54 protein-coding genes (2 of these 54 only partly in view) are annotated in these 56,950 nt (G+C 64.0%); 32 read left to right on the forward strand and 22 right to left on the reverse strand.

Features of this window, described 5'->3' with window-relative positions; translation table 11 throughout:
• The 4 genes from ahpF to glnA all read left to right on the forward strand — a co-directional run.
• A protein-coding gene (gene ahpF, locus D1Y85_RS14840) for an alkyl hydroperoxide reductase subunit F (protein ID WP_124151825.1) crosses the window boundary here: on the forward strand, positions 1–154 show its 3' end. 1,448 nt of this gene lie to the left of the window's left edge; 154 of the gene's 1,602 nt are visible here — the last part of the coding sequence; the start codon falls outside the window, past its left edge; it ends in the stop codon at positions 152–154.
• Between the two features lie 500 nt (positions 155–654).
• Complete coding sequence (locus D1Y85_RS14845) at positions 655–948, forward strand: GYD domain-containing protein (protein WP_124151826.1); 294 nt, start codon at positions 655–657, stop codon at positions 946–948.
• 85 nt (positions 949–1,033) lie between these two features.
• Complete coding sequence (locus D1Y85_RS14850) at positions 1,034–1,237, forward strand: hypothetical protein (RefSeq protein ID WP_124151827.1); 204 nt, start codon at positions 1,034–1,036, stop codon at positions 1,235–1,237.
• 19 nt (positions 1,238–1,256) lie between these two features.
• Positions 1,257–2,756: a type I glutamate--ammonia ligase gene (glnA, locus tag D1Y85_RS14855; RefSeq protein ID WP_124151828.1), complete on the forward strand. Its 1,500-nt coding sequence runs from the start codon at positions 1,257–1,259 to the stop codon at positions 2,754–2,756.
• A 134-nt stretch (positions 2,757–2,890) separates the two neighbouring features.
• Here glnA and D1Y85_RS14860 read toward each other — a convergent pair whose 3' ends face one another.
• Positions 2,891–4,276, reverse strand: coding sequence for a virulence factor family protein (locus tag D1Y85_RS14860; protein ID WP_124151829.1), 1,386 nt, complete (start codon positions 4,274–4,276; stop codon positions 2,891–2,893).
• Positions 4,273–6,882, reverse strand: coding sequence for a bifunctional lysylphosphatidylglycerol flippase/synthetase MprF (gene mprF / locus D1Y85_RS14865; protein WP_124151830.1), 2,610 nt, complete (start codon positions 6,880–6,882; stop codon positions 4,273–4,275). Before mprF ends, D1Y85_RS14860 begins: the two co-directional genes overlap by 4 nt.
• Positions 6,883–7,488: 606 nt before the next feature.
• Here mprF and D1Y85_RS14870 point away from each other — a divergent pair.
• The 6 genes from D1Y85_RS14870 (at position 7,489) to D1Y85_RS14895 (ending at position 13,660) form a co-directional block, all read left to right on the forward strand.
• A complete protein-coding gene (locus D1Y85_RS14870; RefSeq protein WP_124151831.1) occupies positions 7,489–8,652 on the forward strand; it encodes a porin in 1,164 nt (387 codons plus the stop codon).
• 366 nt (positions 8,653–9,018) lie between these two features.
• Entirely contained in the window at positions 9,019–9,237 is a 219-nt protein-coding gene (locus D1Y85_RS14875) for a hypothetical protein (RefSeq protein WP_124151832.1), read from the forward strand.
• Positions 9,215–9,946 carry a GntR family transcriptional regulator gene (locus D1Y85_RS14880; RefSeq protein ID WP_124151833.1) on the forward strand — a complete coding sequence of 244 codons (732 nt, stop codon included), beginning with the start codon at positions 9,215–9,217 and terminating at the stop codon, positions 9,944–9,946. Before D1Y85_RS14875 ends, D1Y85_RS14880 begins: the two co-directional genes overlap by 23 nt.
• 531 nt (positions 9,947–10,477) lie before the next feature.
• On the forward strand, positions 10,478–11,725 hold the full coding sequence (frc, locus tag D1Y85_RS14885) for a formyl-CoA transferase (protein ID WP_124151834.1): 1,248 nt from the start codon (positions 10,478–10,480) through the stop codon (positions 11,723–11,725).
• A 99-nt stretch (positions 11,726–11,824) separates the two neighbouring features.
• Complete coding sequence (locus D1Y85_RS14890) at positions 11,825–12,637, forward strand: fumarylacetoacetate hydrolase family protein (protein WP_124151835.1); 813 nt, start codon at positions 11,825–11,827, stop codon at positions 12,635–12,637.
• Between the two features lie 48 nt (positions 12,638–12,685).
• The gene (locus tag D1Y85_RS14895; protein ID WP_124151836.1) at positions 12,686–13,660 is read left to right on the forward strand and encodes a hypothetical protein; all 975 of its coding nucleotides are present in this window, start codon (positions 12,686–12,688) and stop codon (positions 13,658–13,660) included.
• 208 nt (positions 13,661–13,868) lie between these two features.
• Here D1Y85_RS14895 and D1Y85_RS14900 read toward each other — a convergent pair whose 3' ends face one another.
• Positions 13,869–14,813: a LysR family transcriptional regulator gene (locus D1Y85_RS14900; protein WP_124151837.1), complete on the reverse strand. Its 945-nt coding sequence runs from the start codon at positions 14,811–14,813 to the stop codon at positions 13,869–13,871.
• Positions 14,814–15,186: 373 nt separating this feature from the next.
• On the opposite strand from D1Y85_RS14900, the gene oxlT reads away from it, so the two are divergent.
• Together oxlT and D1Y85_RS14910 are read left to right on the forward strand one after the other, a co-directional pair.
• Complete coding sequence (oxlT, locus tag D1Y85_RS14905; RefSeq protein ID WP_124151838.1) at positions 15,187–16,521, forward strand: oxalate/formate MFS antiporter; 1,335 nt, start codon at positions 15,187–15,189, stop codon at positions 16,519–16,521.
• 20 nt (positions 16,522–16,541) lie between these two features.
• Positions 16,542–17,543, forward strand: coding sequence for a LysR family transcriptional regulator (locus D1Y85_RS14910; RefSeq protein ID WP_124151839.1), 1,002 nt, complete (start codon positions 16,542–16,544; stop codon positions 17,541–17,543).
• A gap of 106 nt (positions 17,544–17,649) precedes the next feature.
• Here the strand turns inward: D1Y85_RS14910 and D1Y85_RS14915 are convergent, their stop codons facing one another.
• From D1Y85_RS14915 to gltS, 3 genes are all read right to left on the reverse strand, one after another.
• Positions 17,650–18,627: a 2-dehydropantoate 2-reductase gene (locus D1Y85_RS14915; RefSeq protein ID WP_124151840.1), complete on the reverse strand. Its 978-nt coding sequence runs from the start codon at positions 18,625–18,627 to the stop codon at positions 17,650–17,652.
• Between the two features lie 178 nt (positions 18,628–18,805).
• Positions 18,806–19,426: a LysE family translocator gene (locus D1Y85_RS14920; RefSeq protein WP_124151841.1), complete on the reverse strand. Its 621-nt coding sequence runs from the start codon at positions 19,424–19,426 to the stop codon at positions 18,806–18,808.
• Positions 19,427–19,506: 80 nt separating this feature from the next.
• Positions 19,507–20,709: a sodium/glutamate symporter gene (gene gltS / locus D1Y85_RS14925; RefSeq protein ID WP_124151842.1), complete on the reverse strand. Its 1,203-nt coding sequence runs from the start codon at positions 20,707–20,709 to the stop codon at positions 19,507–19,509.
• A gap of 239 nt (positions 20,710–20,948) precedes the next feature.
• Here gltS and D1Y85_RS14930 point away from each other — a divergent pair, with 239 nt between their 5' ends.
• From D1Y85_RS14930 to D1Y85_RS14955, 6 genes are all read left to right on the forward strand, one after another.
• A complete protein-coding gene (locus D1Y85_RS14930; protein WP_124151843.1) occupies positions 20,949–21,722 on the forward strand; it encodes an SDR family oxidoreductase in 774 nt (257 codons plus the stop codon).
• 98 nt (positions 21,723–21,820) lie between these two features.
• Positions 21,821–22,207 (forward strand): oxidoreductase-like domain-containing protein, encoded by a 387-nt coding sequence (locus D1Y85_RS14935; protein ID WP_124151844.1) that lies wholly within the window; start codon positions 21,821–21,823, stop codon positions 22,205–22,207.
• A complete protein-coding gene (locus D1Y85_RS14940; RefSeq protein WP_124151845.1) occupies positions 22,204–23,067 on the forward strand; it encodes an NAD-dependent protein deacetylase in 864 nt (287 codons plus the stop codon). The genes D1Y85_RS14935 and D1Y85_RS14940 overlap by 4 nt, the downstream gene beginning before the upstream one ends.
• A gap of 91 nt (positions 23,068–23,158) precedes the next feature.
• Positions 23,159–23,791 (forward strand): DUF938 domain-containing protein, encoded by a 633-nt coding sequence (locus D1Y85_RS14945; RefSeq protein ID WP_124151846.1) that lies wholly within the window; start codon positions 23,159–23,161, stop codon positions 23,789–23,791.
• A gap of 105 nt (positions 23,792–23,896) precedes the next feature.
• The gene (gene gndA / locus D1Y85_RS14950; RefSeq protein WP_124151847.1) at positions 23,897–25,306 is read left to right on the forward strand and encodes an NADP-dependent phosphogluconate dehydrogenase; all 1,410 of its coding nucleotides are present in this window, start codon (positions 23,897–23,899) and stop codon (positions 25,304–25,306) included.
• A 219-nt stretch (positions 25,307–25,525) separates the two neighbouring features.
• A complete protein-coding gene (locus D1Y85_RS14955; RefSeq protein ID WP_124151848.1) occupies positions 25,526–25,852 on the forward strand; it encodes a DUF4148 domain-containing protein in 327 nt (108 codons plus the stop codon).
• 347 nt (positions 25,853–26,199) lie between these two features.
• Here D1Y85_RS14955 and D1Y85_RS14960 read toward each other — a convergent pair whose 3' ends face one another.
• Complete coding sequence (locus D1Y85_RS14960; RefSeq protein WP_124151849.1) at positions 26,200–26,940, reverse strand: DUF2968 domain-containing protein; 741 nt, start codon at positions 26,938–26,940, stop codon at positions 26,200–26,202.
• Positions 26,941–26,984: 44 nt separating this feature from the next.
• On the reverse strand, positions 26,985–27,305 hold the full coding sequence (locus D1Y85_RS14965) for a hypothetical protein (protein ID WP_124151850.1): 321 nt from the start codon (positions 27,303–27,305) through the stop codon (positions 26,985–26,987).
• A gap of 272 nt (positions 27,306–27,577) precedes the next feature.
• Between D1Y85_RS14965 and D1Y85_RS14970 the strand changes: the two genes are divergently transcribed.
• Together D1Y85_RS14970 and ltaE are read left to right on the forward strand one after the other, a co-directional pair.
• Positions 27,578–28,306, forward strand: coding sequence for a peptidoglycan DD-metalloendopeptidase family protein (locus D1Y85_RS14970; protein ID WP_124151851.1), 729 nt, complete (start codon positions 27,578–27,580; stop codon positions 28,304–28,306).
• Between the two features lie 331 nt (positions 28,307–28,637).
• Positions 28,638–29,642: a low-specificity L-threonine aldolase gene (gene ltaE, locus D1Y85_RS14975; protein WP_124151852.1), complete on the forward strand. Its 1,005-nt coding sequence runs from the start codon at positions 28,638–28,640 to the stop codon at positions 29,640–29,642.
• A gap of 82 nt (positions 29,643–29,724) precedes the next feature.
• On the opposite strand, the gene D1Y85_RS14980 is transcribed toward ltaE, so the two are convergent.
• Positions 29,725–31,077, reverse strand: coding sequence for an MFS transporter (locus tag D1Y85_RS14980; protein ID WP_124151993.1), 1,353 nt, complete (start codon positions 31,075–31,077; stop codon positions 29,725–29,727).
• A gap of 417 nt (positions 31,078–31,494) precedes the next feature.
• On the opposite strand from D1Y85_RS14980, the gene D1Y85_RS14985 reads away from it, so the two are divergent.
• Entirely contained in the window at positions 31,495–33,945 is a 2,451-nt protein-coding gene (locus D1Y85_RS14985; RefSeq protein ID WP_124151853.1) for a glycogen/starch/alpha-glucan phosphorylase, read from the forward strand.
• 81 nt (positions 33,946–34,026) lie between these two features.
• Here the strand turns inward: D1Y85_RS14985 and D1Y85_RS14990 are convergent, their stop codons facing one another.
• Positions 34,027–34,422, reverse strand: coding sequence for a DUF6232 family protein (locus tag D1Y85_RS14990; RefSeq protein ID WP_124151854.1), 396 nt, complete (start codon positions 34,420–34,422; stop codon positions 34,027–34,029).
• A gap of 420 nt (positions 34,423–34,842) precedes the next feature.
• Between D1Y85_RS14990 and D1Y85_RS14995 the strand changes: the two genes are divergently transcribed.
• From D1Y85_RS14995 to D1Y85_RS15010, 4 genes are all read left to right on the forward strand, one after another.
• Positions 34,843–35,352, forward strand: coding sequence for a FecR family protein (locus D1Y85_RS14995; protein ID WP_124151855.1), 510 nt, complete (start codon positions 34,843–34,845; stop codon positions 35,350–35,352).
• A 47-nt stretch (positions 35,353–35,399) separates the two neighbouring features.
• Positions 35,400–35,966, forward strand: a complete 567-nt coding sequence (locus D1Y85_RS15000) for an OmpA family protein (RefSeq protein WP_124151856.1) — start codon at positions 35,400–35,402, stop codon at positions 35,964–35,966.
• Between the two features lie 19 nt (positions 35,967–35,985).
• Positions 35,986–37,533 (forward strand): CHASE2 domain-containing protein, encoded by a 1,548-nt coding sequence (locus tag D1Y85_RS15005; RefSeq protein WP_124151857.1) that lies wholly within the window; start codon positions 35,986–35,988, stop codon positions 37,531–37,533.
• Between the two features lie 233 nt (positions 37,534–37,766).
• Complete coding sequence (locus tag D1Y85_RS15010; RefSeq protein ID WP_124151858.1) at positions 37,767–38,186, forward strand: ester cyclase; 420 nt, start codon at positions 37,767–37,769, stop codon at positions 38,184–38,186.
• A gap of 60 nt (positions 38,187–38,246) precedes the next feature.
• Here D1Y85_RS15010 and D1Y85_RS15015 read toward each other — a convergent pair whose 3' ends face one another.
• From D1Y85_RS15015 to phnG, 11 genes are all read right to left on the reverse strand, one after another.
• Entirely contained in the window at positions 38,247–39,104 is an 858-nt protein-coding gene (locus tag D1Y85_RS15015; RefSeq protein WP_124151859.1) for an enoyl-CoA hydratase/isomerase family protein, read from the reverse strand.
• A 103-nt stretch (positions 39,105–39,207) separates the two neighbouring features.
• On the reverse strand, positions 39,208–40,587 hold the full coding sequence (locus D1Y85_RS15020; protein ID WP_124151860.1) for an FAD-containing oxidoreductase: 1,380 nt from the start codon (positions 40,585–40,587) through the stop codon (positions 39,208–39,210).
• A 119-nt stretch (positions 40,588–40,706) separates the two neighbouring features.
• Complete coding sequence (locus D1Y85_RS15025) at positions 40,707–41,384, reverse strand: VOC family protein (RefSeq protein ID WP_124151861.1); 678 nt, start codon at positions 41,382–41,384, stop codon at positions 40,707–40,709.
• A 697-nt stretch (positions 41,385–42,081) separates the two neighbouring features.
• Complete coding sequence (locus D1Y85_RS15030; RefSeq protein WP_124151862.1) at positions 42,082–42,849, reverse strand: ABC transporter substrate-binding protein; 768 nt, start codon at positions 42,847–42,849, stop codon at positions 42,082–42,084.
• 434 nt (positions 42,850–43,283) lie between these two features.
• On the reverse strand, positions 43,284–44,417 hold the full coding sequence (locus D1Y85_RS15035; protein WP_124151863.1) for an alpha-D-ribose 1-methylphosphonate 5-triphosphate diphosphatase: 1,134 nt from the start codon (positions 44,415–44,417) through the stop codon (positions 43,284–43,286).
• 46 nt (positions 44,418–44,463) lie between these two features.
• Positions 44,464–45,255: a phosphonate C-P lyase system protein PhnL gene (gene phnL / locus D1Y85_RS15040; RefSeq protein WP_124151864.1), complete on the reverse strand. Its 792-nt coding sequence runs from the start codon at positions 45,253–45,255 to the stop codon at positions 44,464–44,466.
• Positions 45,256–45,265: 10 nt separating this feature from the next.
• A complete protein-coding gene (gene phnK, locus D1Y85_RS15045; RefSeq protein ID WP_124151865.1) occupies positions 45,266–46,036 on the reverse strand; it encodes a phosphonate C-P lyase system protein PhnK in 771 nt (256 codons plus the stop codon).
• Positions 46,033–46,977, reverse strand: coding sequence for an alpha-D-ribose 1-methylphosphonate 5-phosphate C-P-lyase PhnJ (locus D1Y85_RS15050; protein ID WP_124151866.1), 945 nt, complete (start codon positions 46,975–46,977; stop codon positions 46,033–46,035). Before D1Y85_RS15050 ends, phnK begins: the two co-directional genes overlap by 4 nt.
• Before the next feature lie 46 nt (positions 46,978–47,023).
• Positions 47,024–48,136, reverse strand: coding sequence for a carbon-phosphorus lyase complex subunit (locus D1Y85_RS15055; protein WP_124151867.1), 1,113 nt, complete (start codon positions 48,134–48,136; stop codon positions 47,024–47,026).
• The gene (phnH, locus tag D1Y85_RS15060) at positions 48,136–48,780 is read right to left on the reverse strand and encodes a phosphonate C-P lyase system protein PhnH (protein ID WP_124151868.1); all 645 of its coding nucleotides are present in this window, start codon (positions 48,778–48,780) and stop codon (positions 48,136–48,138) included. Before phnH ends, D1Y85_RS15055 begins: the two co-directional genes overlap by 1 nt.
• Positions 48,780–49,259 (reverse strand): phosphonate C-P lyase system protein PhnG, encoded by a 480-nt coding sequence (phnG, locus tag D1Y85_RS15065; RefSeq protein WP_124151869.1) that lies wholly within the window; start codon positions 49,257–49,259, stop codon positions 48,780–48,782. Before phnG ends, phnH begins: the two co-directional genes overlap by 1 nt.
• Before the next feature lie 189 nt (positions 49,260–49,448).
• Here phnG and phnF point away from each other — a divergent pair, with 189 nt between their 5' ends.
• The 4 genes from phnF to D1Y85_RS15085 all read left to right on the forward strand — a co-directional run bounded on the left by phnF (position 49,449) and on the right by D1Y85_RS15085 (position 52,496).
• Entirely contained in the window at positions 49,449–50,207 is a 759-nt protein-coding gene (gene phnF, locus D1Y85_RS15070; protein ID WP_124151870.1) for a phosphonate metabolism transcriptional regulator PhnF, read from the forward strand.
• Positions 50,204–50,935 carry a DUF1045 domain-containing protein gene (locus D1Y85_RS15075; RefSeq protein ID WP_124151871.1) on the forward strand — a complete coding sequence of 244 codons (732 nt, stop codon included), beginning with the start codon at positions 50,204–50,206 and terminating at the stop codon, positions 50,933–50,935. Before phnF ends, D1Y85_RS15075 begins: the two co-directional genes overlap by 4 nt.
• On the forward strand, positions 50,932–51,486 hold the full coding sequence (gene phnN, locus D1Y85_RS15080; protein WP_124151872.1) for a phosphonate metabolism protein/1,5-bisphosphokinase (PRPP-forming) PhnN: 555 nt from the start codon (positions 50,932–50,934) through the stop codon (positions 51,484–51,486). Before D1Y85_RS15075 ends, phnN begins: the two co-directional genes overlap by 4 nt.
• A 116-nt stretch (positions 51,487–51,602) precedes the next feature.
• Entirely contained in the window at positions 51,603–52,496 is an 894-nt protein-coding gene (locus D1Y85_RS15085; RefSeq protein WP_124151873.1) for a LysR family transcriptional regulator, read from the forward strand.
• A gap of 88 nt (positions 52,497–52,584) precedes the next feature.
• Here D1Y85_RS15085 and D1Y85_RS15090 read toward each other — a convergent pair whose 3' ends face one another.
• Positions 52,585–53,409 carry an IclR family transcriptional regulator gene (locus D1Y85_RS15090; protein WP_124151874.1) on the reverse strand — a complete coding sequence of 275 codons (825 nt, stop codon included), beginning with the start codon at positions 53,407–53,409 and terminating at the stop codon, positions 52,585–52,587.
• Positions 53,410–53,712: 303 nt separating this feature from the next.
• On the opposite strand from D1Y85_RS15090, the gene otnI reads away from it, so the two are divergent.
• From otnI to cyoB, 3 genes are all read left to right on the forward strand, one after another.
• Complete coding sequence (gene otnI, locus D1Y85_RS15095) at positions 53,713–54,501, forward strand: 2-oxo-tetronate isomerase (RefSeq protein WP_124151875.1); 789 nt, start codon at positions 53,713–53,715, stop codon at positions 54,499–54,501.
• A 489-nt stretch (positions 54,502–54,990) separates the two neighbouring features.
• Positions 54,991–55,893, forward strand: a complete 903-nt coding sequence (gene cyoA / locus D1Y85_RS15100) for a ubiquinol oxidase subunit II (RefSeq protein ID WP_124151876.1) — start codon at positions 54,991–54,993, stop codon at positions 55,891–55,893.
• 2 nt (positions 55,894–55,895) lie between these two features.
• Positions 55,896–56,950, forward strand: partial view of a cytochrome o ubiquinol oxidase subunit I gene (gene cyoB, locus D1Y85_RS15105; RefSeq protein ID WP_124151877.1) — the 5' portion only. It continues 949 nt past the right edge of the window; the window shows 1,055 of its 2,004 coding nt (coding positions 1–1,055); it begins with the start codon at positions 55,896–55,898; its stop codon lies off the right edge, out of view.

Here is a 56,950-nt window from a genome sequence, read left to right on the forward strand (position 1 = left end):
GTTCGCGGCGGGCGATGTGACGACCGTGCCGTTCAAGCAGATCGTGATCGCCGTGGGTGAAGGCGCGAAGGCCTCGCTCGGTGCGTTCGAATACCTGATCCGCTCGTCGGCGGAGCAGGATGAAGATGCAAAGGCGGCCACTGCGCTGGCGTAAGTGCGCGAATAGCTGCGGTAATAGAGAAGAAAACGCCGGCGGAAGCCGGCGTTTTTTTTCGTCTATGGAATGCGTGGGCGAGGATGTGCAGACGCCGCGCCAGTAATGATTCGTCTGCCGCTACGACCTACGTGCTGCCGATCTTCGCATCTGCGTCGATGGTGGCGATCGTGCGCTTAACGTCGCGAATACAGGTTCACAAACTTGTCGTCCCACGGCGCGTTCGAGCCGTGCACTGTGCTCGCGCGCGGTGCACGCGCAGTGCACCGTTTCGCACGCCTGTGGTGCACGAGGACAAGGTGCGTCGTGAAGCTACCCGGATCTGGCGGACGGCGTTTGTCCGCGATGCCCGGATTGCACATTTATTGCTCGCGAATCCATAGTGAGCGAGTGGTATGTCTGTTCGCATTGCCTAGAATGAAATGGCGCGCGGGTCCGACCCGCGATGGCGCCGCACCTTGCGCGTATCCCGACAAATCGACTTGAAAAGGAGGATCGTCATGGGAACGTATGTAGTGCTCGCACAATTCACGGATCAAGGTATCCGCACCGTCAAGAACAGCCCGCAACGGGCGGCACAGACGGCAGAAATGGGCAAGGCATTCGGTTGCGAAGTGAAAGACATCTACTGGACGCTGGGCCAGTACGATCTCACGATCATTCTTGAAGCGAAGGACGACGAGTCCCTGACTGCCTTCGGACTCGCGCTCGGCTCCGCAGGCAATGTCCGCACGCAAACCATGCGCGCTTTCAACAAGACCGAATTCAGCGCGCTCATCAGCAAGCTGCCCTGACCGGCGGCCCGTCAACGGCATGATCCCTGTTACCTCGTCGGCGGGTACGGGCGATGCTTCGAATGATCTTTCTTGCGGAGGTCAGATGAACGCTAACGATAAAGGCGACGTGCACGCATTCGTGCAAACGGCCGAGCGGATCGGCGGCTGGGTCTGGGTGATTACGCTTGTCGACTTCACCGCGCGCGAAGTGCGGCGCTCGCTGGTATCCGATGAGACGTACTCCACGCAACGTGCAGCGAAAGACGCGGGCGATGCCCGTCTACAGGCGCTAGCACACGATCAGTAGTTAAGACGGGAGAATCCCCATGTCCAGTCCAAAAGGTGCATCGGCATTCCAGGTATCCGTCGACGCCGGCAGCTATCGTGTCGCGCGTCCCGAAACGCCGCAGCACATCATCGAGCTGCTACGCGAGCACGAGATCCAGATCGTCGATCTCAAGTTCACCGATCTGCCAGGCCTATGGCAGCACTTTTCCATCACCCTTCCCGAGGTGCACGAAGGCTTGTTTGAAGATGGAATCGGCTTCGACGGTTCTTCGATTCGCGGCTTTCAGGAAATTCAGGAATCCGACATGTTGCTCAAGCCGGACCCGACCACCGCGTTCATCGACCCCGCAAACGAAATACCCACGCTCTCATTGATCTGCGATGTGGTCGATCCGGTGCTGCATCAACCGTATTCGCGCGATCCGCGATTCGTTGCGAAGAAGGCCGAAGAGTATCTGCGCCAGACCGGCATCGCAACGACGTGCTACTTCGGGCCCGAGCTTGAATTCTTTATTTTCGATTCGATCCGCTTCGGGCAGGATGCGCACAGCGGCTACTATTACGTCGAATCTGCCGAAGGGGACTGGAATTCCGGCGCTGACGAAGGCGCGTACGGCGGCGGCAACCTCGGCTACAAGCCGCGTTACAAGGAAGGCTATTTTCCGGTGCCGCCGCACGACACGCTACAGGACATCCGCTCGGAGATCGTGCTGATGCTGCAGCAGGCTGGGGTACAGGTGGAGGTGCATCACCACGAGGTGGCGACCGCGGGTCAGAACGAAATCGACATGCGCTTTACGACGCTCAAGCGGATGGCCGACAACGTGATGATCTACAAATACATCTGCAAGAACGTGGCGCGCCAGCATGGCAAGGTGGCGACCTTCATGCCGAAGCCGCTTTTCACCGACAACGCGAGCGGCATGCACTGCCACCAAAGCCTGTGGAAAGACAGCGAGAACCTGTTCTACGACGCGCACGGCTGGGCGCTCACGTCGAACCTTTGCCGCTGGTACATAGGCGGCCTGCTCAAGCACGCGCCGGCGCTGATGGCGTTCTGCGCACCGACCACGAATTCATACAAGCGCCTGGTGCCGGGCTACGAAGCGCCGGTGAATCTTGCGATGTCGCAACGCAACCGCTCGGCTGCGGCGCGCATTCCGATGTACTCCGATTCACCGAACGCGCGGCGCGTCGAGTTCCGTTGTCCGGACCCGTCGGCCAATGCGTACCTCGCGTTTTCGGCGATGCTGATGGCCGGCCTCGACGGCATCGAAAACAAGATGGACCCGGGCGATCCGCTCGACGTCAACATCTACGACCTGCCGCCCGAGCTGGCGAAGAACGTTCGCCAGGTACCGGGTTCGCTCGAGGAATCGTTGAATGCGCTCGAAGCCGACAACGAATTCCTGCGCAAAGGCGATGTGTTTACCGAAGACGTGATCGACACGTGGCTCGAATACAAGCGCACGCGCGAACTCGATCCCATCAGGCTGCGGCCGCATCCGTGGGAGTTCTATCTGTACTTCGATATCTGATGCTTCGCTGGTGGCTTCGAAGTCAGCTTCAATGCCGGCTTCAAAGCCTCAACCCAGCCGCAGACGCTCCCCGCGCCGGGTGAACAGGATCGACCGGTGCGGATTTCCTCGCGTGGCGCGGCACATGCCGTGCCCTAAAGTCCCGCCTCCTGGCTGCGCGCTGCGATTTCCTTCTTCCACCCAGCGATGATTTTCGCGGCAAGCGCGCTGTAATCGCCGTCGAAGTGGTGATTGCCGGTCGTCTTGACCACATCGATCCCGGTGTTCACGAGTGTCGGACAGAGCGTGTCCTTTTCATCCACGCCGTAGACGCACTGCACGATCGACGGGGGCACCTTCGCGAGTTCCGGCTTCACGGGCAGGGCCTTGTCGCTCGCGGGCATCCCGAGCCATCCTGTCACGCGAATCTGGAAATCGGCGTCCGGGGCGAAACCGAGCAGCGACATATACGACACTTTCGTGCGCAACGCGTCCGGCAGGCGGTTGTACGCGAACGGCATCACGTCGGCGCCGAACGAATAACCGATCAGCGCGACGTGCTTCGCGTGCCAGCGTGCGCCGTACGTCTTGATCACGCGCGCGAGATCGTGGCTCGTCTGCGTAGGCGGCTTCTCGCTCCAGAAGTAGCGCAGGGAATCCCAGCCCACCACGGCGATGCCATCCTTCTGCAGCGCCTCGGCGACCGTCTTGTCGAGGTCGCGCCAGCCGCCGTCGCCGGAGATCACGATCGCAAGCATGTCGGTCGGATGCGCCGCAGGCAGTTCGACGAGCGGCAGGTCGGAGATGTCCTCTTCGTTTTCCGCCACGACGCGCAGATGCGGCGTGGTCAGCGCGACGAGCTTGTCGGCGTCCGCGACGTTTGACGCAAAAGCGTGCGGAATCGAAGAAGCGCCCGCGGCTGCCGGTGCGCCTGTCGCGCCGCGCGTCACGCCCTGCTCGAAGAAGCCCGGCAGGCCCGTGCCGCGGCTCAGTTTCGGATCGGCGGCGCAGGGTGCGAAGCGCGCGTCGAGCTGCGCTGCGGGATCGAGCGACACCGCGCCCGCGAGCGTGTTCGCCGGCGCCTGCGAAAGCATGCGCGCGGCGATCAACGCGCCCTGGCCGCTGCCGATTGCGATCGGCGCGAAATACTGGCTCGATTCCTGTTGGCGCTCCAGTTGATGGCCAATCGCTTCGGCGTCGCTATAGAGCTTGTGGCAGGTCTCTGTTTTCACGGCGGCGAGGTTCGCCGCGTATTGCGACGTGTCCACGCCCACCACCATCGCACCGTGTCTGGCGAGGGCGTTTGCGCGCGTCTGGTCCTCGTTGGTCCAGTGCTCGCCCGCCGAGAACAGCACGGCGAAACCGCGCATCGAGCCTGTGGGCTTCGTGAGCGCGACGTCGCCGTAACGGCCGCCGCTCACGTGGGTCACGGTCGACCCGGCCGTGTTGATCGTTGCGTCAGCCGGAACACACGCGAAGGACGCGAGCAATGCGGCGCCGGCCGCGATGACGCGCGGCAGCGTGGAAAATCGAATCGTCATGAACGCCGGCCTCCAGCCAGCAAGGAAAGATCGGCGAGTGTGATGAACACGCTAATCGAGCCGGAAGCGGCCAGATAGCGTGGTTCCCAGCGGGGTGCGAACTTGTTCTTGAAGCCGCGCAGCCCCCGGAAGTTGTAGAACTTGCCGCCGAAACGCCAGATCAGTCCGGCGAGGCGGTGCCAAGGCGAGGCAAGCGGCGTCGGCCCCATGCCCGAGAGCGGCGCCATGCCGAGCGACAGCGCCTCGTAGCCCGCGTCCTTCAAACGGAGCGCGAGCTGCGTGAACAGATACTCCATCGCATACGGCGACGCTTCCGGCAGATGGCGCATCACGCCGACTGTCGCCTCGGTGTTGAGGTCGGTCGTCATGAACGTGACGAACGCGATCGGCTCGTCGTTCTGGCGCACGAGCAGCACCGACTGCGCCGCGAGATAGTCATCGTCGAAGGCGGCCACCGAGAAGCTCTTCTCGCGCGCGTCGCGGCTGTCGAGCCAGGCGTCGGAGATCGCGCGCAGCACTGGCAGATGCGCGCTGATCTGCGTGCTGTCGATGTGTTCGATCGTCAAGCCGTCGCGTTCGCCGCGCTTGAGCGCATAACGCAGATGCGCACGCTGCGGGCCCTTGAGATCGAAGTCCTTGAGCATCACGCGAGCTTCTTCGCCGAGTTTCATCAGCGTGAGGCCGGCGTCGAGATAGAGCGGCAGCGCGTCGGCGCGGACCTGGTAGAACGCAGCCCGGCCGCCGTGCGCATGCGCGAGCGTGACGAACTGGCGGACGAGCGCGGGCCATTCTTCTCGCGGGCCGACGGGATCGTGCAGCGCGGCCCATGTACGGCCGCGTTTCGCAAACATCAGGAAGGCGTTGCGCTTCTCCGAGAACAGGAAGCTCTTGTCGCCCATCAGCGCGAGGCCTGCGTCGCTGCGCTCCTGCGCGCGCACGATGCGTGCCGCTTCCACGAGATCCTCGATTGGCGGCATCACGAAGCGGCCCTTCGCCGGACGCATCAGTTGCCACAGTGCGAGTGCGGCAGCGAGCATGCCGGCGCCGAGCGTCGCACGCAGTGCGCGCGGGGCGCGTTCGTCGAATGCGAACTGCCACCATAGATTGTGCGAGTACTGTACGTCGCGGAACGCGAACAGCAGCACCCAAACGGCGAGCGCGATCACGCAGCCGACCGACGCGAGCCAGCCCGGCGTGAAGCGCTCGGCGAACAACGAAGAATGGCGGTTGAAGCGGTGCCGCGTGGCGAAAAGCAGCGCGATCAACGCGCACAGCACGCCTGCTTCGACGAACGCCAGCCCCTTCGCGAATGAGAGGACGAGGCTGGCGGAGGCGATCATTAGTGCGAGCCACCACGCGGCGTCGAGTCGCCGCAGCAGCCCGCGCGCGACGAACAGCAGCCCCACGCCGAGCAGGCTACCGAGCAGCTGCGAGCTTTCGAGCACCCAGAGCGGCACGATGGTTTGCAGCACGGCGATGCGGTGTGAGAACGCGGGCGTCGCGCCCGAGATCACCAGCATGCCGCCGGTCACGAATGTCACGATCGCCAGAAAGAGTGGGGCGAGCTGGGAGACGCCGTCGGCGCCGCGGCGGGCCAGGCTCGCGCCGAGCGGCGTGGCGAGCGCGCGGCCTTCGAAGACGGCGAGCAGGGCAGCCGAGAGCGCGAGCGGTGCGCCGAAGTAAATCGCACGATAGGCGAGCAGCGCGCCGAGGATCTTCGAGGCCGGCACGTCCGAGCCGAGCGCGAAGACCATTGCCGCTTCGAATACGCCAATGCCGCCGGGCGTGTGCCCGATCAGGCCGAGCAGCATCGCGGCGGAATAGACGGTCAGGAAATCGGGGAAGCCGACGTGCGCACGCGGCATCAGTGCCCAGAGCGCGAGCCCGGCGCCCACGACGTCGAGCGCGGCGAGCAGCAATTGCGCGACGAGGTCGCGCCGTGCAGGTACGGCAAAGCGCAACCAGGCGCGGCCGAACGGCACGATCTCCCGCGACTTCGCGGGGCACGCTGCGATCATCACGGCGCCGCATGCGAGGAGCGCGCCGCCGATCCAGCGCAGCGCTTCGGGCGCGATGTGCAGCACGCCAGCGAGCGTGTCCGCGGCGCAGACCATGCCGAGCGCCGCCATCAGCGCGAGGGCGAGCGCGAGCGTGACGCTCGTGAACACGGTCATGCGGCCGACCTGCGCGGGGGTGACACCGGCGCTGCCATAGACGCGGCAACGCACGGCACCGCCGGTCAGTGCGCCAAATCCGGTGACGTTGCCGAGCGCCGATCCGGCGATTGCACCGACCCAGAGCGCGCCGCGCGAGACGCGCGCGCCGAGATAGCGCAATCCGACGGCATCACGCCCGACGAGCGCGGCGAAGCTCAGGGCCGTGGCGGCCACGGCGCCCAGCCACTCTTCCGGGGCCAGATGCCACAGGTGGCGGATCACCGACCGGTAATCGACAGACTGCGAGAGGTGCTGGAACACCACGAGCAGCAGCGCGCAGATGCCGAGCACCAGGGCCGGCGCGACGAAGCGCTGCAGGCGAAGGGCGGTCGCGCGACGCCGCAGTGCGGCGATGGCGCGCATCGTGCGAGAGGATTGCGAGAGGGACATGGATAGGTCTGACGATTCTCCGATGCCGTCGTTTTGCGCACCGGGCTTCCCCGGGGAACGGCATCTCCCTTTATTTATGGCGTTTCGTGGCGGTCGGATGGTTTTGCGACACGCCGTGCAGCGGAACGTAAACGTTTGGTAAAGGACTGGTAAAACTCAGCAAACGTTCCAGACATCGATGTGGTTGACCACGCGGGGAAAAATAGGGCGAATCGGCGCCGGGGAAATCTGGCTTCCGATAAGCTGGATGTAATTCGAACGGGGGCGATTATAAACGCATGTTTTAAGATAAAGCGCACTAATTTCGGGATGTGGCTTTGTGTCGCCGGTATTCTCCTGATCATTCAAATTTGATCCGAATCTGTCAGCGGAAGGTTCGCGGCGGATGTCCAGGGGAGTGCCGACGGAGCTGGAAATAAAGCGCCTTTTGCGTATCAAGGGGTCGGATTATCTATTTTCCGGCTGCAATGAATTAATAAGCAGAAGAATAAAAACTGGAGCGGCTGTTAACAAATTGAGACAAGATTTTTAATCTTTTTTACTTCGCCGCTCCGGAGGATTAGTCTCATTTGGTCAAGTGACGTTTTATCAAGCCAGGAGAATGATGTGAACCGATTCGCCTTGACTTCTCTTTCATTGGCGGCGCTCGGCGCCGCAGGTGTAGCCCACGCGCAGTCAAGCGTGACGCTGTACGGCGCCATTGACACTTCCATCACCTATGTCAACCATGCCGCCGGAAGTAACAGCCTGTGGTCGCTCGGCAATACGTCCAATGGCAATCTCTCGGGCTCGCGCTGGGGCCTGAAGGGCGCTGAGGATCTCGGCGGCGGTCTCAAGGCAATCTTCCAGTTGGAAAACGGCTTCAACCCGTCAACAGGCGGGCTCGGCCAGGGTGGCCGGATGTTCGGCCGCCAGGCCTTCGTCGGACTGACGTCCGATCAGTACGGCGCGGTCACGCTCGGCCGCCAGTACGATCCGCTGATCGACCTGGTTCAGGGCATTACCGCGGATAACTACTTCGGTTCCGCGTTCGCGACCGCGGGCGACGTCGACAACTACGACAACAGCTTCCGCGTGAACAATGCGGTCAAGTACACGTCGCCGGTGTGGAACGGCCTTCAGGTCGTGGCCCTGTACGCTTTTGGCGGCGTGGCCGGCTCGACGGGCGCCGAACAGTCCTGGTCCGCGGCCATCGCGTACAACACCGGACCGTTCAGCCTCGCGGGCGGGTATTTCTATTCGGCGAACACCCAGGCCGGCGTCGGCCCCCGGACGACCGGCTGGACGAGCACCTCGGACGGCACCTTCAACGGCCCCATCAACATCGGCTACGAGACGGCGCGCTCGCTCGCGATCGCGCGGGTGGCCGGGCAATACGTGATTGGCGCGTTCACGATGGGACTCGGTTACAGCAACGCGCAGTACACGCCGGACGGCAGTTCGGTGTTCCGCGACAAGCAGAAGTACAACACGGGGCAGGGCTTCCTGAACTACCAGCTGAATCCGTCGATGTTGCTGGGCGTCGGCTACAGCTATACGCGTGCGACCGGCGACACGGCGGCGTCTTACAACCAGGTGTCGATCGGTGCCGATTACAGCCTGTCGAAGCGCACCGACATCTACATGACGGCGGCCTGGCAGCACGCGAGCGGCGAGACGGGCGACGGCGCGGGCGGCGCGATACCGGCGGAAGCCTCGATCGGCTCGTATGGCTATGCGGGCACGAATACGCAGACGATTGTGAACCTCGGGCTGCGTCACAAGTTCTGAGGCGGTCTGTTTTTTCCCGACGCCGGGTGACCCGCAGGAGCGGTTCACCCGGCGTTGTCCTTTGGGCGAGCGGCGGATAGCTCGCGGATCCCCGGCGTGAAAGCCGGCATGTGGGCAAGTTTCGGACGTACGTGACACCTGACTCCTGACCGTTTGCCGCCGGGGTCGGGTACTATCCAGGATTGACAGTTTTAAGGGCAGGTTCAGCCCGCACGGGGCTTGCCGCGTGTCTTTCGGGCGAAGACCATGGGAGCAAGTGTTGCAGCGAAACGACGGTATCTGATATATCACATACAGAATATTGCTTTTTGTCGCGACGCAGCATATGATTCAGTCATTCGATGACTCAATCATATGGAGCTTGAAATGGATCTCGTCTCTCTTGCACTCTTCAGCGTCGCTGTCGTGGGGTTGGGTGCCGCCGCCACTGCTATCTTCGCCAAATGGCTGCCGAAGTCGGCCATCGAACAGGCAGCGGTACATGGCCGGTTCGTCGGTCTGGGCGAGGCGCCGGTCGTGAAGCAGCCGGCGTATCGTCCGCAGGTCCGCAAAGAGGTAATGAATGTCGTCAGAACTTCAAACTGAAGTCGTAGCCAGTTCTTCTTCCGGGTCGCTCAAACTCGCGCTGCAACCGATCAACGCGACGCTGAGCCTGCGCGATCAGGCGTACGCGATGCTGCGTCACGCCATCGCGGACGCCGACATTTACCAGTCGCGCGACGAGATCCGTCTCGACGAACGCGTGCTGAGCGAGACGCTCGGCGTGAGCCGCACGCCGGTGCGTGAGGCGATGACGCTGCTCGAGCAGGAGGGCTTTCTGCGCATGGTGCCGCGTCGCGGCATCTATATCGTGCGCAAGAGCAAGCGTGAGATCGTGGAGATGATCCAGATGTGGGCCGCGCTTGAGAGCATGGCCGCTCGCCTCGCGACACTTCACGCCACCGACGAGGACATCGCGAAGCTGCGCCACATGTTCGACGATTTCCGCGACAGCACGCCCGCCGAGCATATCGCCGAGTATTCGGACGCCAACATCGCGTTTCATCAGGCGATCGTCGAGCTTTCGAAGTCGCAGTTGATTCTCGACACGATCAAGAACATCTTCGTCCATGTGCGCGCGATCCGGCGCATGACGATCTCGCAGAGCGATCGCGCGTCGCGTTCGATCGTCGACCATCTGCGCATCATCGAGGCGCTTGAAAAGCGCGACACGGAACTGGCGGAGACGCTCGTGCGTCAGCATTCGCTCGATCTTGCGGCCTACGTCGAGAAGCATTGCGACTTCCTCGATTGAGCGGCACGGCGCGCGCTCTCGCGCAAAGGTAAACGTGAAACGGGAGACCTTCGGGTCTCCCGTTTCACGTTTACCGCGTCTTGCTCGTCGACACCCCGGAGCGAGACTTTATGCGCATCAATTTCTGCCAGCCATTTTTGAGATGACACGACGCTGCACGTTTTTTCGCAATTTAGCCCCACGAATTGCGCCGATTTCACAGATTTCACCGTTTTCGTCGTTTTCGCCACCCAAGCGCTGAGTCCAGCACACGCAGTTCGCGCGAAAGACAGCTCGAATCTCGGGGTTTTCCCGTTCCTGCGCCGCAGCAATTCACGTCAAAAAGCCGCAAAGCCTTACTGGATATGACTTTGAGGTGATTGAGCGGGCATTGTCGCCGGGGCAACTCCCCTCTTGCCTCCTTCTGATATATCACATACCGTATTGCTAACCGACGCAGCCCTTCGCCACACCCGTGCGAATGCAGGCGCGACAGCAGCCCCCACCGATTTTCGATAACTCGCCCGGCCAGGACTAACAAGGAGACATGACATGGGCAAGGCACTGGATGGCGTGCGCATTCTCGATTTCACGCACGTACAGTCGGGTCCGACCTGCACGCAACTGCTGGCATGGTTCGGCGCCGACGTCATCAAGGTGGAGCGCGCCGGCGCAGGCGATATCACGCGTGAGCAGTTGCGTGACATCCCCGACGCGGACAGCCTCTACTTCACGATGCTCAACGGCAACAAGCGCTCGGTCACGATCGACACCAAGAATCCGCAAGGCAAGCTCGTGCTCGAACGGATGATCCGCGACTGCGATGTCCTCGTCGAGAATTTCGCGCCGGGCGCGCTCGATCGGATGGGTTTCAGCTGGGAGCGTATCCAGACGCTGAATCCGCGCATGATCGTCGCCTCGGTGAAGGGCTTCGGCCCTGGGCCCTACCAGGACTGCAAGGTCTACGAGAACGTCGCGCAATGCGTCGGCGGCGCGGCTTCGACCACGGGCTTCGACGACGGCCCGCCCGTCGTCACGGGCGCGCAGATCGGTGACAGTGGCACCGGCCTGCATCTCGCGCTCGGCATCGTCACGGCGCTCTATCAGCGCATGCACACGGGGCGCGGACAAAAGGTGCTCGCCGCGATGCAGGACGGCGTGCTCAATCTGTGCCGCGTGAAGTTGCGCGATCAGCAGCGGCTCGATCGCACCGGCGTGATGAAGGAGTATCCGCAATATCCGAACGACGCCTTCGGCGAAGCCGTGCCGCGCGCCGGCAATGCGTCGGGCGGCGGACAGCCGGGCTGGATTCTAAAGTGCAAGGGTTGGGAGACCGATCCGAACGCCTATATCTACTTCATCGCCCAGGCGCCGGTGTGGGACCGCATCTGCAAGCTGATCGGCCGCGAGGAATGGATCGACGATCCCCGCTACGCGACCCCCAACGCGCGGCTGCCGCACCTCAAGGAGATCTTCGACGAGATCGAGCACTGGACGATGAACCGCACCAAGTTCGATGCGATGGCCGTGCTCAATCGTTATGACATTCCGTGCGGTCCGATTCTGTCGATGAAGGAGATCGCCTCGGATGAATCGCTGCGCGCGAGCGGCACGATCGTCGAAGTCGAGCATCCGGTGCGTGGCAAGTATCTGACCGTCGGCAATCCGATCAAGCTCTCGGACAGTCACACCGAGGTCACGCGCTCGCCGTTGCTCGGCGAGCATACGGACGAAGTGCTCGCCGAATTTGGCTACTCGGGCGACGACATTCGTTCGCTGCGCGCGGCAGGCGCGATCTGAACGCAGCGCGGGGCGCGCCGGTCGCGTGACGCCCGCGCGCAAAGTGAACACGAAGGACCGCGCGACGGACCACGGCGCGCGTCGACGACGGAGCGAAACATGAATACCTGGATGCGCTTGATGGCGAACGACGGCAGCATCGTGTTCGGTCGCATCGAGAACGGATATCTGCACGAATACGAAGGACTCGATCAGCCCGTGCCGACTGGTGCGGTGCTGTCGCTGCGCACGCTGACACCGCTCGCGCCATGCGCGCCGGGCAAGGTCATTGCGCTCTGGAACAACTTTCATGCGCTCGCGGCGAAGCTCGAAAAACCGGTGCCCGCGCATCCGTTGTTTCTGCTGAAGCCGGCGGAGTCGGTGATCGGATCAGGCGAGCCGATCCTTCGTCCTGCCCACTATGCGGGAAAAATCGCGTTTGAAGGCGAGCTCGGCATCGTCATCGGCAAGCGCTGCCGTAACGTGAGCGTTGAAGAGGCGGAGGCTTCGATCTTCGGTTACACGATCGTCAATGACGTCACCGCTGCGGGCGTGCTCAACGAGAATCCGCACTTCCCGCAATGGTGCCGCGCCAAAGGTTTCGATACGTTCTGCTGTATAGGGCCGACGATCATCTCGGGCTTCGACTGGAATAGCGCGCGCGTGGTGACGCGGCTCGACGGCGTCGAACGCCAGAACTATCCGATCGCCGATATGGTGTTTACGCCCGCGCAGCAGGTCAGCCTGATTTCGCAGGATCTCACGCTGGAACCGGGCGATGTGATCGCTTGTGGCACGTCGCTCGGCGTGGGATCGATCGGCGACGGCGCAACGGTCGAGATCACGATCGACGGCATCGGCACGTTGTCGAACACGCTCGCGGCGACGCGAGCCGGAACGCAAGCGGTCGCCGCGGTGGTTGGTGCGGCTTGACGAGTATGAAAACGCGCACGGCGTGATCGCCGGACGCGAGGAGGAACCATGCGGGAGCAACTGGCTGGCGACATTGTCTGGTTGGGCGGCGGCGTGCTATATGCCTGGCTGACATGTGCACTAGCACAACTGGCGGCGCTCGCCCCGGCGTGGGCGCGTCGCGCGGCGGTGCCCGCCCGCGTGAAGCCGGGTTGTGTGCGGTGTATGTCGCCATGGCGCGAATACCGTGTCGCTTCGGCAATATGTTATGGACTACTGCTGACTGTGCCGCCCGGTGTGCTGGCAGCTAGTGTCGCTCATGCCGCCGATGCTGCCGTCGCGGTTGTCGTGGGCGTCTTCGCGGGCGTGTGGCCAGGCATCTTGCTGGATGTGCGGGCGCGCGTGCGTACGACCGCCGTAGCGGGCTGCGTTGGAGGCCTCGCGGCGCTCGGCGGCGGCTTTGCCTGGTTTCTCGTGCGGCCCGAACCTGGGTTGCTCGAACAACGTGTGGCTCTCTATCTCGCAGTCGCACTGGGTGCGCTGCTGCTGGGCGCCGCTGCGACCGCGCTGTGCGGCGCGGTGCATGTGGGGCCGCGCCAGCCGTTCACGGCGAGCGAGCGCGTAGTTCACTTCGTCGCGTTGCTGCTCGGCATCGCGCTTGGTTGCGGATTCGCGACGGCATCAGTTGGGCACGAATCAGGGCTCTCGATGCTCGTCAGCGCGAGCGTCCTGGGTGCCGCGCTCGGCATGCGTGTCATGTCCGGTGCGCAGTCACGGGGCACGGTGCGGTTCGCGCTTGCGCGACATGCGAGCGGAGGGTGGCCTGTCACAGGCGCAGGTGTGCTGCGGCCAGGCTTCGCGGGCGTGCCCGACGACCTGCTGGTCGAAGCGTGCGGTAGCGGCTCGTTCGCTCCCGAGTGTCTTTATGCGCGTGTCGCGCCGAATGAAGGGGCCATACACGCCGTTCATCACGTATCACGAGACTTGCCGAGGCGCCGGCGCAGCCGTCATCGCGCGCTGAGGCACAGGCAGGGGCCGCACTGAAGCGGTACGTCATCGAGGCGCCACGCCCGTGCGATTCTCGTCGCTCGATGAGCGGCAGACGACGTGGCGCTGCACGACTGCGGAATCAGAGGAAGGTGGCCTGAAGGTTCGCGGCAGATTTGCCTGAGCGGGCAACGGAGGGCTGTTTCGTGCGGTTACGGACGAAGGATCAGCTACGTCTAAAGGATCCGTGCCGAACCATAGCGCCTTACTTATGAAAGCTAGCTTCCGTCACGCGCGTGATGTTTTCGATGAGGGGCGCGCCTTCCTCCATGAGGAAGTGCTTGAACGCGAGCGCGACGGGCGGCAGGCGCTTGTTTTTGCGGTGTACGACGTACCAGTTGAGCATGACCGGAAAGCCTTCGACGTCGAGCACGGTCAGGTGACCAACCTGCAGTTCGAGGCTGACCGTGTGTGCGGAGAGGAAGGCGATGCCCATGCCCGCGATCACGGCCTGCTTGATCGTCTCGGTGCTTTTGATTTCCATGGCGATCTTCAGGTTCGTGATCTTGCCCGCGAACCCTTCTTCCATCGAATTCCACGTGTCCGAGCCGCGCTCGCGCACGATGAACGCCTCGTTGGCGAGCGTACTGAGCTTGATGCCGCGCTTGTTCGCGAGCGGGTGCGAGGGCGCCGCCACGATCACGTACGGGTGCGGTGCAAACGGTTCGTTGATCGCGTCGGTGGCGTGCGGCGGACGCACCATCACCGCGAGATCGGTCTGGTTCGTCGCCAGTTGTTGCAGCAGCTGCTCGCGGTTGTGGACCGCGAGATTGAGCGAAACACCCTTGTAGCGGCGCGTGAATTCGGCGAGCAGGCGCGGAAAGAAGTAGTCGCCCGCGCTGATCACGGAGACATTGAGCTTGCCGCCCGAGACGCCCTTCAACTGGCTCATCGCCTCGTCGACTTCGTGGAACTGCTGGATGATCGCGCGGCTGTAGTGAAGCATCTCCGTGCCCGCGGGCGTGAGGTAGATCTTCTTGCCGAGCTGCTCGAAAAGCGGCAGTCCTGCGTGTTCTTCGAGCTGGCGGACTTGCGTGGAAACGGCTGGCTGGGTGAGGTGCAGTTCTTCGGCAGCACGCGAAAAACTGAGGTGGCGCGCCACGGTTTCAAAGACCTTCAGCTGCCGTAGCGTGGCGTTTCGCATTGTCATGGCCGATCCATAAAGGAACGTGAATCCACATGATAACAAAGTTTAATTATTAGTAATTCAGCAATGACCCTAGCATGACAATGAAAGGAGTCCGAATGCCCGCCATGAGGCATTCGGGTAAACGACGGGGTAGGGAAAACGAGGGGGACGTCATGGCAAAAAAGGACTGAGACCCCTTGCGCAGCGAACTATTCAGAGGCAAGCGGCAATATATCGGATGATCATGAATTGATGGATTTTCATTCGGATTCCCGCATTGTCTGCGTAAGTCAAGTCGAAGGTGGAAGAAGGGCGAAATTCAAAACCATAAGTTGAGATTTATGAAGGCTGGCATTCCGCTGGCCTTCGTGAATAGATAGCGGAGACAAGCGAGATGAGTGCAATCAGTCAAAAGAGCGAGGTCGGTCCGTTCTGGACCAACCGCTGGTTTCAGCTGGTCGTGGGCATGGTGTGCATGGCGCTCGTCGCCAATCTGCAATACGCGTGGACGCTGTTCGTCGCGCCCATGAACGCGCGGCACCAGTGGGGCGAAGCGTCGATTCAGCTGGCGTTCTCCATCTTCATCCTGACTGAGACGTGGCTCGTGCCGATCGAGGGCTGGCTGGTCGACAAGTTCGGTCCGCGTCCGGTCGTGGCGGTCGGTGCGGTCTGCGCAGGGCTATCGTGGGTCCTCAACTCGTACGCGACGTCGCTGACAACGCTCTATGTCTCGGCCGTGATCGCGGGCATTGGTGCAGGCGGTGTGTACGGCACCTGCGTCGGCAATGCGCTCAAGTGGTTCCCGGATCGCCGGGGTCTCGCGGCAGGCCTCACGGCCGCCGGTTTCGGCGCGGGCGCAGCAGTCACCGTCATTCCGATCGCGAACATGATCTCGCGTTCAGGTTACGAGAGTGCGTTCTTCTTCTTCGGCATTCTGCAGGGCGTGTCGATTCTCCTGCTCGCGTTCCTGCTCGTGAAGCCGGCGCCGCGCGCAACTGCCGTGTCGGCTCGGCGTCTGGTTTCGCGCGTCGACTACACGCCGGGGCAGATGGTCAAGCAGCCGGTTTTCTGGGTGATGTATGCGGCATTCGTGGCCGTGGCCGCGGGCGGCCTGATGGCGACCGCCCAGATCGGCCCCATCGCGAAGGACTGGGGCCTCGCAAAGATGCCGATGGCAGTGTTCGGCGCGACGCTTCCGCTCCTCACGTTGACGCTCTCGATCGACAACATCTGCAACGGCTTCACGCGCCCGCTATGTGGGTTTATCTCCGACAAGATCGGCCGTGAAAATACGATGTTCCTCGTGTTCGTCGGTGAAGGTCTCGCGCTGCTCGGCATGATGCAGTTCGGCACGAACCCCTACGCGTTCATGACGTTTGCCGCGCTCATCTTCCTCTTCTGGGGCGAAATCTTCTCGATCTTCCCGGCCATCTGCGCAGACACGTTCGGCAGCAAGTTTGCCTCTGCCAACGCAGGCACGCTGTACACGGCGAAGGGCACGGCGTCGCTGCTGGTGCCGATTGCGTCGATTCTCTCGGCCACGGGCGGCTGGAGCGCTGTGTTCGTCGCGGCGGCGGTCATCACGATCACTGCGGGCATCAGCGCGAAATTGATCCTTGCGCCGATGCGTCAACGCATGCTCGAACGGCAGGCCGACGCACGCAGCGCTGACCTTTCCCAGAGCGCGCCGTCGGCTCTCGCGCCGTTGTCGAACCAGACCGGCGAATAAGGCGTCGCACGAGAGCCGCGATGAACGTATCGCTTCAGCAGCTCAAAGTCTTCGTTGCGGTCGCGCGGTCGCGCAGCTTCACGCGCGCCGCGCACGAATTCGGTCTCACGCAGTCGGCAGTCAGCCGCTGCGTGCGTGATCTCGAAGAGGTCATCGAACTGAAACTGTTCGACCGCACCACGCGTCACGTCGAACTCACGCTCGCGGGCAGCGGCTTCGAGCGTCGCATCGGTCGCCTGCTCGACGAAATCGATATGGCGATCGCAGAGGGCCGCGAAGCGCATCAGTCGCATAGCGGCGTCGTGCTTGTGGCAAGCAATCCGGTGCTCTCCTCGACCTGGGTGCCCGCCGCCATGGCGCGTTGCGCCGCCGCCTTTCCCTCGCTCACGCTACAGCTTCAGGATCTTCCGCAGACCGCGGTCGTGCGAGCCGTCGAGCAGGGGGAAGCGGACTTCGGTGTGATCGCCGAGACCGTGCCGTTTGCGAGTGGCAATCTCGACGTGCAGCCGCTCGCGGCGACACCGCTGTGTGCAGTCATGCCGGCGTTCCATCCGCTCGCGCAGCACGGCGCGCTCCAATGGGCCGATATCGCGGGTGAATCGCTTGTCACGCTCAATCGCGATGCGGGCTGCACGGGCGCCGTGACGCGTGCGCTAGCCGGACTGCGCGCGCAAGCGAGACCGTTGCAGGAGATCGCGCATGTGGCGGGCGTGGCGCGCATGGCGCAGCTTGGGCTCGGCGTTGGCGTACTGCCCGTGTGTGTCGATGGTGCGCAGGCGAGCGATGCGGACGATGCCGCCTGCCATTGGCCTGTGCCTTCCGGATCGCTCGTGGTGCGCGTGCTGCATCCGGTCGTCAACGTGACGACGATGCTCGTGCGCCGCCGCAATCGCTCGCTGCGGCCGTGTGCGCAGGTCGCGTGGGCGCAGTTCGTCGCGCAAGCTACGGGCGGTGAACAATCGCGTGTGGCGACGCGCGAATCGACGTCCGTTGAATCGTATGCATCGGTGGACGTGGGCTAGGCTTTTCGACTTTGCTTCACACCAAAAAAAATGGACCACGCTACGTGGTCCATTTTCATTTGCGCGGCCAGAAATCCTGGCATCCACGAATCCGGCCGCGCGGCGATTACGCTGCCAGCAACGCCATGCGCTCGCGTTGCTTGACGAGGGCGAGCACGACGTCGATGGTCGGCGTGGGCTCGCCGACGAGGCGTCCCATTTCCTGCACCACCGTCAATAGCGGATCGATTTCCATCGGCCTGCCGTTTTCCAGGTCGACGAGTGTCGAGGTCTTGTGCGCGCCCACCGCGCCCGCGCCGTTGATGCGCCGCTCTACGTCCACGCGGAAATGCACGCCGAACTGCTCGGCGATACGCTTCGCTTCGAGCATCATCGTGCGCGCGACGTCGCGCGTGGCCGGGTCGCCCGTGATGACGTCGAGCGTGCCATGCGTGAGCGCGCTGATCGGGTTGAAGCAGAGGTTGCCCCAGAGTTTCAGCCAGATTTCGTCGCGGATGTCGTCGCGGATCGGCGCATCGAAACCGGCAGCCTGCATGATTTCGTGCAGCTGCGTGATGCGCGGCGTGCGCTCGCCCGAAGGTTCGCCGATCGGAAACTTCTTGCCGTAGACATGGCGGATCACACCGGGTGCTTCGATTTCGGCGGCCGGATACAGCACGCAGCCGATGGCGCGCTCGGGTCCGAGACGCGTCCATTGCGAGCCGTCCGGATCGATGCTTTCGAGCCGGGTGCCCGCGAACTTGCCGCCATGCTGATAGAAGTACCAGTAGGGGATGCCGTTCGTGCCCGTGACGATGGCCGTGTGCTTGCCGATGAGCGGCTGCATGGCGTCGATCACACCCGCCACCGAATGCGCCTTGAGCGTGATGATCACAACGTCCTGAACGCCCAGTTCACGCGGATCGGACGAGCAGCGCACGTTGGCGACATATTCTTCGCCGTCCATCAAAAGACGCGCGCCGCGCTCGCGCATTGCGGCGAGATGCGGCCCGCGCGCGATGAAGCTCACATCGGCGCCCGCGCGTGCGAGCTGCACGCCCATCATGCCGCCGATCGCCCCTGCCCCAAAGATGCAGATTTTCATAACGAAACCCCAATGACGTTGAAAACCGCGTGTCCGTCGCAGCGCTTGGCGCGCCGTAAAGCGTGCCGCTCGCTGTATCGACAGACGATGGGTCGAGCATAGGGGGATGCGTCGATTAACGACAGTTAAAGTTTCTCGGCAGAAACATTAACAATAGGTTATGGACTCCGCGCGGCGTTCAGGTCCGCCGCACGAGCAGGAAACCCAGGCCGATCACGCCGAGAAATGTGCCGCAGCAGCGGTTGAACCAGCGGCGCACGGTGGCGCGCGTGAGCCAGCGGCCGAGGTACACGCCCGCGAGCGAGTAGAGCGCGATGGCGATCCATTCGAGAACGAGAAAGCTCGCGCCGAGCACGGCGAACTGGGCGGACATGGGTCTCGTCACATCGACGAATTGCGGCAGAAACGCCGTGAAAATCAGAATCGCTTTCGGATTTCCCGCAGCGACGAGGCATTCGCGCCGTGCAATGCGCGAGAGCGCGGCGTCGCCTTCGAAGGCCATGCCGACCGGTGCTGCGTTGCTGCGCCAGAGCTGGATCGCGAGCCAGACCAGGTACGCCGCGCCCGCAAGCTTGATGACGAAGAAGACGGCCTCGGAGGCGCGCAACACCACCGCGAGTCCCGTTGCCGCGAGCGCAATCATCGCGGCGAACGCAACGAGCCGTCCCGCGCCGCCCACGAATGCGCGCGTGAAGCCGTAGCGTGCGGCTACGTTGATGGACAGCAGGTTGTTCGGCCCCGGCGCCATATTGAGCGCGAAGCAGGCGGGAAGGAATAAGAGCCAGGCGGTGAGGGACATAACGGATCTCTGCGCACATCGGGAATCGGGCGCGCTATCCGGTCGATTTTATCCGAACATCGCGGTCCGTCTGGCGGCGCTCAATGGAATACCGGCAGCATGAGAAAGAGCTTGATGGCGATGGCGTTGGCAATATCGATGAAAAACGCCGCCACCAATGGCACGACCAGAAACGCGAGGTGCGAGTGTCCGAAGCGGGCGGTGACCGCCTGCATGTTCGCGATGGCCGTGGGTGTCGCGCCAAGACCGAAACCGACGTGACCCGCCGAGAGCACGACCGCGTCGTAGTTGCCGCCCATGACGGGGAACGTGATGAAAAGCGCGTAGAGCACCATCATGAGTGTCTGCACGGCGAGGATCGAGAAGACCGGCAGCGCCAGATCGGCGAGATCCCAGAGACGCAGCGACATGAGCGCCATCGCGAGAAAGAGTGCGAGGCTCACGTTGCCAATCAGCGCAACCGCTTGCTCGGCGACGGGGCGTCGGAGGAGCACGAGCCCGTTGGTGAGCAACACCGCGACGAACAGCACGCACACGAACGTGGGCAATTCGTACACGGTGCCCGCAAGCAGATCCGCGATCTCGCTACCCGCAGCGAGGCTGATCACGATGAGCGTGAGTGTGTTGATGAACGCGCCCGGTGTGGTGGGTTTTTCCGCCTTCGGTTCTTCGAAGGCGTAGGCGTCGGGCGCGCTCTGGTCGTCGTCGGGCACCTGACGGTGGCCGATGCGCTTGAGCAGCCGCTGCGCGACCGGCCCGCCGAGGATCCCGCCCATCACAAGGCCGAACGTCGCGCATGCGATGGCAACCTCGGTCGCCGCCTCAAGGCCGTGATGCTCGGTGAAGATTGCGCCCCATGCTGCGCCGGTGCCGTGTCCGCCGGCAAGCGACACCGAACCGCCAAGCAGTCCGAAGAGCGGATCGATGCCGAGCAGGAGTGCCATGCCAATGCCGACGACGTTCTGCAGCACGAGCAGCCCGACCACCACGAACAGGAAGCGCACGAGTATCGGGCCGCCCGACTTGAGGTTCGCCAGATTCGCGTTCAGGCCGATGGTGGCGAAGAAAGCGAGCATGAGCGGAGTCTGCAGGGCCAGGTCGAAGCGAACGTCGACGTGAACGAACGAATGCAGCCCGAAGGTGAGGAGCGCGGCAACCAGACCGCCCGCAACAGGTTCGGGAATGGTCCACCGGCGCAGTAGCGGCACGACGGCGACGAGCAGTTCGCCGAGTAGCAGCACGATCGATGCGGCAACCAGTGTTCCGTAGACGTCGAGGTGCATGGTGGGCCTCGCGGTGCGGTGGACGGTAGGGGGCGGGCGCCTCGCACGGGCGGCACCGTCGTCCACGGTACACGAGAGCCGTACCCGATGCGCCGGCACTGCCTGCCGCGATGCGATGCCCGGTTCCGGACGCCGCGCGGACGGCCGCACGATTGCCCTAAAATGGCGCGAACCCGCGCTGAACGTGCGGCAAGCGCGCCTTGCCGCACTCCTCGAAATCCGACCCGGAGATTCCAATCATGAACGAACCGCAGTCCGCCGTGACTGGCAAGATCGCACTCGTTACGGGCGCGGGTAGTGGCATTGGCCGCGCTTGCGCGCGCAAGCTGCTCGCAAACGGCTACACCGTCGTGCTGGCGGGCCGTCGTGCCGAACCGCTCGACACGCTCGCCGCCGAGGCTGCAGCGCGCGGCCAGCACGCGCTTGCCGCGCCGTGCGACGTGAGCGACGCGGCCGCCGTCGACGCGCTCTTCGAAACGATCCGTACGCGCTATGGCCGCCTCGATCTGCTCTTCAACAACGCGGGCCGCAATGCTCCCGCCGTCGATATCGACGAACTCTCTGTGGACGACTGGCGCGGTGTCGTCGACACGAACCTCACTGGCGTATTTCTCTGCACGCGCGCGGCATTCGCGCTGATGAAGCGGCAGACGCCGCGCGGCGGACGCATCATCAATAACGGTTCGATCTCGGCGCACGCGCCACGTCCGTTCAGCATTGCTTATACGGCGACGAAACATGCCATCAGCGGGCTAACGAAGTCCGTGTCACTCGATGGGCGGCGCTACGACATCGCGTGCGGACAGATCGACATCGGCAACGCGGCGACGGAGATGGCCGAGCGCATGGCGCGTGGCGTGCCGCAGGCGAACGGCGAGATTGCCGTCGAACCGCTCATGGACGTCGAGCTCGTCGCCGATGCGGTCCTGAACATGGCGCAACTGCCGCTCGAAGCGAACGTGCAATTCATGACGATCATGGCGACGAAAATGCCGTTCGTCGGGCGCGGCTGAGCGTCCCGGGCGGAAGTCGCAGCGCTCGTGCGGCCCCGCACGCCCGGGCGCGATGTTTCGTATACTGACCGTCGACCCGTCACGACGCCCAAGCGCCCATGCCTTTGCCCACGCGCCCCGACGACGATCCGCGCCCTGACCCACCCGAACGTCCGGACAACGACGCCTGCTGCCACTGTGGCTGCGATCCGTGCATCTTCGACCTGTACGACGCAGAGGTCGCGCGCTGGCGCGCCGAGTTTGCCGCGTGGGAAAAGCGCAAGGCGGCTGCTGGCGGAACTCGGACGCGCGCTGCACGCGAGGCGGGGGACAAGACTGAAGGCGCATGTTCGGGGAGGGTTGCCGCAGTGCGCGACCCGGTCGTCAAGGGAGCCGGAAAGACCGCGCCAGTGCCAGCCCAAAAGCCCGTCCGGAAGCCAGCCCGAAAGCCAAAGGCAAAAGGGCACCGCACACGCGTCCCGATCGTTAAATCGAAGCCGTCATGACCGAATCTGCCCTGCTCAACGCTCCCGCTCTCACATCTGACACACTCGACGCACTTCACGCGTTCGTCGAGCGCCATCCTCGCCTGTTCGTGCTGACCGGTGCGGGCATCAGCACCGATTCGGGCATCCCGGGCTATCGCGACGAAAACGGTGCCTGGAAGCGCTCGCCGCCCATCACCGTGCAGGAATTCCTCGGCTCCGAAGCGTGGCGGCGGCGCTACTGGGCGCGCAGCATGCTCGGCTGGCCGTCCGTGGGCCAGGCGCAACCGAACGGCGCGCATCTCGCACTCGCGCGGCTCCAGAGCGCGGGTTATGTGACGACGCTCGTCACGCAGAACGTCGATGGACTGCATCAGCGCGCGGGCAGCCACGGCGTCATCGAACTGCACGGCAGCATCGGCCACGTCCATTGTCTCGATTGCGGAGCCCAGTACACGCGCGCGTCGATCCAGCCGCTGCTCGAAGCGAACAATCCCGAAGTCGCAACCGCAATCGCCGAACCCGCCGCCGATGGCGACGCCCATCTCGACTTCGACGGCAACCTGCCGTTCGCCGTGCCGGCCTGCGCTGCGTGCGGCGGGATGCTCAAACCGTCGGTGGTGTTCTTCGGCGAGAACGTGCCGCGCGAACGCGTCGCGGCGGCATCGGAGGCGCTCGATGCCGCCGATGCGGTGCTCGTCGCCGGTTCGTCGCTGATGGTCTACTCGGGCTATCGTTTCTGCGCTTGGGCGCAGCAGCGCGGCAAGCCCATCGCGGTCGTGAATCTGGGGCGCACGCGCGCCGATCCGCTCCTCGCGCTCAAGGTCGAGGCGCCGTGCGCAGCGACGCTCGATGCGCTCGCCGGGCGCCTCGCCGCCTGATCCGCCTCATCGACCACAACCGATAAGCCCGACGACGCGCGAAACCCGAAGCGCCGATGCAAACCGTCACGAACCACGACAAACCCAACCCATGAGCGAACCGCAATCCGACGCCCGCCTTTTCGCGCCCGCCACTGAACGCAATGCCGGGCCGATTCTCGATGTCCTGCGCGGGGCGCTGCCCGCGCGCGGCACGGTGCTGGAAATTGCGAGCGGAACGGGCCAGCACGCCGCGCATTTCGCTGCCGCGATGCCGGACCTGGAATGGCAGCCAAGCGACGCCGACCCGCGAGCGCGGGCCTCCATCACTGCCTGGCGCGAGCACGCGGGCACGGCGAACGTGCCGAACCTGCCGAACCTACGTTTACCGCTCGATCTCGACGTGTGCCGCGAGCCGTGGCCCATCGATGCCGTCGATGCGATCGTCTGCATCAACATGATCCACATCGCGCCGTGGGAGGCGGCCATCGCGCTCGTGAAAGGCGCGGGCAAGCGTCTGCCAGCGGACGGAGTGCTGGTGCTCTACGGACCCTACCGGCGCGGTGGCGCGCACACTGCGCCGAGCAACGAAGCCTTCGATACGCAGTTGCGTGAGCGTGACCCGGCATGGGGCGTGCGCGACATGGAAGCGGTCGAGGCGCTGGCGCAGGCGGAAGGTTTCGTCTGCGAGCAGATCGTGACGATGCCGGCGAACAACTTCAGCCTGGTCTTCCGCAAGCGCTGAAACCACGTGCGGCGTGGTCGCATTCGCGCATCGCGAAGGCGTTTCCCTTATCCTTGCACGATCGACGCCGCGCGCGCCGCCTTCATCGCGAAGTGGAGAGACGACATGAGCAAACAGGCAATTGGCGTGGTGGGACTGGCGGTGATGGGCCGCAATCTGGCGCTCAACATCGAGAGCCGGGGCCACGCGGTATCGGTGTTCAACCGTACCCGCGAGAAAACCGACGAGCTGACCGCCGAATTCCCCAATCGCAAGCTTGTGCCGGCCTACACGCTGGAAGCGTTCGTCGAGTCGCTGGAGAAGCCGCGCCGCATCCTGATGATGGTGAAGGCGGGCGAAGCGACCGACGCGACGATCGCGGCGCTCAAGCCGCTGCTGGACAAAGGCGACATCCTGATCGACGGCGGCAACACGCATTTCACCGACACGATCCGCCGCAACCAGGAACTCGCGAACGCGGGGCTGCATTTCATCGGGACGGGCGTGTCGGGCGGCGAGGAGGGCGCACTCAAGGGGCCGTCGATCATGCCGGGTGGCCCGCGCGACGCTTACGAACTGGTTGCGCCGATCCTCACCGAAATCGCGGCGAAAGCGCCGGACGGCGCGCCGTGCGTCGCGTATATGGGTCCGGACGGCGCGGGCCACTTCGTGAAGATGGTCCATAACGGCATCGAGTACGGCGACATGCAACTGATCGCCGAAAGCTATGCGGTGCTCAAGCAGGTACTCGGCCTCTCGAACGAGGAACTGGGCCGTGTGTACACCGAATGGAACCAGGGTGAACTCGACAGCTACCTCATCGAAATCACCTCGAAGATCTTCGGCAAGAAGGACGAGGAGACGGGCAAGGATCTCGTCGATGTGATTCTCGACCGCGCCGCGCAGAAGGGCACCGGCAAGTGGACGAGCCAGAACGCGCTCGACCTCGGCGTGCCGCTGCCGCTCATCACCGAATCCGTGTTCGCGCGTGTGCTTTCGTCGCTGAAGACGCAGCGCGTTGCGGCGAGCAAGGTGCTCGCAGGTCCGTCCGCGAAGTCGTTCATCGGCGAGCGAGCCGCGTTTGTTGAAGCGGTGCGGCGCGCGCTGTACCTGAGCAAAGTGATTTCGTATGCACAAGGCTTCGCGCAACTGCGCGCCGCCTCCGACGAATATAAGTGGGACCTGCAGTACGGCACGATCGCGAAGATCTTCCGCGCGGGCTGCATCATTCGCGCGCGCTTCCTGCAGAAGATCATGGACGCCTATGCGACCGACCCGAAACTCGCGAACCTGCTGCTCGACCCGTATTTCCGCGACATCGCCGCGAGCTATCAGGCGGCGCTGCGTGAGGTGGTGATTGCGGCGGTGTCGGCGGGGGTGCCGGTGCCGGCGTTTTCATCGGCGATCGCCTACTTCGACGGCTATCGCTCCGAACGTCTGCCCGCGAACCTCGTGCAGGCGCAGCGCGACTTCTTCGGCGCACATACGTTCGAGCGCATCGACAAGCCTGGGAGCTTCCACGCCGACTGGGCCTGATCGCACGCGGGGTGCGGTCAGCGACCGTTCGGTCGTTGCGCTGATTGTTGGAACTGAGAGGTGAACCTGCATGGTTCACCTTTTTTATTGCGGATTCTGCAAAGGTGTTTTTTCTAAGAAGGGTTTACCCTGGATCAATCTAACTCCTACACTGTCATTAAGCGCTTACGGACAAGGTGTTCGAAGCACACGTAAAAGAACACAGATGGAGGTTAGATCATGAAGAAACTCATTCCCGCCGTTGTCGTTGCCGCCGCTCTTGCCGTTCCGGCGATTTCGTTTGCCCAGTCGAGCCAGCAAGGCTTGACCCGCGCTCAGGTGCGCGCCGAGTTGGTTGAACTCGAGCAGGCTGGCTACAAACCGGCAGCGGGTGACGAGAATTATCCGCAAAACCTGCAGGCTGCCCAGGCCCGTGTGAACGCGCAGAAGCTCGCAGCCGGCGAAACCAGCGGCTATGGCGCTCCGGCGGCCGGCACGGCGCAGGCAGGCGGTGCGGTGCAGCCACAGCATCTCGCCCCGCATCAATCGGTGTATTTCGGAAACTGAGCAGTCCGGCCGGAACAGGGCTGAACGAAGCCGTCTCGCACGGCTTGCCGGTTCCGGCGGTGGAAGTTGCAGTAGCGGTAGAAGTTGCAGTTCTGTGATGGAGCAGCGGTAGACGTTGTATCGCTGTGAAGTAGCAGTAGCCGTAGCCGTTGGTGTCGAAGTGCTGTTCTGTGAAGTAGCAGTGGCTGTTGCAGTGCCATGCCGTAGAAGTAGCGGTAGAAGTTGCAGCGCAGAAGTACCTGAGAGGTTTGACAAGAAGTAGCAGTACTTGCAGCACGCAGTTGAGCGCGGCCCGGTCGAAAACCGGCCCGCGCTTTTTTCATCCGGGCCGCCGCAGTGATCGACGGCTAGCGCCCCGTCATATGCGGCACGCCTTCGCTGGTCGTCATGCTGAGCTGGTGGATCGCCCGGTGCGCCTTGTTCAGTTGCGCCTGGGCGGCAACGCGCTGTGCTTCCAGTTGCGCGACCTCCTTGCGCACCTGGTGCTGGCGTCCAGTCACGCGATGTTCCTGCTCCGCATGGCGCTGCAGGTTGGCACGCAGCCGCTCGGCCAGCGCTTCCGATTCCTCGACCTGCCGCTGCAACTGTTCGTTCTGCGCGATCAGTTGCGCCCGGCGGGTCTCGCCGTCCGTGAGGCGGGTCGCTTGCTCTTCCAGGTGGTGGAACGCTGCGCCCGCGGCGTCGACGTCGTTTGCCTTCAGTGCACGCCAGAGCATGCCATCCTGATGCAGCGCCACGTAATAGCTCAGTGACGGCGCGTGAAAGAACAGGCTGACCGTAAAGTCGAAACTGCGAAAAACCCGGAACGTATCGAGTGAATTTCCCGCAGCGAGCGCCTCGAACATCGTACCGTCGGCGATCTGCACCGGGCGACCGTTGAACTGCGAAGGCACGACCGGCACCGCGCGCAGTGTCGGCACGGCACGCGCTGCATTCGCGACTTCGGCGTCGAGGCTATCGTGCGGCGTCTCGTCAGCGACACGTTCCGCCGGTTCCGCGGCGGTGGGATGAGCGGCGTGCGAAACGGCGACGAGGTGCGACGGGCCGCCCGAGAGCACGGCATTACGGCGATTCAGGAAAGTTTTCACGGCGATTCCCCCAAATGGCACGCCGGTGCGCGAACCGCGCCTGCTCAGTGCAGGAGGCGCGGCCGGCGTGCAATATCGTTGAACAGCGCCCGACCGGGCTCGAGCGCGAAAAACCAGGTTTCGTCATAGCCGCTCAGCGTGTCGAGTGCGTCGCGCAGACGCTCGACCACCAGGGCAGGAATTTCGACCGTCGCCTCGACGCCACCCGACAGGCGCGCGACGCTCGCGTGCTGGACCAGTTCGTCGGCGGCTTCGGCGACGTCGGCGGCGAAAACAAGGTGGTTGTTCAGCAATTCGACGAGGCCCGGCGACGCCGCGATGTCTTCGACATTGAGCTGCACGGAAAGGAAGGTGGCTTTGTTCATCCTCGGATTCCTCACGAATGTGGGACCGCAGCGGGAGGCCTGTCGTTATTTTTCTGGGGCAGCAGGACGCAGTATAGGCGAGCGCCGCTCGAAGTGAGTGCCGCCCCGTTCGTGAGGGCCTCGAGCATCGAACGATATAATGGGGCCGTTCGCCATTTCCGGGCCTGCTTTGTCGCGACGCGCGGCCCTGTGACGAACGCCTGCGGACCGGCGCGCATCGAATGTACGTAGCATCCAGTGTACGTAGCGAGGCACAAGCGAGGAACTGCAAGATGAATCCACACTGGCGAAACCCGGGTGCGGCGGCCGCACTGGCCGCCCTCACGCTCCTGATGAACGCCTGCGCGCTTCCCCCTTTGGGTGGAACGGCCGGCACGCCTGCTCCTGTCGCAACCGGCGGTGTCCCTGCCGGTTACTACCGCGTCAATCCCGGCGATACGCTTTCGCGCATCGCGGCCGCATTTGGTCAGCGCGCGCAGGACATCGCAATCTGGAACCAGTTGCCGCCCAACGCGACCATCGTCGCAGGCCAGGTGCTGCGCGTGGCACCGCCGCCGAGTTTCGCGCCTTCCGTACAACAGCCACTGTCTCCCGCGCCCGCAGCGGCGGGCGTCGCGATGCCCGTGCCGGTCGAACCGACCATCACGTTCGCCTGGCCCGCTCGCGGTCCGGTGCTGGAGAGGTTCGTGCCTGGCAAGTCGACAGGTATTGTCATCGGCGGCGTGGCCGGCGAACCCGTGAAGGCCGCTGCGGCCGGCCGCGTGGTTTATGCCGGAACCGGCATCGAGGCCTATGGGCCGCTCATTATCATCAAGCACAACGATACGGTCGTCACAGCCTACGGTCACAACAGCAAGCTCCTCGTGAAGGAGGACGACGCCGTTACGCAAGGTCAGCCGATCGCCGAAATGGGGGTCGATCCGCACGGTGTTGCAGGCGTGCAGTTCGAAGTGCGCAGCGGTGGGAAGCCGGTCGATCCGTTACCGTTGTTGCAGCGTTAGCGCGATGGTCCACTTCGCGTACGCGCTACACAGTTGCCGCTGGCGCTCACTCGTGAACCGTGGCGCGTCGCGCGGGGTCAGTTTCGACTGTGCCTGATCCACTCTGTCACCTGAGTTGCGAATGAAATGAGGCAATGTGGATCGCGCCGCATCGTTTTGGCCCCGTGCCGCCATTTGCCTACCCCCGCAGTTCGAAACTACACTTGAAGGTTCTCACGCCGCGTTGCGCGCGCCGATGCGCGCGCGCCGCCCGCCACGGCCGACACTCACGCGTTGCGCGTCAGGGGCCGGGGCAGCATGGCGCGAGCGTCAACCACAAGGATTTCATCGCATGATCGACCTGCGCAGCGACACCGTTACCCGCCCCAGCCCTGACATGCTGGCCGCCATGACCCGCGCCGAAACCGGCGACGATGTCTGGGGCGACGACCCGACCGTGCTGCGCCTGCAGGCGCGCGTCGCAGAGGAGGCTGGCAAGGAGGCGGGTCTCTTCTTCCCGAGCGGCACACAGAGCAACCTGGCCGCCTTGATGGCGCACTGTGCGCGCGGCGACGAATATATCGTCGGCCAGGCGGCCCACACGTACAAATACGAAGGCGGCGGCGCCGCAGTGCTCGGCAGCATCCAGCCCCAGCCGCTCGATAACGCTGAAGACGGTTCGATCCCGCTCGAACGCATCGCGGCCGCGATCAAGCCCCTCGACGATCACTTCGCACGCACGCGGCTCCTCGCGCTCGAAAACACGATCGGCGGAAAGGTGCTGCCCGCCGCTTATGTCGCCGAGGCAACGCAGCTCGCCCACGCGCGCGGACTTTCCACGCACCTCGACGGCGCGCGCGTGTTCAATGCAGTGGTTGCCTCGGGGCAGCCGCTCGAAGCGCTGGCCGCAGGCTTCGATTCGGTATCGATCTGCTTTTCGAAGGGGCTCGGCGCGCCGGTGGGATCGGTGCTGGTCGGTAGCAAGGCCCTGATCGACGTGGCGCACCGCTGGCGCAAGGTGCTCGGTGGCGGTATGCGTCAATCGGGCTTGCTGGCGGCTGCCTGTCTTTACGCACTCGATCACAACGTCGAGCGGCTCGCCGATGACCACGCGAACGCTGCACGTCTGGCTGCTGCCCTCGCGCAGATCGCGGAAGTGACGGTCCTGGCGCAGGCGACGAACATGGTGATGGCACGGTTCCCGCAGGAACATTGCGCGCCGCTCGAAGCGTGGCTCAAGGAGCGCGGAATCCTCACGCAGATGCTCTACGCGTCGCGCTTCGTCACGCACCTCGACGTGTCGGCTGCGGATGTCGACACGTTCGTCGAGGCCGTGAAGGGTTATTTCGCGCGGTAAGGCGTAACTGCGGCGTACCGGCGGCGCAGTTGCGCGCGCCGCAAAGGAAGGCACGCCCGCCGGCGTGCCGCCCCAAATCTCCTTACACGCCGTGCGCGCCGCGATGCGACGGCGCCAAAAGCCGCAACCCGCTCACCACGCTCGCGGCGCCCGCGAATACCGCGCCGATCGTCACCGCCAGCGTCGGTCCGTGGCGCCCCACCAGCCCAAAGCACAGTGCGACCAGCGCAGCCCCTGTGGTCTGTCCGAGGAGCCGCGAGGTCGCGATGATCCCGCTCGCACCGCCGCTGCGCTCGGGCGGTGCGCTCGACATGATCGCGCGCAGGTTGGGCGACTGGAAGAAACCGAACCCGGCTCCGCAGATCGACATACGAACAATGATGTCCAGCACGCCCGGATGCGCGGGCATCAGTGCGAGCGATGCCATGCCCGCCGACAGGATGGCGAGTCCGATTGCGCCGAGCAGGCCGGGCGGATAGCGATCCGAGAGGCGCCCTGCAATCGGCGCGGCGGCTGCCACGACGACGGACCACGGCGTCATCAGGAAGCCCGTTTCCACCTGGCTGCGCATCAGCACGGTTTCGAAGTAGAACGGCAGCGCGACGAACGCGAGACCCTGAGCCGCGAACGAGCACACCGCCGTCAACGCCGATAGCGCGAACATCGGCCGCCTGAACAGATCGACGGGCAGCATCGGCGCGGGATGGCCGGCCTCGCGCCGGATCAGCAGCGCGCCGAACACGAGTGCGACGGCTGCGGCGATGACCACTTCCGTGACGCTCGCCTGCTGCGCCGATTCTCCGAGCGCGAAGATCAGCGCAGCGAACGCGATGATGTTGAGCAGCGCGGCAACGGGATCGAATGCGTGCTTGCCCGTTGCCGTGTGCGGCAGCGCGGGCAGGGCGAATACGAGCGCGATGATGCCGAGCGGCACGTTCACGCCGAAGAGCCACGGCCACGTGCCCGCAGAGAGAATCAGCGACGCCATGGTCGGCCCCACCGCAAACGAAACGCCCACGACGAGCGCATTCATGCCGACTCCGCGCCCGAGTCGATGCGCGGGATACAGGAAGCGGATCAGCGCCGTGTTGACGCTCATGATCGCGCTGGCTCCAAGGCCCTGGAGCACGCGCGCGCCGGCCAGCGCACCGAGCGTCGGCGCGAGTGCGCACGCGAGCGAGGCCAGCGTGAAGACCGCGAGTCCGCTGATATAGATGCGCCGGTGCCCGATGATGTCGCCGAGCGCCGCGAGCGGCAGGAGCGTCGCGACCATGGCGAGCTGATAGGCGTTGATGATCCACACCGATGCGGCCGGCGCCGCGTGCAGGTCGGCCGCGATCGACGGGAGGGCGGTATTGGCGATGGCGGTGTCGAGCGTCGCGAGCGCGACGGCGAGCATCACGGCGGCCATCGCGCGGCGGTTTTTCGCGGACATCGGCGCGTCGGCAAGCTGGGTAACGCCCGGCGCGGAGGTGGTATCGGACAAGTTGTTCTCGTGTGACCGGAAGACGATGCGGCTCGATGCCGCTTGACCCGCGATTGTTACAGAGCCTGGGCGATCGTGCAGAGCACGCCCTGGCGTGTGAGCTGACTGTAAGGTCGCGTTCGACGGCAGCGGGTAGACGTTCGAACGCAACTAACTGTCCACCCAGCCATGCGTCGCCAAACGCCCGTGTGTTGCACGGGCGGCGGACGTCCCCACTTTTCGCTCCATGCCGTGCCGCCGCAAGCGGCAAGAAAATGTCCTACTCTGCAAACTGATCTGCGTTGGAGCCCGGTCTGTCTTGCGGGCGTTCCGCACGCGCAGCCCCAGAACGCGCGGCGCGTGCGCCGCCTTTTGCGGGAGGCTCCGATGACCGCGCGTCTCGAGTTCGACCAGTTGCAAAGCAGCGCCGAGGCGCTGCGCCGTTCCCTCTCCAACCGTCTGATGTACGGCGTCGGCAAGGACGCCGTCACGGCCATTCCGCAGGACTGGCTGCATGCCGCGGCGCTCGCCGTGCGCGATCGCCTTGTCCAGCGCTGGATGGTCACCACGCGCCGCCAGTACGAACAGGACGTGAAACGCGTCTATTACCTGTCGATGGAATTCCTGATCGGCCGCACGTTCTCCAACGCGCTGCTCGCACTCGGCATCTACGATCAGATGAAAGAGGCGCTCGCCGATGTCGGTGTCGACATGGAGTCGATCCTCGATCTGGAACCCGACGCCGCACTCGGCAACGGCGGTCTCGGGCGCCTCGCGGCGTGCTTTCTCGACTCGATGGCGACGCTTGGCATTCCGGGCTTCGGCTACGGCATTCGCTACGACTACGGCATGTTCCGGCAGCAGATCGTCGATGGCGAGCAGGTCGAGGCGCCCGATTACTGGCTGCGCGCGGGCAATCCGTGGGAGTTTCCGCGGCCCGAGGTGCAGTACCGGGTGCACTTCGGCGGACGTACCGTGCGGCGCGACGGTCACGTCGAATGGCTCGACACGCAACACGTCAATGCGATGGCCTACGATACGGTGATCCCCGGCTACGCGACCGACGCCACCAACACGCTGCGCCTGTGGTCCGCGCGCGCCGACGAAGAACTCGATCTCTCGGCGTTCAATCAGGGCGACTATCAGCGTGCGGTGGAGTCGCGCAACATATCCGAGAACGTCTCGCGCCTGCTCTATCCCGACGATTCGACGGTGGCCGGGCGCGAGTTGCGACTTCGTCAGGAGTACTTCTTCGTTTGTGCGACGATGCAGGATCTGATTCGCCGCTACCTGCGCACGCACAGCACGCTCGCGCGCTTCTCGGACAAAGTCGCCGTGCATCTGAACGACACGCACCCGGTGCTCGCGATCCCCGAGTTGATCCGCCTGCTCGTCGACGTCCATCGCATGTCGTGGGACGAGGCGATCGGCAATATCCGGCGCGTGTTCTCGTACACGAATCACACGCTGATGCCGGAAGCACTGGAAACCTGGGATGTCGAACTATTGGGGCGGCTTTTGCCGCGGCATCTGCAGATCATCTACGACATCAATGCCGCTTTCCTCGACGAAGCGAGCGACAAGGGCGCGCACGAACTCGACATGATTCGCCGCATGTCGCTCGTCGACGAATCCGGCCAGCGGCGCGTACGCATGGCCCATCTGGCGATTGTCGCGAGCCACAAGGTCAATGGGGTTTCAAAGCTGCATTCGCAACTGATGCAGCACGATATCTTCGCCGATTTCGCGCGACTCTATCCCGATCGCTTCACGAACGTTACGAACGGCATTACGCCGCGCCGCTGGCTCGGGCAGTCGAATCCACCGCTCGCGCGGCTCATCGACGAGAGCATCGGCACGAAATGGCGCACTGACTTGACCGAACTGGCAGGGTTGCGCGGGCTACGCGGCGACGCGTCCTTCGAAGCCGCGTTTCGCGCGGCGAAGCGCTGCAACAAGGTGCGTCTTGCGCAACGGGCCAAGCTGCGCAGCGGCATGGTGTTCGATCCGGACGCGCTTTTCGACATGCAGGTCAAGCGTATCCACGAATACAAGCGGCAGTTGCTCAACGTGCTGCATGTGATCGTGCGTTACAACCGTATCGTCGCGGATCCGCAGCGCGACTGGGTGCCGCGCGTGGTGCTGTTCGCGGGCAAGGCGGCGTCCGCGTATCGCATGGCGAAGACCATCATCAAGCTCATCAACGACGTCGCCGTGAAGGTGAACAACGATCCCGTGGTGGGCGAACGCCTCAAGGTGTTGTTCGTGCCGAATTACGGCGTGAGCATCGCCGAGATGATGATTCCCGCCGCCGACCTTTCCGAACAGATTTCGACTGCCGGCACGGAGGCGTCGGGCACGGGCAACATGAAACTCGCGCTAAACGGCGCGCTGACGATAGGCACGCTCGACGGCGCGAACATCGAGATCGGCGAATCGGTGGGGCAGGAGAATATCTTCATCTTCGGCAACACGGCGGAACAGGTGAATGCGCTGCGCGCGGCTGGCTACCGGCCGCGCCAGATCTACGAGGAGAACGCCGAATTGCGCAACGCGCTGGACCAGATTCGCACGGGCTTTTTCTCGCCAGACGATCCCGCGCGTTTCTCCGAAATCTTCTACACGCTAGTGGACTGGGGCGACCACTATCTCGTGCTCGCCGATTTCGCGGAGTTCGTTGCGGCTCAGGAGGCCGTCGATCGCCGTTTCGTCGACATGCCGGGCTGGACCGCGAGCGCCATCGCGAATGTTGCGGGCGTGGGGCAGTTTTCGTCGGATCGCGCGATTGCTGAATACGCGCGCGATATCTGGAACGTCAAGCCGATCGATATGGGCTAGCGCGCTTCTCGCTGCCTTTCCCGTTTGTCCTGCGAGCCGTCGCAGACCTGTCCAGCGCGTGTCACGGCGCGCTGGAGCGCGCTATCGCACTACGGCGCCATCGCCGCGGCCTGCCATTGCGAAGCGCACGGCCTGTTCGACGCGTTCGACGAACGTAGGGTCGAGACTCGACAGCGCTTCGCGCCGCTCGCTACCCTTCACGACGATCAGTTGATGCGTAATGTCCTGGCTGTACCACGTGAGCATCCCGATTACGAACAGCATGAGCCCGCACACGAACGCGGTCGGCGAGTCGAGGAAGTAACCCCCTGCGGCGAGTATGGCGCCGCTCGTGCTCAGACAGATCGGTACGACGTGGTTGCGGCGGACGGTGACGATCTGCACATCGTCGATGTCGCGAAGCGGGAAGACCTGGCCCGCAACCGAAAGTGCAGTGCGCGTGACTGAAACGCCGGCCTCGTTAAAAGGTAGTTCCATCGATTCCAGAGATGCGAGGGGAATGTGGGAAGGTTAGCAGAAATCTGTTCCTTGTCGCATCGCCCACACGAAAAGCGGATCCGCCAGTTTCGCGGTAACTTCGCGGTAACGTTTTCGCAGCATGGATCCGCGATCTCACACTCGCCGTTCCGGAGCATCGTGACAAGCCTGGTTTGCCAGCTCAAGGCTTCATTTTCTGCAGAGCAATAGCCTCCAAAAAATACGGCGGCTTATGTGTTCATTTCCGGCTAGACGCGGAACAAGAACTCAAGTAGTTTGACGCTTCTGCAGGCCGCCACGATTTGTCCGCTTCGCAGTGAAGTGAATCATTGCCAGACTTTTGAAATGAGTTTGTTTTCATTTCTCTGAATTGCGTTGATGTCCGTCTTCACTGAATAATCCAGAATTATGCGAGGCGTTATGGACAACCAAAAAAGCCTGATTCATCACTCGGCATCGCTGGTGCATAGACCGGCCTTTTGCTATGCCTTGTTTCTCGTCTGTGGGTGCCTTTCGTATATCGATGCCTATGCCGCAGATGCAATCGGCATAATTAAAACCGTAAAAGGCAGCGTGCACGTAGAGCGAACCGGGCAGACGCAGAACGTCGCCGTCGGTAGCGAGCTTTATAACAATGATCGCGTCGTGACCGGTGCCGCGTCGGCCGTCGGAATTACGCTGCGCGACAACACCCTGCTGACCGAGGGCGCAAATTCTCTTCTCGATCTCAACAAATTTGCTTTCGACACGACGACGCATGCGGGCGCACTCGATGTGTCGATCAAGCGCGGCTCGCTCGCAGTGGTCGACGGCAAGCTGGCGAAAGCGAATCCGGAGTCTGTGCGCTACAGCACACCCACGACCACATTGGGCGTGCGTGGCACGGAATTCATCATCGAAGTAGGTGGAGACGGGGAGGGGAATCGTTGAAGACGATAAGTGGGGGACGTCGCCTGAATGGCGCTGCAGCGTGTGCCATGGTCGCCATCCTCGCCGGATGTAGCTCGGTTCAGGACAAGATCACCTTGTTGCCGGATCCGGATGGCAGCGTCGGCGGGGTCATCGTGACGAGCGGAAAGAACAAGCAGGTGATCGACGAGGCTTATGCGCGCGCCGAGGTCAAGAAAAACGGCACCATCGACAAAGCAGCCGACAACAAATCCAGCGTACAGACTCACTACGGCGATCTGCTGGCCGCTGCGCCTCCGCGGCCGCAGACGTTCACGATCAATTTTGTGTTCGACTCCGCCACGCAGTTGGCGCCCGATTCCGAGGCAACGGTCGCAAAGCTGAAGACCGTGCTCGCGAACTGGCCAGCGCCGCGCCTCATGGTCGTCGGGCATACCGATCTGGCGGGCTCGCAGGAATTCAATGACAAGCTCTCGTTGCGCCGCGCACAGAGCGTGGCGTCATTTCTGGAAAAGCAAGGCATCCCTGCACGGCAAATAGAAGTCGCGGGACGAGGCAAGCGCGAGCCGCTCGTGCGCACGGCGGACGGCGTGCCCAATCAGCTGAACCGGCGCGCGGTCATTACCATTCAATGAGCGGCGTGACCTCATCGACATGAAACGCTACCGCGACGGCATCTTCACGCTCATCAGGAATATGATGCGCGCGCAAAAGGGGCGACCCTGGGCGCTCGCGGTCCTGCTCGCCCTGGTCCTGTTCGACCTTTGCAGCGAATGGCCCAACAACGTACCGCGTCCGTTTTTTCTCAACACGATGAATGACGTGTTGCCCGACACGTTCGGATCGGCGCGCCAGCTTTTATTCGACCACTTTCAGCGCCGCTATCCGCGCATTCCCACGACGCAGCCGGTGACGATCGTCGAGATCGATGACAAGACACTCGAATCGTTCGGCCAATGGCCCTGGCCGCGCAACCGGCTGGCAAAACTCATCGATGCGATCGCCGCGAAAAAGCCGCTCGCCATCGGTATCGACGTGTACATGCCGGAACCCGATCAAACTTCGCCCGACAAGGTGGCCGACAATCTGCCGCCCGATGCGGCAGCGCTTGCCACACAATTGCGCGCGCTGCCGAGTCACGAGCGCATTCTCGCCACATCGTTGCGCGCGTCGCCGTCCATCCTCGGCGCGGCGGCGTTCGATCACGCAACCTCCACGACCCGCACGGACATGCTGAGCGCGCCGGTTCTCGTGCATGGCGCCGACCCGCTCGGCAGCGTGCACCGCTTCAACAACGTGCTGGCCAGCCTGCCCGAATTGCAGGGTGCGGCACATGGCCAGGCCATGCTCAACGTGGCGTTGGAGCAAGGCACCGTGAGGCGTTTTCCGCTCGTCATGGGTCTCGGCGACAAGCTGGTGCCGAGCTTGCCGATCGAGGTCCTGCGTGTAGCGACCGGCTCCCCGGCGGTCGACGTGTACGCCGACACGTCGGGCGTGCAGGCGGTAGGTGTCGCGGACGTGCAGGTGCCCACGCAGTCCAACGGCGACATCTGGCTGCATTTCGCGTCGATCCAGTCCACCGGACAACGCTACGTGTCGGCAGGCGACGTCCTGCGAGGTACCGTCGATGCGGATCGTATCCGCAACAAACTGATCCTCGTCGGTCTCACCGGCACCGGTCTGACCGATATGCGCACGACCGCGCTAGGCGAACTGGTGCCCGGCATCGAAATCCAGGCACAGGTCATCGAGACGATTTTCGAAGACCGTTTCCTGCAGCGGCCACTCTGGCTGATCTGGGTCGAGATGGGCTTCACCGTGGCAGCTGGATTGCTGTTCATCTGGTACGTGCCGCGCGGAGGAACCCGGCTTGCCGCGTTCATGCATACCGTGCCAAAGGCTTCCGCCGTCATCGGAATCGTTTTGAATCTGGTGACCCTTTCCGTCTGCTTCCTCGCGTTCAGGTATTTCGGTTTTCTGGTCGATGCGGCGTCCATCTTCATCATTCTGTCGGCGGTCATGAGCAGCTTTTTCTCTATTACCCTGACTGACCCGTCAACCCGGAGCGGAACGCAAGCGGCCGGTACGAAGGCCGCAGAGGCGTTCGATCACCGCGGTAACGTGCCGGGTGAAGCGTTGGCCCGCGAACGGCCGGGGGTGCTTCCGCTCGCTGAAAGGGCTTCCGATTTCGATGAGCGGTAGGGGTTGCGCGTGGGGGAGGGCATACAGCCGAAGGGATCATCAGTTTTCTGGTCTCACAACAGGCCAAGGAGGCTTTCGCCGCGAACCGTGCCAGGGGAATTAACGATTCGACCGCAAACAAATCTTCCCGGTCTACGACGAACCAGCAGCCCCCAGTTCCACTTCCAGACCTTGTGCAGCACTCCGTTTGCGAGGGTTTACCGTTCCACTAACAGGCAGGAGGCCATCGTCCTATGCACGAAATCAGCGGTATCGTTCGCGGGTTTATCGAGGAAGTCTTGAATGAAGGGCGGCTCGATGCCGCTGACCGTTTTTTCTGGGAGGACATGGTCGAGCAGGTGCCGTTCCCCGGCCAGGGCCCAGGTATCGAGGGCCTCAAGGACGTCGTGCGGGGGATGCGGGCCGCATTCCCGGACATGCACTGGGTGATTGAGGAACAACTCACCGACGGTGACCGCGTGCTGACCCGCTTCGAGTGGACGGGTACTCACCGGGAAGCGTTCCTCGGCGTACCGGCTACGGGGCGGGGCGTAAAGGTGTGGGGCATGGTCATCGACCGCATTCAGGACAACCGGATCAAGGAAACGCGCCTCATCATGGACACACTCGGATTGATGATGCAACTCGGCGCAGTTTCCCCTCCGGGGCAATGAATTGCGGAATGGCAAGGCGCGCGTCGGCCGGAGGGTGCCGCACGCATTGCGCGAAGCGGCTCAGTCCTTCGGCGCGCCGGCGAGCGGCGGGTCCGCGTCGTCGTCGCTTGCCCGCCCGAGCGATGGGAGGTAGCTGCCGAAGTTCATTTCGAAGTCGCCCGGCACTCCGTAGTCCAGGCTGCGGAGCCTGGCGCGGCGGGCCTGCCCGCCTGGCGAGGCCAGGGCCGGGAAGAACAGATCGATGCTCGACTGGAATTCGGCACTCGTCGGCATGCCGAAGCGATTGACCTGGGCTTTAGCCGCGCCGAGCGTTTCACGGTCGAATGAGGCCAGACGTCGGGCAAGTGTCTCGACAAAGGCGTCGAGTTCGTCGTCGTCCAGCGTGCGGTTCACCCAGCCATAGCGCTCGGCGATGTCAGCATTGAAGTCGTCGGCGCTGAGGACGATCTCAAGTGCGCGCGAGCGCCCGACCACGCGCGGGAGCCATTCCAGCGCTCCGCCACCCGGGACCAGGCCGACGCCGACCTCGGGATTCCCGAACACGGCGCGTTGCCGACTGGCGAAGCGCATGTCGCAGGCCAACACGAACTCGTTACCGATGCCGCGCGTGCGGCCGCGAATCGTGGCGATGCTCACGACTGGAGCGGACGAGAGGCGCAGAACGAAATCGCGCCATAAGCCCAGCACCTCGGGTCGCTCGGCTGCCTTGGCCACGTCGAGATGGGCGACGAAAAAAATGGGATTCGCCGACTGGAACACCACGACCTTCACGGATGGGTCCGCCTCCAGGTCGGTCATCAGCACGCCCAGTTCGTCGATAGTCGCAGGGACAAACATGTTGATCGGCGGGTTGCTGAAGGTAATCGTCCACAGGCCTGGATAGCTGCGGTCGACGTTGAACTGCGAAGAGTCGGGCATGGCGCTTCTCCCAAGGAGATGGGTAGACCAGCGTTGCGTTCAAGGTGGTTTCGGGCTCCGGCAGCTTGCACGTCGGGGACCTCTACCGCGCGGATCCGCGGACTCAGGAAACAGTCCGCATCTCTCCGAGCATGGTCGGGATGAGTTCAGATACGGTCGGGTGTATCGGGACTGCCTGCTGGAGGGCCGTATACGGGATGCCGGCGTTTATCACGTCGAGGATGCCGTGGATCGCTTCGTCGCCGCCAGTGCCCAGGATGGCCGCACCGAGGATTCTCGAAGTCTGCGCGTCTACGACCACCTTCATGAATCCCCTGGTCTCATCCTTCTCGACGGCGCGCCCGACACGGGTCATAGGCCGGCGGCCGACCAGCAGCGGTCGACCGCTCGCCCGCGCCTCGGTCTCGGTGATGCCGACGCGGCCAAGCGGTGGATCGATAAACAGGGCGTAGGCCGGAATCCGCTGGCTCACCCGGCGCGCCTGGCCATCGAGCAGGTTGGCGGCGACGATCTCGAAGTCGTTGTATGCCGTGTGTGTGAAGGCACCGCGGCCGTTGCAGTCACCCAGCGCCCAGATGCCGGGCACGTTGGTTGCAAGCTGATCGTCGACGCGGATGTAGCCGCGCGGGTCGGTCGCGACACCGGCCTTGTCGAGCCCGAGGTCGTCCGTGTTGGGCCGACGCCCCACGGCCAGAAGGACGTGGCTGCCCACGATCTCGGGTTCGCCGGCCGTGCAGTCGACCCCGACGGCAACACCTGCCGCATGCGGCGCGAAGCGAATGCATTGGGCACCGGTCCGCACGACGATACCCTCGCTCTCCAGAATCTCCCGGATCGCAGCCGAGACCTCTTCGTCTTCGCGCATGACGAGGCGCGGCGATTGCTCGACGACGGTCACGCGGGCGCCGAACCGGCGATACATCTGGGCGAATTCCAGCCCGATATAGCTGCCGCCGATCACGACCAGATGCTCGGGCACACTTTCGAGCGCCAGCATCGACGTGTTGGTCAGCGTGCTCACGCGATCAATGCCCGGCAGATCCGGGACGTTGGCGCGCCCGCCAACATTGATGAAGATGCGCGGCGCGCGCAGGCGCTCGTCACCCACCGCGAGCGTGTCCGGCGACTCGAAGCGCGCGGCGCCTTGCAGCACCGTGCACCCCTTCATGCCGCGCAGCCAGTTCTCGACGCCCGTGCGCGCGTTGCGTGAGACTTCGTCAGCACGCGCCTTCACTCGCGTCATGTCGATCCGGACTGGCCCATCGAGTACGACACCATATTCAGCGCCGCGCCGCGCAAGATGGGCGGCGTAGGCACTGGCGACGAGCGTCTTGGTCGGCATGCAGCCGGTGTTCACGCAGGTTCCGCCGAAGAGCTTGCGCTCGATGAGCGCGACGCTCATTCCGGCATCGGTCAGCCGGCCCGCGAGGGATGGACCGGCCTGCCCGGCGCCAATGATGATTGCGTCGAAATCAGCAGTCATGGGTGTGCCCCCGTTCCGGGGATGTGAGGAGTATTAGCCGGATCAGGGCCAATTTGCGCAATCGCGGCAGCGAAGTTTCGACCATTGCGATGGTGACAGCGATCGTCAGAACCGCTAGCTCACAAGGGTAGTTCCTTGCCGCCCTGTTCGCTGATCATGTACGTTGCATACCAGTCCGGCCAGTTCTCATCGCGTTGGCCGCCGGTCCGCTTCTCGTGCTCGCCGTGCGCGGTTTCCGCTCGCCGGAGCGCTGCCGCGAGTTCGGCTGACGAGGTGAACGTCGTGGCGTCTGAGTCCACGCGACCCGCCGCCCGGTGAGTGAGTTCCTGGAAGAGCCAGCCATTGCCGTCTGGATCGCTGAACGAGGCGAACGAGCGGTAGCTGCGATGCTCGGGGTCCGGACCGCTAACACGGATCCGCCCGAACAGATAGGGCTCGTCCGGGCCGGCGTACGCGCCAGCGGCGTCGTGGAACACTTCACTCGTCGCCACGCCACGTCCCAGCAGATCCTTGCGCGCCGCCTCGACGTCGGAGACGATCAGGTACAGTCCCTGGGTGGAGCCGGGTGCAGCCGTGGTGACGTTCTTGCCGAAGATGACCGAGCACCCGGAACCGGGCGGCGTGAACTGGATTACGCGGAAATAGCCATCGTCAGAAGCATAGTCGGCGTCAAGCCTCCATCCCAGGCCGCCGTAAAACAGCTTGGCGCGATCGACGTCCGAAACAGGGATAACAATGACTTCCAGCTTTGTGTCCAGGCCCCGCTCGTTTTGGGTCCCGACTGCAGCACTGCTCATGTGAACCTCCGATTGCCCTGGTCGCAACACGGCCTGCGAGATTGGCGACAACGACACCCAACGAAGAAGATGATTTTGATTTGCCGGACACGATCAGCTGGCACGAAGCATAGTTCAGATTGAGCCCCGCAGTGGGAACACATCGTGCCGGTGCGCGGCACCGGCGCCGTCGCCGCGACTTACCGGCTCGGGCAAGTACGCGTGGACGACCTGGCTTCGCATAAAGCGCACCCGGCGGCAACACACAATCAGTGCCTCCGCGCTGGAAACGCCAGCGGTTTGCAGTTTAGGTTGGCCTGATCACGAAATGCTTTCAGGCCGACGCCATATTGTTGGTTTTGCAGCCGTCTTCGGCCGTGATACCCGTAAGGCGACAGCCAGGGGCCTTATGACTCCCGATCGCCGCGCACGGAATACAAGACGTTATCTATCGCAGCGGTGCCTGGAAAAACTGCACGCCTTTGGCATTGAAATGTTCATGGATCGCTGCGTGGTCGGAACGCGGCAAGGCGACGTGTTTCTCGATTCGTGAGCGTCCGTTCGCAGTTCATGCGAAGGTCCCGCCTGGGTCGAACAGAGCCCTTCCCCGCAAACCCACCCAGAACCAAAAAAAAGCCCAGACCTAAGTCCGGGCTTTTCATCCACCGCGCTAACGAAGCCCTGAGGCATCGAACCGCGGCGCGCGCTAACAGCGCTTTTAGCTGCCGTACACGTCGAAGTCGAAGTACTTGGCAGCAATCTTCTTATACGTGCCGTCCTTGATCATATCGGCGATGGCCTTGTCGATCTTCGCCTTCAGGTCCGCGTCTTCCTTGCGCAGGCCGATAGCCGCAGCACCCGTCGGGATTTCCGCGCCAGCGAACGCGAAGCCCTTGCCGCGCGGCGTCTTCAGGAAGCCCAGGTCGGCTTGCACTTCGTCTTGCAGCGCAGCGTCCAGACGGCCCGACAGCAGGTCGGCGTAGACCTGGTCCTGGTTCTGGTAGGGAACGACGTTCACGCCCTTCGGTGCCCAGTTGGTCTTGGCGTACGTTTCCTGGATCGTGCCTTGCTCGACGCCAACCGACTTGCCCTTGAGCACGTCAGCCGTCGGCTTCAGCGGCGAACCGGCCTTCGCGACCAGACGCGTCGGCGTGTTGAACAGCTTGGCCGAGAAGGCGATCTGTTGCTCGCGCTCCGGCGTGATCGTCATCGACGAGAGGGCGCCGTCGAACTTCTTGGCCTTCAGGCCCGGGATCATGCCGTCGAAATCCTGCTCGACCCACACGCACTTCGCGTTCAGGCGCTTGCAGATTTCGTTGCCGAGGTCGATGTCGAAGCCGATCAGCTTGCCATCCGGTGCTTTGGATTCAAAAGGCGCGTAGCTGGCGTCGACGCCAAAGCGCACGGTGGTCCAGTCTTTCGCGTGGGCGGCACCGGCCGATACGGCCAGCAGGGCAACCGACAGGGCGGCAAGCAGTTTCTTCACTCTGTGTACTCCTCGAGATGGTCATGGAGCGCCGCGTGCGTCGTGGACGCCGCAGCGCATTTGTCCGGTGCAGCTTAAGCCGGAGCTTTCGTAAGGTCCGCCGGCGCAACGGCCAACGGCGCGCGCCAAGATTACCCGGTAAAAATAAAAGCGTCGCTAGTGTAATACGAGATGGTGCAGGAGGGCGGACTCTAGCGAAAGTTCGGAAAACTGGTGCTATGGCCCCAAAGCCCCGCCGAGTAAGGCTTTCGCGGCGGGCGAGAGTCGCGTGTCGTGGTGTTGGCGAGAAGCATCGCGCGATGCTTCGCCGCAACACAGGGGGCCGTGTTCTGTCCTGCAGTAAGAAAGTGTATGGCAAATGAAATGAAAACGACGGCGTGTCGTCGGCCTCGCGGGCCGGCTCTCACGCCGTCGCCAGGCAGCGCACCCGCCGCTCAGACCACCCGCTTGCCCGCGCGCCAGGTCGCGCGCGGCACCGGCAGCGTGTCGAGCATCGTCACGCGGACGAAGTCGGCGCGCAGGCCCGGCTCGATCGCGCCGCGGTCGGTCAGCCCGGATTTGCGGGCAGGTTCCCACGAGACGGTCGTCATCGCGCGCGGCAGCGTCCAGCCGGCCTTGGTCACGAGGTCGAACGCGGCCGTAAGCAGGCTCGACGGCACGTAATCCGACGACAGGATGTCGAGCAGATCCGCCTGCGCCATTTCCAGCGCCGACACGTTGCCCGAGTGCGAGCCGCCGCGCACCACGTTCGGCGCGCCCATGATCGTCGCGATGCCGCGTTTTTTCGCTTCCGTCGCGGCGGCACGCGTGGTCGGGAATTCGGCGAGCACGATGCCTTCGGCGGCGGCCTGCTCGACGTGCTCGATCAGCGTGTCGTCGTGGCTCGCGAGCGGAATGCCACGTGCCTGGCAACGTTCGACGATCTGGCGGCGGTGTTCGTCGGCGAAACGCTGCTGTTCGTCGGCGAGTTCGGCGAGCGTCGTTGCGGCTTGCTCGTCGGTCCACTTGCCGTGACGCTCCTGGTATTTGCGCCATTGTTCGCGGTCGTGCCACTGACGCTGGCCCGGTGTGTGGTCCATCACCGAGGCGAGGCGCAGGAGCGGGTGCGCGCTCAACGTGTCGAAAAGTTCGACGACGTCCTCGGTCGCGATTTCGCAGCGCAGGTGCAGGAAGTGGTCGGCGCGCAGGAGGTCGCGATCGGAGAAACGCGAGAGCGCATTCGCACACGCGAGCTGGACATCGCGGCCGCGCACGCCCACGTTCAGGCGCGTGCCGATGGCGAGCGCGTCGAACACCGTCGTGATGCCCGCCGCGGCGATTTGCGCGTCGTGGATCACGAACGCGGCGTCGGTGTTCCAGTGCACGCCGGGGCGCGGCGCAAGGTGCTTTTCCAGGTTGTCGGTGTGCAGTTCGACGAGGCCGGGCAGCAGATAGTCGCCGTGCCAGTCTTCGGCGTCGAGGGCCGAGGTCGTGCCGCGCGAAAGCTCGCGGATCTGGCCGTTCCCGACGCGCATCGTGCCGGTGAAAACCTCTTCGCGCGTCACGATGCGCGCGTTTTTGATCAACATCGTCAGGCTCCGTAATCAGGTCAGGTCGTCATTGCCGGTGATGGTTTCAGGCGGCAACGCCCAGCGGTGTCCGGGTGCGCGGAGCGGCGAGCGGCAGGCGCCGCGTCGCGACGCGCTCGCGCGTGTCTTCGTCGTGGAAGACGCCGACGATCGCAGCACCTTGCTCGCGTGCCTCGACGATCAGGCTCGATACGACTTCGCGGTTTTCCGCGTCGAGCGAGGCCGTTGGCTCGTCCAGCAGCAGCACGCGGTGCCGGGCGATCAGTCCGCGCGCGATGTTCACGCGTTGTTGCTCGCCGCCGGAAAACGTCGCGGGTGCGAGCGACCAGAGCCGCTGCGGCACGTTCAGACGCGCGAGCAGCGTCTCGGCGCGTGTGTTCGCTTCGTCCTCGGCGACGCCGCGCGCGACGAGCGGCGCAGCGACGAGGTCACGCGTGCTCACGCGCGGAATCACGCGCAGAAACTGGCTCACGTAGCCCACCACGTTGCGGCGCAGGCGCAGCACGTCGTGGGGCGCGGCACCCGTGATGTCGAGGTGCTGGAGCGGGGCGTTGTCGTCGCGGATCGCGATCGAGCCGCCGCTTGCCAGATAGTTGCCGTAGAGACAGCGCAGCAGCGTACTCTTGCCCGCGCCCGACGGCCCCACCAGCACGACGCATTCGCCGCGCTCGACGTCGAGGGAGACGCCCGCGAGCGCCTCGATGCCGATACCGCCCTGGCCGTGCAGCGTGAAGGTCTTGCGCACGTTTTCGGCGCGCAGCATCAGCGCGGCGCGTTCGATGAACGCGCGCGTCGCGTGATGGGCGGTGGGGTTGGCGCTGGAATTGATGTCGGTCATGTCGATCATCCTAGACCGGCAGCACGGAGGCCACCAGTGTCTGCGTGTAGGGATGCTGGGGGTCGTCGAGCACCTGGTCGGTGAGGCCCGATTCGACGACCGTGCCGCCCTGCATCACCATGAGCCGGTGCGCGAGCAGGCGCGCGACGCCGATGTCGTGCGTGACGATCAGCACCGAGAGATGCAGCGTCGTGGTGAGCGTGCGCAGCAGGTCGAGCAGGCGCGCCTGGACCGAAACGTCGAGGCCGGCGGTGGGCTCGTCCATGAACACGAGGCGCGGTCCCGTGACGAGATTGCGCGCGATCTGCAAACGCTGCTGCATGCCGCCCGAAAACGCCGAAGGCAATTCGTCGATGCGCTCGGCGTCCAGTTCGACGCGCTGCATCCACTGCTGTGCGGTATGGCGAATCTGGCCGTAGTGGCGCGCGCCGACTGCCATCAGCGGCTCGCCGATGTTCGCGCCCGCCGAGACGCCCGCACGCAGCCCGTCGCGAGGATTCTGCTGCACGAAGCCCCATTCGGTGCGCGTGAGCAGGCGGCGGCGCGGCTCGGAGAGCGCGCGCAGATCGAGCGCTTCGCCGTTGGCGTTCGTGTAGCGCAGCTCGCCCGAATCGGCTTCGGTGCGCAGCGCAAGCGTGTTGAGCAGCGTGGTCTTGCCCGAACCCGATTCGCCGACGATGCACAGCACCTCGCCCGGATACAGGTCGAAGCTCACATCGCGGCTGCCGTTGCGGCCGCCGTATTGCTTCGTCAGATGACGGGCGCTCAAGAGGGGCGTCATGCGTGTTCTCCGTTGCGTTTTCCATTTTGCCGCGCCTGTGTAGCGTCATCCGCGTTATCGGTGTCGTCGCGACGCTCGTGGCAATAGTCGCTATCCGAGCAGACGAACATGCGCTTGCCCGCGTCGTCGACGATCATTTCATCGAGGAAGCTCTCGCGCGAACCGCACAGTGCGCACGCGTGCTCCCAGCGCTGCACTTCGAACGGATGGTCGTCGAAGTCGAGGCTCTTCACCGGCGTGTAGGGCGGAATCGCGTAGATGCGGCGCTCGCGGCCCGCGCCGAACAGTTGCAGCGCTGCGTTCCTGTCGAGCTTCGGATTGTCGAACTTCGGGATCGGCGAGGGCGCCGTGAGGTAGCGGCCGTTCACCGTCACGGGGTAATCGTAGGTCGTCGCGATGCTGCCGTGCTGCACGATGTCCTCGTACAGCTTCACGCTGATGAGGCCGTAATCGGCGAGCGCGTGCAACTTTTTGCACTCGGCGACGCGCGGCTCGAGGCGGAAGAGCGGCTCGGGCATCGGCACCTGATAGACGAGGATCTGGTCTTCCGTGAGCGGTGTTTCGGGAATGCGGTGACGCGTCTGCACGATCGTCGCTTCGCGCGTGCGGCGCGTTGTCTTCACGCCCGTCGTGCGTGCGAAGAAGCGGCGGATGTTCACGGCATTCGTCGTGTCGTCGGAGCCCTGGTCGATGACCTTGAGCGTGTCGTCGGCGCCGATGATCGCCGCCGTCACCTGGATGCCGCCCGTGCCCCAGCCGTAAGGCAGCGGCATTTCGCGCGACGCGAACGGCACCTGGTAGCCGGGCACCGCGACGGCCTTCAGCAGCGCGCGGCGGATCATGCGCTTCGTCTGCTCGTCGAGGTAGGCGAAGTTGTAGCCGTCGGCGGCCTGTGTTTCGTGGGACGCGATGGCGGGGGACAGGTTATCGGGCGCGTTCATTGGCGTCTCCCGACGGGCAGCGAACGAATGTGAGCGCGGGGGTTGTTCATTCTTCCTCCTCGTTCTGCTGGCCCTGTACGCCATGCTGCGCGCGCAGGCGGCGCACGAGTTCGAGTTCGGACTGGAAATCGACGTAATGCGGCAGCTTCAGGTGTTGCACGAAGCCGGATGCTTCCACGTTGTCGCTGTGCGACAGCATGAATTCGATGTCCTGTGTCGGCGAGGCCAGCGTTTCGCCGAGTTCTTCGGCGCGCAACGCGCGGTCGACGAGCGCCATCGCCATCGCCTTGCGCTCGGCGTGGCCGAACGCGAGGCCGTAGCCTTGCGTGAAAACCGGCGGCACCTCTTTACTACCGGCGAACTGGTTGACCATCTGGCATTCGGTCAATTCGATCTCGCCGATTTCGACGGTTTCACCGAGTTCGTCCAGCATCATTTCTACGGATACCGAACCAAACCGAATTTCGCCCGCGAACGGATGCGAGTGGGCGTAGCCGCGCTGCGTCGCATAACCCATTGCGAGCAGGAAGCCTTCGTCGCCGCGTGCGAGATTCTGCAGCCGGATCGGACGGTCTGCCGGGAATGCGAGCGGTTCGCGCGAGAGGTCGCCGGGTTCGGGCGCGTCGGACGAGGGGGTTTCCTGTTCGATCAGACCTTCTTGGTCGAGCAGCGTGACGACGCGCGGCATGGATTCAACAGCTGTACGCTCAGGCGTGCTCGCTGGCGTGTCTTCGTCGGACATGTCGCCGCTTTCGGCGAGCAGCGCGAAATCGAGCAGACGCTGCGTGTAATCGTAAGTCGCGCCCAGCACCTGACCGCCCGGCACGTCCTTGAACGTGGCCGAGATCCGGCGCTGCACCTGCATGTTTTCCGTTTCGACGGGCTCCGTATAGCCGAAGCGCGGCAGCGTCGTGCGATACGCGCGCAGCAGAAAGATCGCTTCGACGAGATCGCCCGCGGCCTGCTTGATCGCGAGCGCGGCGAGTTCCTCGTCGTAGACCGAGCCTTCGGCCATCACGCGCGCGACGGCGAGACGCAACTGCTCGCGGATCTGCGCGACGCTCAGTTCGGGCACGCGCGTGTCGCCGCGACGTGCCTTGTCGAGCAGACGCCACGATGCTTCGATCGCGCGCTCTCCACCTTTGACGGCGACATACATCAGTTCATCTCCACGTAAGTCGTGCGCGGCAGGCCGACCAACTGGTCGCCGCAGACAAGATAGATGTCGATGCCGCACGGAAACTGCGCGGCGAGCGCGGTGCGTTCTTGCCAGAAGCGCTCGGGTAGACCGGCGGGCGCGATGGCGTGTGCATCTTCGATACCTGGGCCGCGCAGCGTGATGCTCGCACCACCCGTGAGCGAATCGACGCGCACGAACACCGTGGCCGATTGCTCAGGCGATTCGGGCGTGCCGCTTGCGAGCGTTTCGAGCGGTGGCAGCGAAGCGGCATCGTGGACGTAGGCAAACGCGGCAAGCGCTGGGACGTCGGTGAGCGGCGCGCCTGCGTGAAAGCGCAGCGCGGCGGCCAGTGCTTCGTCGGGTTGCGCGAGCCACACGGGCGTTGCGTAGTCGCACAGCGCGAGCAGCGACGCGAACGCCGCGAGACCCGCCCGTTCGGCGCCGTGCACGGCATCGGCGGCGGGCAGCCTGGTTTCGATCACGCCGATACGGCCCGGACGTGCGAGCGCGTCAAGCAGCGTGCGAAACACCGCATGCGTATCGTGGACGGGATCGGCGAAGCCGGGCGCGAGCGTGTCGAGCGCGATGCCCGCGGTATTGGATGTCTGTCGTGAGTGGCTCATTAGTCGCCTCGAACCATCGTGAAGAACTCGACTTTCGTGCTGGCGGCGTCGTTGCGTTGAGCGTTGCGGCGCGCTTCGAGGCGAGCGGCGAGCGGCGCGATCAGTTGCGCGTGCAATTGGGCGTGGCGCTCGGGCTGCTGCAGCAGCGCGTCGGCGAGCGCGGCCAGTTCGGCGCGGCGCTTGTCGCGTCCCAGGTGGCAAGCGACGCCGACCGTGCCGCCGTTCGCCGGGGAGAGGCGCAGCGTGGCCCGCGTGAGCGTGGCTTCACCGAGATTGAAGGCGTCGCCGGTGCCGCCGATCCGGCCTCGCACCATCGCAAGGCCCGTTTGCGGTGGGCGCAGCCAGTCGAAGGTGGGCGCGGCGGCGCCGTCGAGCGCGGTCGCGAGCGCGGCTTCCAGTTCGGGGCGCGGCGTGCGTGCGAGTACCGCCATCCATGCGCGCCGCGAGGCGACCGAGGGCGGAGTGGAGGAAACGTTCATCAGGGTTCCTGTGGCGAAAGCGGGATGACGAGGCGAACGTCGGTATTCAAGCAGTTATTCGTCTAAACGTCTAGACGTCTGGTGATACGGTTGTCGGGAGGCGACGAAGGAAACGTTTTCATATTTCCATCATGCCGCGCGCACTACAATGCGGAAAACGCTATTGAAACCGAGAGGAATGACAGCACCATGACATCCAGTGACGACGCGACGCGCGGTGCGCCGCTCGAGCGCGGCGCGGGCGTGGCGGTGTGGCGGCAGATCGAACAGATCCTTGCGGCCGAAATCGCGGCGAAAGGCTTCGGCGAGGATGGCCGCCTGCCGAGCGAAGGCGAGCTGGCCAAACGCTTCGATGTGAACCGCCACACGGTACGGCGCGCGATGCTGGGCCTTGCGGCGATCGGGCTCGTGAGCGTCGAGCAGGGGCGCGGCACGTTCGTGCAGCCAGGCGCGATCGACTACACGATCGGCAAGCGCACGCGCTTCACCGAAAACCTCGAGCGGCACCAGCATTCGGCGGCGGGCAAGCTGCTTGCTTCGTCGCGTGTGAAGGCCGATCCCGCTGTCGCGAAGGCGCTTGGCATTCGCGCGGGCGCACTCGTTTACCGGCTCGAAACGTTGCACGAGTCGGACGGCGTGCCGCTCACCTACGCCCGCAGCTGGTATCCGGCCGCGAGGTTCGCCGATCTGCCCACGGTGATGGAGCGCGTGGAAAGCTCGTCGAAGGCGCTCGCTGAATTCGGTGTGCGCGACTATCTGCGCAAGTGGAGCCGCATCGGCAGCGTGCTGCCCGAGCCCGAAGTCGCGCGGCGTTTGAACATCAACCGGCAGCAGCCGGTGCTGTGGGTCGAGAACGTCGATGTCGATATGGACGGCGTGCCGATCAAATACGGCGTCACGCATTTCGCGGCGGACCGCGTGCAATTGATGGTGGAACACGACGTATGACGGCCGCTCGCGAAAGCTGGAATGGGCAGTCGCGCTTTGCGATCTACTACGCGCCGCCGCGTGAGTCGGCGTGGTGGCGTGCGGGCTGTGCATGGCTCGGCCGCGATCCCGAAACCGATGAAACGTTGAGCGCGCCACAGCCTGAAGGCCTTTTGCGTGCGCTCACTGATATGACGGTCGCGCCGCGCCGCTACGGCTGGCACGGCACGCTCGTGCCGCCGTTTCGTCTCGCGCCGGGCGTGACGCCCGAAACGCTCTACACCGCCGCGCGGCACTGGGCCGCGACACGCGCACGTTTCGCAGTGGCTGCGGAGGCCGCGACGCTCGGCAACTTCGTCGCGCTGCGTCCCGCCGACGATGATGGCGAAGCCGCTTTGCGCGAACTCGCCGCCGACGCGCTGCGCACGCTCGCGCCCATGCGCGCCACACCGACGAGCGCCGAACTCGCACGCCGCCTGGATGCGCCACTCACGGCGCAACAGCGCGCTCACGTGGAGGAATGGGGCTACCCCTATGTGTTCGACGAATTCCGCTTCCACATGACGCTCTCCGATTCGCTCGACGACGCGCAGGCGCGCGAAGCGCTGATCGAGGCGTGGAATGCGCAGATGCGCGACGCAGGGGCGTTGCCGGTGGACGGCGTCGCGCTCTTCGTCGAGCCGCAGCCAGGCGCGCCGTTTGTGCTGTGGCGTCGCGCGGCGTTTCAGGGTGAGGAGCAGCACGCATGAAGGCGCGGTTGATCTATGTAATGGGACCGTCGGGGGCGGGCAAGGACTCGCTGCTCGGCTTCGCACGAACTCGCCTCGTGACGGACGGCATCGTGTTCGCGCATCGCTACATCACACGTCCCGAAGGCGCCGGCGAGAACCACATCGCGCTCACCGACGAGGAGTTCGATCTGCGTTCGCGTCACGGTCTCTTTGCCATGCAGTGGCGCAGCCATGCGCTGCGCTATGGCGTCGGCGTGGAAATCGACCAGTGGCTCGCGTTCGGCTGCACGGTGGTCGTGAACGGCTCGCGTGCGTACGCGGTTGAAGCGCTCGCGCGCTATCCGCAGATGACGTTCATCCACGTCGAGGCCGCGCCCACGGTGCTCGCAGCGCGTCTCGCGTCGCGCGGACGAGAAACAGCCGAGCAGATCGCCGCGCGCCTTGCGCGCCAGGCGCGGTTCGAGGCCCCCGCGGGCGCGAGCGTCGTGCACATCGACAATTCGGGGCGCCTCGCGGATGCGGGTAATGCATTCGTCGACGTCGTGCATCGCGTGGCGGCCGGGCGCTGAGCGCGCCGCAGTGGCGCCAGCGAGTTCGAAGGGTGCTCGAAAGGAGCGCGGATTTTCCCTGTGCGCAGCATCCGTGAGAACATGGAAGCGCCCCGCGAACTCATACGAGAGAGCCATTGGACCGCTTCCAGCAGATGCAGATTTTTACGCGCATCGTCGAGCGCCGCAGCTTCACGCAGGCGGCCGAGGACCTGAACCTGCCGCGCGCGACTGTCACGAACTCGATCAAGAGTCTCGAAACGCGACTGAACGTGCGGCTCCTCGAGCGCACGACGCGCCACGTGAAGCCGACGGCCGAGGGCGACGCCTACTACCGGCACTGCGTGCGCCTGCTCGCCGACGTCGAGGAAACCGAGGGAGCGTTTAGCGAGACCGAGCCGCAAGGGCGTCTGCGCGCGAACATGCAGGGCACGCTAGCCCGGTACTTCGTCGTGCCGCGATTGCCGGAATTTCTGGCGCGCTACCCGCGTGTCGAATTGTTCCTCGGCTCGGGCGACCAGTACGTCGACCTGGTGCGCGAAGGGGTCGATTGCGTGCTGCGCGCGGGCGAACTGTCCGATTCATCGATGATCGCAAGACGCGTCGCGCTGCTGGAGCAGGTGACGTGCGCCAGCCCTGCGTATCTCGAACGCCGCGGTGAACCGGATTCGATCGATGCGCTTGCCGAGGGGCACGAGGCGGTCAATTACCTTTCGCCCGCGACCGGGCGCGCGCACCCGCTGGAATTCACGACGCCGCAAGGCGTGCGCAACGTGACGCTGCCCGGGCCCGTGGCGGTCAATGGCGCGGAGTTGTATACCGCCGCGGCGATCGCGGGACTCGGGATCGTGCAGGTGCCGCGCTACCGGATTCGTGAGCAACTGGCGAACGGAGAACTGTGCGTCGTGCTGTCCGCGCACCCGCCGCCGCCGATGCCCATTTCGGTGCTTTATCCGCAGAACCGGCAGTTGTCGCTGCGCGTTCGCGCGTTCGCGGACTGGCTCGTGCAGGTGTTCGCGGACGTATCGTGATGGCGTGGTGGGCCGTACGATTGGCCCGCGCCGCCGCCATGCCGTACCCGCCGTGTTCCAAGAGGCAGCCGCTTGCGGCAAGGCGCGTTCAGGTGCGCAGCGCGACCATACTGGAGACGCGCTGCGCGGCGTGCTGAAGCGGTTCGAGGAAAGTCTTCACCATCTGCTTCGCCGTTGTGCGCTGCGCATTCCCGCTGATGTTCATCGCCGCGATCACGCGGCCCTGGCGGTTCCGGATCGGCGCGGAGATCGAGATCAGGCCGCCTTCCAGTTCCTGATCGACAATGGCCCAGCCCTGCGAGCGCACCTGCGCGATGATTTTCTTCAGCTTGTCCTTGTCGGTGACGGTGTTCGGCGTGTGCGCGTGGAGCGGCGTGGCGCCGAGCGTGGCGTCGAGCGTTGCCTCGTCGAGGGCGGAGAGCAGCACACGCCCCATCGACGTGCAGTAGGCGGGCAGCCGGCTGCCGATCGAGAGGTTGATCGTCATGATCTTGTGCGTCGGCACGCGCAGGACATAGACGATTTCGGTGCGGTCGAGCACCGCCGCCGAGCAGCTCTCGTGCACCTCGGCCGACAGTTCCTCCATGACGGGCTCAGCGAGATTCCAGAACGGCATCGACGTGAGGTAGGCGAAGCCGAGGTCGAGGATCTTCGGCGTCAGGCGGAAGAGCCGGCCTTCGGCTTCGACATAACCGAGCGTCTGGAGCGTGAGCAGGATGCGGCGAGCGCCGGCACGGGTCAGACCGGTGGCGGTGGCGACGTCGGTGAGCGTTTGCGCGGGATGGTCGGCGTTGAACGCCCGGATGACTGAAAGCCCGCGCGCGAACGACTGCACGTAGGAGTCGCCCGGTTTGTCGGGGATCTCTGCTGGCTCGGCGAAACGGTCGGGCGAGGCGCTGGATGCGGAGGTCATGGGCGACGGAAGGAGCCGGCAGCGGCGCGTTATAAACCGTTCACAATAACGCAAGCAACCTGTTTCGCCAACCTGCTGCGCGGCGCACGTGGAGGCGGGCGGGGGAAGTCCCCCGCACCTGTCCGGAAAGTGCCTGCGGCGCGCCGCGACGGCTTGCGCAGACCGCAGACCGCAGACCGCAGACCGCAGACCGCGGTGCATGGCCCGCGGCGCGCGTCGCGACGGCCTGCACGAGGCGCTATGCTAGTCGCCTTGCCGCGCCGGCCCCGGCGCATACGAACCGACTGGAAGGAGATCACGACCATGCCCCGCTTTGCGGCCAATCTGACGATGATGTACGGCGAGCACGCCTTTCCCGACCGCATCGCGGCGGCGGCGCGCGATGGCTTCGCGGCGGCCGAGTGCCTCTTCCCCTACGACCTCGCAGCCGCCGACCTGAAATCCCGCCTCGATTCGAGCGGCATCGAACTGGTGCTCTTCAACGCACCGCCTGGCGACTGGGCCGCGGGCGAACGCGGGATAGCGTCGTTGCCGGGCCGCGAGGATGAATTCCGCCGCGGCATCGATCGGGCGCTCGGCTACGCACGCGTGCTGGGAACGCGCCGCCTGCATGTGATGGCGGGGCTGCGCGACGCGGCGACACCGCTAGAGGCGCAGCGCGAGCTTTACCTGCGCAACCTGGCCTGGGCGGCTGAGCAGGCGCGGTCCGACGGCATCACGATCCTGATCGAGCCGATCAACACGCGCGACATGCCCGGCTATCTGCTGAACCGCCAGGACGATGCGCAGGCGATCCGCGCCGAACTCAATGCGACGAACCTGCGAGTGCAGTTCGACTGCTACCACTGCCAGATCGTCGAGGGCGACCTGGCGATGAAGCTGCGGCGCGACATCGCCGGAATCGGCCACGTTCAGATCGCGGGCGTTCCCGAGCGTCACGAGCCGGACACCGGCGAGGTGAATTATCCGTACCTGTTCGCGTTGCTCGACGAACTCGGCTACGCGGGATGGATCGGCTGCGAATACCGTCCGCGTGGAGAGACGTCGGCGGGACTGGGTTGGCTGCAGCCCTGGTTGCCACAGCGCGCGTGATAGCAATACAAAAAGGCGCCGGGTGGAATTTATCTGGCGTCAATTTTGATATAAGGCAAATTCAACAATCTTGAAATTGTTGACGCGGACCTTTGGGATTTTGTATTAGCCGGGTCCGCTAAATTCTTCTGCCATCTCAGCCGCGCCATTCAAATGAACTCGCAAAACGCGAGATACCGGGCCGGCTGAAATTTCCTGCTTCTGACGCGGCAAATCGTCCGCTCGCGCTCAGCCTCCTCCCCCCTTCATTGCGCCTTCTTGCTGGGTCCTCCGCGCTTCGAAAGCGCGTTGAAAGTTAATTGCGTCGTTCCGTCGCAGTTGCCATTCCGATACCCGTGACACCCGAAAATGTTTAGCAAAGATCAAATTTAGCGTTTGACTCCTTACGTAGAATTGCGCCGAATGCGACACGGGTGCATTTTGCGTCGCTTTTTGAGACGCAAATGTGGTTGAGCGTTTAAAAGCTGTTTAACGGAAAAACGTGCAAATATGACAAACAGAAAAGCCTTAAAAAGGTGGCTCATCCCCCTCGGCAGCGGGCTGGCCGCATCACTTTCAGGCTGTACCGGTGACTTCCCGCTGCTCGACCCGAAGGGCAGCATCGGCGTCGCAGAGCGGCATCTGATTGCGACCTCCGTCATCACGATGCTCCTCGTGGTGGTTCCCGTGATCCTGCTAACGCTGTGGTTCGCGTACCGCTACCGCGCGTCGAACCGCAACGCCACCTACGCACCCAAGTGGTCGCATTCGACGGCCATCGAAATCGTGGTCTGGGGCATCCCGGCCGTGATCATCCTCTACCTCGCGGTCCTCACCTGGAAGACCTGCCACGAGCTGGATCCGTACAAGCCGCTCGAATCGAGCGTGAAGCCGATCAACGTCGAAGTCGTCGCGCTCGACTGGAAGTGGCTCTTCATCTATCCGGACCTGGGCATTGCGTCGGTGAACCAGCTCGCCGTGCCGGTCGGTACGCCGGTGAATTTCCGCATCACGTCGGACTCGGTGATGAACTCGTTCTACATCCCGGCGCTGGGCTCGCAGATCTACGCGATGGCCGGCATGCAGACGCGTCTGCACCTGATCGCCGACCACGCCGGGACCTACCCGGGCATTTCGGCGAACTTCAGCGGCCGCGGCTTCTCGGACATGAAGTTCAACACGCTCGCGACGAACCAGCAGGACTTCGACGCGTGGGTCCAGAAGGTGAAGGCGTCGTCGACGCAGCTCTCGATGGATCAATACACGACGGTCGCCCAGCCGACTGAGAAGGCGCCCGTTCAGTACTTCTCGACGGTCGATCCGAAGCTCTTCAACAACATCATCGCGAAGTACAACAACGGCCACGTTACCGAATTCAACGACGCGTCGTGCAGTACGGGAACGAAGGGGTAAACATGTTCGGAAAACTTACATTAGAGGCGATTCCGTTCGATCAGCCGATCATCATGGGCGCTACGGCGTTCATGGCGTTGCTCGTGGTCGGCCTGCTCGGTCTCGTGACCGTAATGGGGAAGTGGAAGTACCTCTGGACCGAATGGTTCACGAGCGTCGACCACAAGCGCATTGGCGTGATGTACATGATCGTCGCGGTGCTCATGCTCGTGCGCGGCTTCGCCGACGCCGTGATGATGCGTATCCAGCAGGCCATTGCTTTGAATGGTCCAGGCTATCTCCCGCCGCACCACTTCGACCAGATCTTCACGGCGCACGGCGTCATCATGATCTTCTTCATGGCGATGGCGATCATGGTCGGCCTGTTCAACCTCGTCATTCCGCTGCAGATCGGCGCACGCGACGTGGCGTTCCCGTTCCTGAACTCGCTTTCGTTCTGGATGACGGCGATCAGCGCGATCCTGATGAACCTCTCGCTCTTTATCGGCGAGTTTGGGCAGGTGGGCTGGCTCGCGTATGCGCCGCTTTCGGAGCTGCAATACAGTCCGGGCGTGGGGGTCGACTACTACATCTGGTCGATTCAGTTGTCCGGCGTCGGCACCTTGCTCACCGCGGTCAACTTCTTCGTCACGATCCTGAAGATGCGCGCCCCGGGCATGACGATGATGAAGATGCCGGTGTTCGCGTGGACGGCGCTGTGCTCGAACGTGCTCGTCATGGCGATCTTCCCGATTCTGACGATCGCGCTCGCACTGCTCGGCCTCGACCGCTACCTCGGCATGCACTTCTTCACGAATGACGGCGGCGGCAACCCGATGGTTTATCTGAACCTGATCTGGGCGTGGGGTCACCCCGAGGTGTACGTCCTCGTGCTGCCTGCGTTCGGTATCTATTCGGAAGTCATGGCCACGTTCTGCAAGAAGCCGCTGTTCGGCTACAAGACGATGGTCTACGCGTCGTGCGTCATCATGGTTCTCGCGTTCCTCGTCTGGGCGCACCACTTCTTCACGATGGGTGCGGGCGCTGACGTCAATGCGTTCTTCGGCATCATGACGAT

The organism is Paraburkholderia dinghuensis (genome assembly GCF_003837865.1).
Classification (GTDB): Bacteria; Pseudomonadota; Gammaproteobacteria; order Burkholderiales; family Burkholderiaceae; genus Paraburkholderia; species Paraburkholderia dinghuensis.

Coding starts and splice junctions, on each gene's coding strand:
- D1Y85_RS14910 (WP_124151839.1), top strand. CDS start 16,542: ATGAACGTATCGCTTCAGCAGCTCAAAGTCTTCGTTGCGGTCGCGCGG.
- D1Y85_RS15000 (WP_124151856.1), top strand. CDS start 35,400: ATGGTCGCCATCCTCGCCGGATGTAGCTCGGTTCAGGACAAGATCACC.
- phnG (WP_124151869.1), bottom strand. CDS start 49,259: ATGAACGTTTCCTCCACTCCGCCCTCGGTCGCCTCGCGGCGCGCATGG.
- D1Y85_RS15090 (WP_124151874.1), bottom strand. CDS start 53,409: ATGACCTCCGCATCCAGCGCCTCGCCCGACCGTTTCGCCGAGCCAGCA.
- D1Y85_RS14945 (WP_124151846.1), top strand. CDS start 23,159: ATGAGCGAACCGCAATCCGACGCCCGCCTTTTCGCGCCCGCCACTGAA.
- D1Y85_RS15025 (WP_124151861.1), bottom strand. CDS start 41,384: ATGAGCAGTGCTGCAGTCGGGACCCAAAACGAGCGGGGCCTGGACACA.
- D1Y85_RS14880 (WP_124151833.1), top strand. CDS start 9,215: ATGTCGTCAGAACTTCAAACTGAAGTCGTAGCCAGTTCTTCTTCCGGG.
- D1Y85_RS14990 (WP_124151854.1), bottom strand. CDS start 34,422: ATGGAACTACCTTTTAACGAGGCCGGCGTTTCAGTCACGCGCACTGCA.
- D1Y85_RS14920 (WP_124151841.1), bottom strand. CDS start 19,426: ATGTCCCTCACCGCCTGGCTCTTATTCCTTCCCGCCTGCTTCGCGCTC.
- D1Y85_RS14860 (WP_124151829.1), bottom strand. CDS start 4,276: ATGACGATTCGATTTTCCACGCTGCCGCGCGTCATCGCGGCCGGCGCC.
- ltaE (WP_124151852.1), top strand. CDS start 28,638: ATGATCGACCTGCGCAGCGACACCGTTACCCGCCCCAGCCCTGACATG.
- D1Y85_RS15015 (WP_124151859.1), bottom strand. CDS start 39,104: ATGCCCGACTCTTCGCAGTTCAACGTCGACCGCAGCTATCCAGGCCTG.
- D1Y85_RS14935 (WP_124151844.1), top strand. CDS start 21,821: ATGCCTTTGCCCACGCGCCCCGACGACGATCCGCGCCCTGACCCACCC.
- D1Y85_RS14930 (WP_124151843.1), top strand. CDS start 20,949: ATGAACGAACCGCAGTCCGCCGTGACTGGCAAGATCGCACTCGTTACG.
- D1Y85_RS14890 (WP_124151835.1), top strand. CDS start 11,825: ATGAATACCTGGATGCGCTTGATGGCGAACGACGGCAGCATCGTGTTC.
- gndA (WP_124151847.1), top strand. CDS start 23,897: ATGAGCAAACAGGCAATTGGCGTGGTGGGACTGGCGGTGATGGGCCGC.
- D1Y85_RS14965 (WP_124151850.1), bottom strand. CDS start 27,305: ATGAACAAAGCCACCTTCCTTTCCGTGCAGCTCAATGTCGAAGACATC.
- D1Y85_RS15050 (WP_124151866.1), bottom strand. CDS start 46,977: ATGAACGCGCCCGATAACCTGTCCCCCGCCATCGCGTCCCACGAAACA.
- frc (WP_124151834.1), top strand. CDS start 10,478: ATGGGCAAGGCACTGGATGGCGTGCGCATTCTCGATTTCACGCACGTA.
- D1Y85_RS14985 (WP_124151853.1), top strand. CDS start 31,495: ATGACCGCGCGTCTCGAGTTCGACCAGTTGCAAAGCAGCGCCGAGGCG.
- D1Y85_RS14850 (WP_124151827.1), top strand. CDS start 1,034: ATGAACGCTAACGATAAAGGCGACGTGCACGCATTCGTGCAAACGGCC.
- mprF (WP_124151830.1), bottom strand. CDS start 6,882: ATGTCCCTCTCGCAATCCTCTCGCACGATGCGCGCCATCGCCGCACTG.
- phnK (WP_124151865.1), bottom strand. CDS start 46,036: ATGACGCCCCTCTTGAGCGCCCGTCATCTGACGAAGCAATACGGCGGC.
- D1Y85_RS15055 (WP_124151867.1), bottom strand. CDS start 48,136: ATGTATGTCGCCGTCAAAGGTGGAGAGCGCGCGATCGAAGCATCGTGG.
- cyoA (WP_124151876.1), top strand. CDS start 54,991: ATGACAAACAGAAAAGCCTTAAAAAGGTGGCTCATCCCCCTCGGCAGC.
- D1Y85_RS14895 (WP_124151836.1), top strand. CDS start 12,686: ATGCGGGAGCAACTGGCTGGCGACATTGTCTGGTTGGGCGGCGGCGTG.
- D1Y85_RS14980 (WP_124151993.1), bottom strand. CDS start 31,077: ATGTCCGCGAAAAACCGCCGCGCGATGGCCGCCGTGATGCTCGCCGTC.
- D1Y85_RS15035 (WP_124151863.1), bottom strand. CDS start 44,417: ATGTTGATCAAAAACGCGCGCATCGTGACGCGCGAAGAGGTTTTCACC.
- D1Y85_RS14900 (WP_124151837.1), bottom strand. CDS start 14,813: ATGACAATGCGAAACGCCACGCTACGGCAGCTGAAGGTCTTTGAAACC.
- D1Y85_RS15020 (WP_124151860.1), bottom strand. CDS start 40,587: ATGACTGCTGATTTCGACGCAATCATCATTGGCGCCGGGCAGGCCGGT.
- phnL (WP_124151864.1), bottom strand. CDS start 45,255: ATGACCGACATCAATTCCAGCGCCAACCCCACCGCCCATCACGCGACG.
- glnA (WP_124151828.1), top strand. CDS start 1,257: ATGTCCAGTCCAAAAGGTGCATCGGCATTCCAGGTATCCGTCGACGCC.
- oxlT (WP_124151838.1), top strand. CDS start 15,187: ATGAGTGCAATCAGTCAAAAGAGCGAGGTCGGTCCGTTCTGGACCAAC.
- D1Y85_RS14845 (WP_124151826.1), top strand. CDS start 655: ATGGGAACGTATGTAGTGCTCGCACAATTCACGGATCAAGGTATCCGC.
- phnF (WP_124151870.1), top strand. CDS start 49,449: ATGACATCCAGTGACGACGCGACGCGCGGTGCGCCGCTCGAGCGCGGC.
- phnH (WP_124151868.1), bottom strand. CDS start 48,780: ATGAGCCACTCACGACAGACATCCAATACCGCGGGCATCGCGCTCGAC.
- D1Y85_RS14995 (WP_124151855.1), top strand. CDS start 34,843: ATGGACAACCAAAAAAGCCTGATTCATCACTCGGCATCGCTGGTGCAT.
- D1Y85_RS14940 (WP_124151845.1), top strand. CDS start 22,204: ATGACCGAATCTGCCCTGCTCAACGCTCCCGCTCTCACATCTGACACA.
- D1Y85_RS14970 (WP_124151851.1), top strand. CDS start 27,578: ATGAATCCACACTGGCGAAACCCGGGTGCGGCGGCCGCACTGGCCGCC.
- D1Y85_RS14955 (WP_124151848.1), top strand. CDS start 25,526: ATGAAGAAACTCATTCCCGCCGTTGTCGTTGCCGCCGCTCTTGCCGTT.
- D1Y85_RS14915 (WP_124151840.1), bottom strand. CDS start 18,627: ATGAAAATCTGCATCTTTGGGGCAGGGGCGATCGGCGGCATGATGGGC.
- D1Y85_RS15005 (WP_124151857.1), top strand. CDS start 35,986: ATGAAACGCTACCGCGACGGCATCTTCACGCTCATCAGGAATATGATG.
- otnI (WP_124151875.1), top strand. CDS start 53,713: ATGCCCCGCTTTGCGGCCAATCTGACGATGATGTACGGCGAGCACGCC.
- D1Y85_RS15010 (WP_124151858.1), top strand. CDS start 37,767: ATGCACGAAATCAGCGGTATCGTTCGCGGGTTTATCGAGGAAGTCTTG.
- D1Y85_RS15075 (WP_124151871.1), top strand. CDS start 50,204: ATGACGGCCGCTCGCGAAAGCTGGAATGGGCAGTCGCGCTTTGCGATC.
- D1Y85_RS14875 (WP_124151832.1), top strand. CDS start 9,019: ATGGATCTCGTCTCTCTTGCACTCTTCAGCGTCGCTGTCGTGGGGTTG.
- phnN (WP_124151872.1), top strand. CDS start 50,932: ATGAAGGCGCGGTTGATCTATGTAATGGGACCGTCGGGGGCGGGCAAG.
- gltS (WP_124151842.1), bottom strand. CDS start 20,709: ATGCACCTCGACGTCTACGGAACACTGGTTGCCGCATCGATCGTGCTG.